The following is a 55,904-nucleotide window of genomic DNA, read 5'->3' as shown; positions in this document are numbered from 1 at the left end:
AGGCCAGCAGTGCGCAGGCCAGGGCGAAACAGGCCAGCCCGCCGGCCACCACCAGGCGCGCGGACAGGCGGTCGACCACCCGCCCCGCCAGGCTGGTGCTCAGCGCCAGGGCCACGCCGCCGAGCAGCAGGATGTTGCCGGTGGTCAGCGCCGGGATGCCCAGCGCGCCCTGCATGAACACTGGGATCAGGAAGGTCGAGCCGTACATGCCGGCGCCGTAGGCCACGCTGACCAGCGCCGCGGCGCGAAAGCCCGGGCTGGCGAACAGCGCGAAAGGCAGCAGCGCATCCTTGCGAGCGCGCTCGACGCGCCAGAACAGCCAGGCCGCCCCCAGCCACAGCAGGCACAGCGCCCCGGCCAGTACGGCCGAACGCTCCAGCGCCAGCGGCGTGACGAAGGTCAGCGTCACCAGCACGCCGAGCAGGGCCAGACCCGGCCAGTCGAAACTGCCGCCCTCCTCCAGCGCCTCCCGACTGCGCGGCAGGCAGAACCAGCCGAGGCCCAGCGCCAGCAGGGCGGGCGGCACGCCGAGGGAAAAGGTGCTGCGCCAGCCGATATGATCGACGAACCAGCCGGCGATGGTCGGCCCCAGCGCCGGGGCCAGCACCACGCCGAGGCCGTACAGCGACATCGCCCGCCCCTGGCGCTCCGGCGCCGCCGCCGCCAGCACCAGGAACATCGACAGCGGCTGGATCACCCCGGCACAGGCGCCCTGCAGGCCACGGGCCAGCAGCATGGACAGGAAGGAATCGGACAACGTGGCCGCCAGCGAGGCGAGCGCGTAGATCAGCAGAACACCGAGGAACACCTGGCGTGCATCCCAGCGCCGCGACAACCAGGCGGCCAGCGGCGCGGTGAGCACGGTGGCGCCGAGGAACAGCGAGGAGAACAGCTGCGCCACCCGGTGGCTGACGGCGAACTCCTGCATCATCGGCACGATGGCGATGTTGATGGTGGTCGCCGACATCACCACCGCGAAGGTGCCGACGATCAGCGCGGCGGTGGCGCCGAGGGCGGCGCCTTGCACAGGCGCGCCCTCGGTGCGCAGCGGCGGGTTTTCCAGCGTGGTCATTTCCGTGTCTCCGCTGGTCCACCCAGCTCTGTCAGTCGAACGCGGCGTCCGCGGTGGTCACCGTGCAGAAGCGGCCGATGCTGGCCACCGAGTTGGCATGCTCCTGGGCCGAAGGCGAGGCGCAGCAGTCCTCCAGCAGCACCACGTCGAAATCGCGGTCGTGGGCGTCGCGTACTGTAGCCTGCACCACCGCCTGGGTACTCACCCCGCTGCAGTAGATGCGTTCGATGCCTTCGCGCTTGAGCAGCAGCTCCAACCGGGTCTGGTAGAACGGCGAGACGCGGTGCTTGACGATATCCCACTCACCGGCCTGCGGCGCCAGCGCCGCGTGCACCTGGCCGCCCCAGGCGTTCATCTTGAGGATGCCGTTTTTGGCGATCGGGCCGAACACCTGCGAGTTCGGGTTGGCCTCGCGGTGGTCGTCGGAGAAGGCCACGCGCACGAAGGCCACCGGGATGCCCTTGCTGCGCGCCTTGTCGATGGCCGCGGCGGTGCGCGCGATGATCTCGCGCGAGCGCACCTGCTCGCCCAGCGGCGACTTGCCGCTGGCGCCGTCTTCGTGGATCAGGTCGTTCTGCATGTCCAGAACCAGGTAGATGCTCTTCATTGTTTCAAGTCTCTGCTGGGTTGAATCAGTCGCACCACAGGGCGCCGTTGATGTCGAGGATTTCGCCGCTGATGAAGCCGGCCTTGTCGGAGAGCAGGAAGGCCACCGCCTCGGCGACCTCCTCGGCGCGGCCCATGCGCCCGAGCGGGATCAGCGCGCGCAGGGTCTCCGGGAAAGTCGTGGTCATGTCAGTGGCGATCGGGCCGGGCGCCACGGCGTTGACCCGCACGCCGCGGCTGGCCAGCTCCTTGGCGAGGAACTGGGTCAGGCTGTGCACCGCCGCCTTGGACATGCCGTAGGCCACGTTGCCGGCGCTGGCCTGCTCGGCCGGGTCCAACCACGGACGGGCGTTGCCGCCGTTCTTGCCGACCACCGAACCGATGTTGACGATGGCTCCCCTGACCCGCCCGGCCATGCGCCGGCCGACCAGTTGGCAGGGGATCAGCGTGCCCTGCACGTTGATGCGCAGCACCCGCTGCAGCTCGGCCTCGTCGAGATCCAGCGCGCTGCCTTTGGAGACCACGCCGGCCACGTTGACCAATGCGTCGATCTCGCCCAGCTCGCGCTCCACCTCCTCCACCACCGCCGCCACGGCGGCGCGCGAGGACACGTCGCAGGCGCGGAACCAGGCGCCGGCCGGCAGCGTCGCCGGCTCGCTGAGGTCCAGCGCCGCCACCCGATAGCCCTGCGCGGCGAGCAGCCGGCACGCCGCGCTGCCGATGGCGCCACCGGCGCCGGTCACCATTGCCACGGCCATGTCAGCGGCTCTCCGCAGCGGTGTGGCCGGCGATGCGGCCGAACACCAGGCCGCGCAGCACCGAGGTGCCACCGCAGTAGTTGCCGAAGTACATGCCGGCGGTTTCCCCGGCGGCGTACAGGTTGCGGATCGGCTCGCCGTCGACGTTGATCACCCGCGCGTGCTCGTCGGTCTTCAGGCCGCCGAAGGTGAACACGTTGGCCGAGATGATCGGGTAGGCCAGGTACGGGCCCTTATCCAGCGGCAGCGCCCAGTTGCTCTTCGGCGGGTTGAGCCCCTCGGTGGCCAGGCCGTCGAGCTGCAGCGGGCGGTACTCGCCGGGACGGCAGGCAGCGTTGTACTCGGCCACGCTGCGCTCCACCGCCGCCACCGGCAGGCCGAGCTTGGCGGCCAGTTCGGCCAGGCTCGCGCCCTCGATGGCCGGCTGGTCGGTGCGGATGCCCAGGCGGTAGTTGGGGATGTCCTTGACCTTCTGGTCGAGGATCACCCAGGCGATGCCGTCGGTCTGGGCGAAGATCTTGCGGGTGACCCGCTCGTACCAGGCATCCACGGTGCCCGGCGCCTCGTCGGTGAAGCGCGCGCCTTCCTTGTTGACCAGCACGCCGTAGGGAAAGATGAAGATCGACGGCTCGGAGATCCCCGAACGCGGATCGACCGGCTCGGCGTGGTAGCTGCCGTACTCGCCGGCGGCGGCCGCGCCCATCTCCAGCGCCATCTGGATGCCCTCGCCGCGGTTGTAGAAGCCGCCCTTGCACACCGGACGCATGAAGGACGCGCGCGGGCCGACGTAGCGGGTGAGCATCTCCAGGTTGCCCTCGAAGCCGCCGCAGGCCAGCATCACCGCGCCGCCGAAGCGGATCTCGCCACGGGCCGGCGAATACGCACGCAGGCCGACCACCTCGTTGCAGCCGGCGGTGAGCAGGCCGCGCGCCGTGGTCTCGTAGAAGAATTCGGCGCCGAGCGCCTCGGCGCGCGCCGCCAGCGCCTCGACGATGGCCTCGCCGCCGCCCACCGGCAGCAGGCGCGGCTGGGTGCTGGTGAGGAACTGGGTGGGCAGGAAGTCGAACTTCACGCCGTTGTCCTTCAGCCACTGCACGGTGCCCGGCACTTCCGCGGCGAAGGTGCCGATCACGTTGGCGTCGATGGACGCCAGCGCGCGGGTCTGCACCGACCAGGCGCTGCGCTCGCTGAGGCTTTCGGCAACGAAGTCCGGGTCCTGGTAGTAGCCCGAGTTCTCCGCCAGGAAGGCGTCGAAGTCGTCGGTCACCTCCTCGTGGTTCTTCATGCGGAAGTAGGCCTCGGTGAAGCGGGTCTGCCCGCCGCGCTCCTCCTTCTTCGCCCGCTCCAGCACCGCCACGCGCAGGCCGCTTTCCGCCGCCGACACCGCCGTCGACAGCCCCGCGGCACCGCAACCCACCACAATCAAATCGAAATTCAGATCGGTCATTTTTGAGCCTCCCTCTGGTGGTTGTTACGATAGGAAGGCGCCGACCGCAGAACGAGGCCGGCCGAGCTAATGGGGCATTTGAAAATAATGAAGAGCCGGATCGACAAACTCTGGGCCATGCAGGTGTTTACCCGCGTGGTGGAGTGCGCCAGCTTCAACCGCGCCGCCGAATCGCTGGACATCGCCAACGCCACGGTGACCGCCAGCGTGCGCAACCTGGAGACCCATCTGGGCGTCACCCTGCTCAGCCGCAACACCCGCACCCTGCGCCTGACCGACGCCGGCGAGCGCTACTTCAAGCACTGCGTCGAGCTGCTGCGCCAGGTCGAGCAGGCCGAATCCGAGGTGATGGAGCAGACCGCCAGCGTCCAGGGCCAGCTGTGCATCGAATCGCCGGCCGCCTTCGGCAAGGACGTGATGGCCCCGCTGCTCGCCGAATTCGGCGCCCGCCACCCGGACCTGCGCATCGCCCTGCGCCTGACCGACCACCCCGAGGGGCTGATCGAGAGCGGCACCGACATGGCCATCCGCATCGACTCGGTCAACGACGCCGACCTGGTCGCCCGCCCGCTGTACCAGGCCCACTACGTCGCCTGCGCCACCCCTTCGCTGCTGGAGAAGCTCGGCACCCCCGACCACCCCGCCCAGCTCGACCCCAGCCAGTGCCTGGGCCTGTTCCCCAAGAGCAGCTACACCCCGGCGCGCTGGTCCTTCACCCTCGGCGAGGAAGCCCACGACCTGCAGCCGATGGGCAAGCTGCACTTCAACAGCACCGACGCCCTGATCGACGCCGCGCTGGACGACCAGGGCTTCATCTACGTGCTGGACGTATTCGTCAACCGGCTGCTCTCCCAGGGCAAGCTGGTGGAACTGTTCCCCGGCTGGCAGACCTACGGCCGCACCTTCTTCACCGTCACCCCCAAATCCCGCTTCGTCGCCCCGCGCACCCGCGCCTTCATCGAATTCCTGCTGGCGAGCCTGGACGCCCAGCGCCGCCCGGCTCCGGGGGCGAGTGTGGGGTTGCATGTGGGGAGACGGGGGCGGGGGTGAGGGTGAGGGTGAGGGTGAGGGTGAGGGTGAGGGTGAGGGTGAGGGTGAGGGTTGAGATGTAAGGCTATTTCTCACCGGTTAGGGCGGGCATCGCATAACAGTAAAGCTCCCCGTCCAATCACAGGCATGGGGACTACGGGAGTTATTCTGATTACTTCTCCCCTCCCACCACACTACTTTCATGAGTAGTGACACCTAAAATCAGTGAGTGGACACTCTTCACACATGGAGGTAAACAGAAGGTGAATTTGCTAGAGAATACAACAGAGTTGCCAGAGGATATGCAGGAAGCACACAAGCAATGGACAGGAACAGTTTTCTTTCCTGAGTCCAGCGCGCTACTTACGTCACTAAAAGATGACCCAGAGAAAGACAGAAAGATTTTCGATCTTGCAGAAAAAGGCCACCCTGGAGCAATGCTTCTCATGGCCCGCATGATGAAGAATACCGCCAATAAGCCCGGATACTTATATTGGATAAATTTGGCTCTCAACGCAGAAAGCGCTGAGGCTGCCTTCACTTTTGCGCAAGACCACCAAGAAGAGCTTCCCGCCATTGCGTATGAGCTTTACAAGACAGCATTCAAAGACGGTCATATTGGGGCGACATGGGCACTAGCCAACTTATGCCGCTCTCAATCAGCTGAAACCTTAAATACAACACAAGAGGAGCTAGATGAAATCTTAAGCGAATCTCTAGAGATTGGCGACCAACTGATGACTCAAGAGGCATTTGACGCTCTAGTCACTGGCTCACACCCGGTACAGTTTCTTGATGAGCATTGCATTCCATGGGGGAGTGGCACGTTCTTCATCGCCGCATGGAAAGGGCATCAATTTGCCATAACTGCCAAGCATGTTATTGAAGAGTGCAACGCAGACCCAAAGAATGCACGCCTGCTAGTTACAGGCCACGAAAATCCCGTCCCATTTCTAGGATGCTTCACTCCGAAACACGACGAGATTGAGGAGAGCGATGACTCGCAAGACATATTTCTTTGGCTTGTAGACGACTCACCTATCGGTCCAAAAGTAGAGTGGTGGTCTTGGCGAATGGACATCCTATGGAAGCCTTCCAGCTCACTAAAATCTGGGCAGAAGATATTTGCCGTAGGCTACCCAAACACAGACAGCAAATACGATTATGAGAATAGAAAAATCATCCCGCAGGCCCTTGTTGTTCGTGGAGAACTGAGCGGAGACTCCATTATTGACGGGCTTTTCACCATCGACTGCGCGGATTTTAGCGTCGACATTGACGGCATAAGTGGCGGACCAATTTTTGCGATGTTCGGAGGAGTATTTTATTTCGTCGGAATGGCGTTACGCGGCGGGGCATCGGCGAAAAAAATTCATTTTTTAGGCGCCGAGCATGTAATTAACACCCTCGACCAAGCATTAGCTGAAGCTCAAACAGAAAAAGTCATACCCAGCCAATCAGCATCAACCTGCTCCTAACGAATGGTTGCGTTCCCACACAAGCGCGCGAACAATCAAAAATTCAATAAAAGCCATTTGCCAACTGAAGAGAACCCATGGAAAGCCCACAATTTCAAGAATCCGGAAACATAGAAAAAGCCAAGATCAAATCATTCCACAAATGGATGACCGAACATCTTGGACAAGAAGAATGGGCATCTAGACGCGCGGAATTATTATCAGAGATAAGGAGAAAAGAGTCATCCATTGACCTAAGAAAACCTATAGAGCCTCAACTCTACGCGCCTCCAGAGAACGATATAAATTGGTACATTCTCGCGGCTGAGCTTGCTTGGGATCACCCCTACAGCGATTCAAACTATAGCACTAGACGCATCTATCCCTACGCAATGACCTTAGGGGAACATGCCGACCAGCTTCGCCACACTCCAAATGTTGATGCAGTAATCAATAAAATGCTGGGCAACAAGTCGTCCCCAGAAAATCAAATTTTTGAACTTATAACTGCCGCACATTACATCAAGAACGGCTACGAAGTAGAGTTTATTCCAGAGAACAGCATTACATGGCCAAACAACTCCAAAAAGTCGCCAGACCTACGCGCAAAGAAGGGGTTTGAATTTTACGTCGAATGCAAGCGGGCTGCGAAGCAAACGAAGTATTCACAAGATGAGGAGGCCGCATGGGGTACGCTATGGGAGAGCTTGAGCAATCATATGCTCTTATCCTCCCCGTGGCACACCGTTGACATAACGTTTCATTGTGCTGTTAGCGAAATATCGCCCACCGACCTCATCAACGCTTACGATGCCGCCTTAAGTGCAGAATCCGCAAAATACGATCTTGATCAATTCAGTCTATCAATACAGCCAATAGACAAACCAAAAGTATTAAGCCATTATGAGAAAAACTCAGTTCGCCCGAACTGCCCGCAACACGAGTTACTTGTATTCGGAAATACCGATTCAAATGAAAAACGTAGTATAGCCACCATCGCTACAGATATCGTTCGCCCAGGCGACAAAGACACAATTCTTAATATTTTTGTATGTGACGTTGCAAACTGCGCTGCCGCACAATGGAGGTGCGATCATGAAACATCTCTTGAAAGACGCTCAAAACACTTCAAGAGCCTAATGGCACATGCAGCATCCCAAATCCCGCCACAGAACCTTGGAGTGATCCATATACTCTACGAGACTCGCGAGGGAATCAATGTTGAGAATATCAGAAGAGAGAAGCATCTTGAGGAATTATCAGAATACAACGCCTCAGACTCAATGGTGCTAGCAGTATTAATCCACGCTGTAAATTATTATCCAAAAGAAGATGACTACCAATGGGCTGAAACACTTCAACATTTTGCACGAGTACCAAACTTTGTAGATACGTTCTACCAAGACCCATTGATGCTTGGAGACTCAAACACCCCCTCCTATGTAGAGACAACACACTGGCAGCAGGATGAGGAGGCAAAGCTTAAAAAGTGAACACAAAAGTACCTCTCAAAGTTATGATCGCCCCCACGCTCTACGTGGGATTTCATCACTTTACGTTCTGCGTCCGCGTCTGTGAGAGCGTCACTGGTTGCGTTCCCACGCGGAGCGTGGGAACGATCAAGAGCTACTTTCCCCGCCCGCCCCTAACTGCTAGGTTTTTTACATGAAATGGAAGCTTGACATACAAAAAATAAATTCCTCCTGCCTCAGAATTATCGGAAACCTGAAAGAGGAGTCATTGGCTACTTACTACTTCATCAATGACCAGTGGTCTAACGGCGGCTCTGTTGTTGACAACAAGCTATTTCAGTTTGTATTTCGTTCATTCTACAGAATAGATAACGCCGGACTTACCGATGAATTCAAAAATAGATACTTTGCGCTTATGGAAGAGACAAGATCAAAAGCGCCAAACCTGAGGGAAATATGTGAGACACTGCACGGAATAGAGAATGCAAAGGGTTCCAAGAGCCTGCAATTCTCATTTGCAACCAAGCTGGCAAACACTATCAATCCCTTACTTCCCATATATGATTCAGAGGTAGCGAAGATGTACGGATACAAGCCACCCTTGCCATACAAGCCGCTTTCCGACAGAATCACCAACCTTCTACAGTTTCACGAGCACTTAGCTTGTGATTATTCTAAAATTATTTCCGACGGTCTTCTCAATCCGACTATCGACGCTTTTGATAGAAACTTCCCCAACTATACAGGCAAGATCGGGAAGAGAAAGAAACTAGACTTCATAATATGGTCAGCAGGTAAACTACGCGATAAATGAGCTCTGGCTTGCCGGAAAAAACACTATGCCTTGCAGCCGAAGCAGCGAAGTATCACGCCCCATCAACGAGCTTCCTAACTCACAAAATGGTCGTCCGTTTTTGATTGCTCGCAGCCTCGTAGAACCTGCAAATTAATCTTCCTTCATATTAAAAATTAGCCAACAACATCCTGGCGACACCGCACATACTTGTGCCAAGTTATCGGTTGGAACGCCTCCCAGCGTCCCCACCAACACCTCCAGTCTCAGGACGCAGCCCTCCCCTCCCCCACCACCCTCAACAACTCCGGCAACACCTGCTCCCAATCCCCCACCACACCGACACTGGCGACCTTGAAGATGTCCGCCGCCGGGTCCTTGTTGATGGCGACGATGCGGGTGTCCGGGCTGATGCCGGCGAGGTGCTGCGGGGTGCCGGAGATGCCGACGGCGAGGTAGATGTCCGGGCTGACGAACTTGCCGGACACGCCGACCTGGCGCACCACCGGGACCATGCCGGCGTCGACCGCCGGCAGGCTGCCGCCGAGGCTGCCGTCCAGGCGTTCGGCCAGTTCCTCGAGCAGGGCGAAGCCCTGTTCGTTGACCCCGCGGCCGCCGGACACCACGATGCGCGCGCTCTCCACCGGCGGCAGGCGCTGGCCGCTGGTGCTCTCCTCGACCGCCAGCGGCGCGGGCAGGACGGTGTCCAGCTCCAGGCGCTCGCATTGCGGTTCGGCGCTGCTGCTCAGCTCGGCCTTGCCCAGGCGCAGGCAGGCGACGGTGTTGCCGGTTGCCTGGGTCATGCCCAGGCGCAGGCGGCCGCCCCAGGTGGCGCGTTCGGCCTCCAGACCCGACTCGGTCCAGCGCAGCGCGCTGCAGCGGCCGAGGGGCTGGGCGTCCAGCGCCGCCGCCAGGTGCGCGGCCAGTTCCTCGCCGTCGGCGCCCGGCGGCACCAGCAGCAGGCGCTGCGCGGCTTCGGGCTGGCGGCGCACCGCGTCGGCGCCGGCCAGCGCCAGGGCGGCGGGTTCGGCGTCGAGCGCCAGGCCGGCATGTGCTGCCAGGCAGATGCGCGCGGCGCCGGCGGCGGCCGCGCGGCGGGCGCCCTCCTCGGCGCCGGCGTTGCCGAGCAGCAGCGCGGCGAAGCCGAGGCCGGCTTCGGCGGTCACCCGCTGGGCGGCGCCGAGGGTCATGTCGAGGGCGTCCTCGCCCCAGGCCAGGGGGATCAGGGCCAGAATCTCGCGTTGCGCGTTCATGCCGCGTTCTCCTCTTCTTCGCCACGCAGGTAGCCGGCCAGCGCACGGGCCTGGCTCGGCACGTCGCCGTCCAGCAGCCGGCACTGGCCGCCGCGCTGCACCTCGCGGGCCGGGGCCAGGTCGGCGAGGCGGACGTCGCTGTCCGCCGCCGCACTGGCGGCCACGCTGTCGAAGGTCATCTTCTTGGCCAGCATCACGTTCTTCATCAGCGGATGGCGCAGCTTGTTGCGCCGGTCGTTGGTCACCGTGGCCAACAGCGGGCCGGCGACGGTGTGCCACTGCTGTCGAATGCCGCGCTCGCGCAGCAGGCGCACGCCCCCGTCCTGCCATTCGGCGTACTGGGCCAGGGCGAACAGCGGCAGGCCGAGGCGCGCGGCGAGCAGCACCGGCAGGCTGCCCTCGTCGAGGTCGCCGAACTCGCGGCCGATCAGCAGCAGGTCGGGAGTGCCTTCCGCGCCGATCAGGCCGGCGATCTGCGCCGCGCTCAGGCGCGCGTCCCAGGGCCGGCACGGCTGCAGGTCGAGCAGGCGCAGGCGGTCGGGCTTGAAGGCGGCGACGCTGCGCAGCAGGTTGTCGTTGTTGCTGCCGCCGAGCACCAGCACCTCGATGCGGCAGTCCTCGCGGGCATCGCGCAGCTTGAGCGCCAGCTCCAGGGCGCCCTCGTCGAACGGGCCGAGCTGGCGGCGCGACTGGCCGCTCTCCTCGATCAGCCCGGCGGCGTCGATGCGGATGTCGTGCAGCGGGTAGCGGACGTCGGCCACGCCGGCCAGCAGTACCAGGATGTTCATCGGCCCTTCCTCCTTCAGCTGTTGCAGGCGGTGGCGGCGGCCAGGCGACCGAAGATCGCCGCCTTGCCCAGCGCCGAGCCGGTCATGTAGGCGGCGCCATGCAGTCCGCCGACCATCTCGCCGGCGGCCAGCAGGCCGTCGATGGGCTCGCCGAACACGTCGTGCACGCGCATCTGCACGTCGACCTTGACCCCGCAGTAAGTGCCGAACACCGCGGCGGTGGACGGGTAGGCGTAGAACGGCGGGCGGGCGATGGTGCGCAGCGCGCCGTGCAGGTGGACCAGGTGGCGGCGACCGAACTCCGGAGTCTCGCCCTGGCTGACCGCCGCGTTGTAGGCGGCCACCTCGGAGAGGAAGTCCTCCACCGGCAGCTCCAGCAGCTTGGCCAGCTGCTCCAGGCTGTCGGCCTCGACGAACAGGCCTTCTTCCAAGCGGCGCTCGAAGTCGAGGATGCGCACACGGTCGTCGCCGCTTTCCATGATGTCGCGGTCGAGGATCTGGTAGGTCACCCCGTAGGACTGCTGCATGCAGGCGTCGCCGAGCAGCTTGTAGGACAGCGACTCGTCGACGTAGCGGCGGCCCTCCTGGTTGACCGCGATGGCGCCCTTGTACACGGCCAGGCAGGCGTGGTGGTTGTTCTCGTCCATCGGGTGTTTGCCGAAGGTGCCCTTGATGTGGACCATGTCGCGCACGTCGGCGCCCAGCGCCCAGGCCATGCGCAGGCCGTCGCCCTCGTTGCCCTCGCCGCCGATGAACACGGCGTTGTCGTACAGCGGGGCGAAGCGGTGGATCATCTCGCGGTCGTGGACGAAGCCGCCGCAGGCGAGGATCACCCCGCGCGTAGCGCGCACTTCCAGGGGTTGGCCATCACGCTCGGCGCTGGCGCCGATCACCCGGCCGCCGGCGCTGCGCAGCAGGCGGCGGGCGCGGGTGTTGTGCAGCACCTCGACCTTGCCGGTGTTGAGCGCGGCCAGCTCCAGCTGGCGCACCATGTCGGCCGGGTCGACGTTGTGCACGCGCGGCACCGACTGCCCGGAGGCGGTTTCGATCACCGGCTGGAAGGCCACGCCGTGGGCCTTGAGCCATGCGTAGGTGGCCAGCTGGTGGTCGGCGTAGGCGCGCACCAGCGCCTCGTCGCACTCGCCCTTGCCGACCTCGACCAGGTCGCGATACAGCAGCTCGGACGAATCCTCGATGCCGCGCTCGGCCTGCAGGTCGGTGCCGGCGAAGGCCAGGCAGCCGCCGCTCATCGCCGAGGAGCCGCCGGTGGCGGCGGTCTTCTCCAACAGCAGCACGTCAATACCGGCCTCGGCGGCGCTCAGCGCGGCGGCGAAGCCGGCCAGGCCGCCGCCGATCACCAGCAGTTGGGTATTCAGAATTTCGCTCATGTTCGTCACTCCTCAGCGCGGCTCGAGAAACCGCTGGCCCAGGCCATAGAAGGCGAAGATTTCGCGCACCCGCTCGGGGTCGGGCTGGGCGGAGAAGTAGCCGCGGTTGCAGGTGCGCGTGCCGTTGGCGCGCTGCAGGTCGACCATCGACTCGGCCTGCTTGATCCAGGCGCCGAGCGAGTCGAGCACCGGCACGCCGTCCACCTCGCTGATGCCGTGGGTGGCGAGCAGCACGTTGAGCGGCGCCTCGCCGGGGATGATCACCTCGGCGCCGGCGGCGATCAGCGCGCGGGCGGCGCTGCGGAAGCGGTCAATCAGCGAGGCCGGATCGCTGAACGCGGCCAGCACGTCGGCGAAGCGGAAGCCGACATGGCGCACGCCGGCCAGGCGCTGGCCGAGGCCGTGGCGCGCAGCGTTCTCGGCCACCAGTTCGGCCAGCTCGTCGATGAACACCAGCACGCCGAACTTGCGGCCCAGGGTGCAGGCGGTGAGCATCGCCGACTCGCCGTAGCCGACCACCGGGATGCCGAGCAGGCTGCGGATCTCGCGCAGCGCCGGCTCCGGCAGGGTGCTGATGGCGTAGGCGTCGTAGCCCTGCTGCTCGGCGTTGAGGCCGGCGGCCATGAACTGCAGGCCGTGCAGGTACTGGAGGGCGGCGTGCTTGATGTCGTCGCCCGGGTAGTTGCTGCGGTAGGTGCCCGGCTGCATGCCGTGCATGTCGATCACCGTGTCGGGACGGGCGACCTTCTTGAAGTGGGCGCGCAGGGCGGCGTCGTAGGCGCCGAGGTCGCTGAGCACGGTGAAGCTCTGGTGCCAGATGCGGATGGTCATGGTGGTTCCTTATTGTTGTTGGCTGGCAGCAGCCGCGCCGGCGATGCGGCCGAGCACCGAACCCGAGGTGAGACCGGCGCCGCCGGCGTACTTGACGTAGTAGAGGTTGCCGACCAGCTCGCCGGCGGCGTACAGGCCGGGGATCGGCTGGCCGTCCTCGTCGATCACCTGCGCCCCGCTGTTCACCTTGAGGCCGCCGAAGGTGAAGGTGATGCCGCAGGTCACCGCGTAGGCGACGAAGGGGCCGCGCTCCAGCGGGTTGGCCCAGTTCGACTTGGGAATCGCCAGGCCCTGGGTCGAGCGGCCGTCGCGCACCGCCGGGTTGAAAGGCACCTCGCGACGCACGGCGGCGTTGTATTCCTTGAGGGTGTCGAGCAGCGCGTTGACGTTGACGCCTTCGAGCTTGCCGGCCAGCTCCTCGAGGGTGTCGGCCTGGATGCGGGTGGCGTGGCGCACGCGGTACTCGTCGGGCAGCAGGTGTTCGCTGTGCTGGTCGAACAGCTGCCAGGCGACGCCGCCCGGCTGCTGCAGCACCTTGGCGCCCATCCCCGAGTAGGTGTAGTTGCGAAAATCCAGGCCCTCGTCGACGAAGCGCTTGCCGTCGGCGTTCACCACCACGCCGAGGTGGAAGTAGTTCTTCTGCATGTTGAGCAGGTCGAGATCGCCCAGCTCGGGGGCGTTGACGTCGTAGAACACCGCGTGGCAGCCCGACCAGTTGCCGTGGGCCACCGCGCCGACGTCCATGGCCATGCGGATGCCGTCGCCGGTGTTGAAGCGCGAGCCGCGCACCTTGGCCAGGTCCCAGCCCGGCCCCAGGTACTTGGCGCGCCATTCGAGGTTGCCGTGGAAACCGCCGGTGGCGAGGATCAGCCCGTTCGCGGAGAAGCGTCGGCCATCGGCGCACTCGACCTGCCAGCGGCCGTCGGCGCGGCCGATCTTCTGCGCTCGGCAGCCATAGTGCAGCTCGATGCCATTGCGCTCGGCGCGGCGCATCAGCGCCTCGACCAGGCCCAGGCCGCCGCCGGACACCTCGACGGTGAGGCCGCCCCAGAACTTGTACTTGCCGTCGACCTTGAACGCCTGGCGCCCGTAGATCGGCATGAAGCGCACGCCCTGGCGGGTCATCCAGCTCAGGGTGTCGAGGCTCTCGCTAACCACGGTGTCGAGCACTTCGGGGTCGGCGCGGTACTGGCTCTGCGCGGCCAGCTCGCCGTAGAAATCGTCCTGGGTGTAGCTGCCGAAGTCGCTGCTCTCGATCTCGCTGTCGAGCAGGTCTGGCATCAGCTGGCGCAGGTCGTCGACCCCGCGGTAGGCGACGCGGAAGGCGCCGCCGGTGTGCGCCGAGTTGCCGCCGCGCTGCTCCTCGGGGGCACGCTCCAGCAAGGCCACCCGCGCGCCCTGCTCGTGGGCCGACAGTGCGGCGCACAGCCCCGCGTTGCCCCCACCAATCACTATGACGTCGAAATCCTGCATGGTCCCCTTCCTCGAATCCGCTGACCTGTTGGGGCGGATTATTTGCAGGGGACGGCGGGGATGACAGGCCGCCGGGACGAAGAGGTTGTTCAGTTAAGTTGCAAGATGGCGGGCGCCGCATCCCAGTCTCGATCACTCACCGCATGCGCCGGGAGACTGCCGAGAGAAGCGAAAAGCGCGCCTGCCACGGTCCGCTTAAACCGAACAGATCATTCGATTTTCATGAATACAACCCCGCCCGATGCGGGCTAAGCTGAGTCCTGACAGGAACCGTGTCGCAAGGCCATACACCGAAGCGCAACCAGCGGTGTCGCCTGCAAGCGCATGGACCGCACAACCTCCGCCAACAACAAGAGCAAGCAGAGGAGCCGTGTCATGAGTATCGCTGGCTATGTCTGGCTGACAGGAACCCTGGTCGTCAGCCTGGTGATCGCTTTCGGCGGCAACTACGAGAGCAGCATGAGCAGCCACACGGCCGATTCGTGTCCGGCAGCCCTGTCTTTCCACGGCTGCGTCATGCCCCCGCTACACGGCTGGCCAGCGATGCTGCTCTGACCACTGCCGCGCCTGCTCTGCCGAGCGCGTCGACTCCAGGCGCTGAAGTGCCGATTGCGCCTGCTGAAAACACACCGACGCCGCCCGAGGACGGCGTCGGTTACTCAAGGTGGTGGGTTACTCCACCGCCTTGACCATGTCCTCGACCACCTTCTTGGCGTCGCCGAACACCATCATGGTCTTGTCCATGTAGAACAGCTCGTTGTCGAGACCCGCGTAGCCGCTGGCCATCGAGCGCTTGTTGACGATCACGGTGCGCGCCTTGTACGCGTCGAGGATCGGCATGCCGGCGATCGGCGACTTCGGATCGGTCTTCGCCGAGGGGTTGACCACGTCGTTGGCGCCGAGCACCAGCACCACGTCGGCCTGGCCGAACTCGGGGTTGATGTCCTCCATCTCGTGCACCTGCTCGTAGGGCACCTCGGCCTCGGCCAGCAGCACGTTCATGTGCCCCGGCATGCGCCCGGCCACCGGGTGAATGGCGTACTTCACGGTCACGCCGCGGTGGGTCAGCTTCTCGGTCAGCTCCATCAACGCATGCTGGGCACGGGCCACCGCCAGGCCGTAGCCGGGGACGATGATCACCGTGTCGGCGTTGCCCAGCAGGAAGGCGGCGTCGTCGGCCGAGCCGGACTTCACCGGGCGCTGCTCCTGGCTGCCCGCCACTGCGGCGCCGGCCTCACTGCCGAAGCCGCCGAGGATGACGTTGAAGAACGAGCGGTTCATCGCCTTGCACATGATGTAGGAGAGGATCGCACCCGAGGAACCCACCAGCGAGCCGGCGACGATCAGCATCGAGTTGTTCAGCGAGAAGCCGATGCCGGCGGCCGCCCAGCCCGAGTAGCTGTTGAGCATCGACACCACCACCGGCATGTCGGCGCCGCCGATCGGGATGATGATCAGCACGCCGATCACGAAGGCCAGCGCCACCAGTACGGCGAACGCGGTCAGGTCACCCGAGAAGGTGAAGGCCAGGCCCAGGCCGAGGATCGCCAGACCGACGGCGAGGTTCAGCCAGTGCTGGCCGGCGAAGGTCACCGGGGCGCCCTGGAACAGGCGGAACTTGTATTTGCCGGAGAGCTTGCCGAAGGCGATCACCGAACCGGAGAAGGTGATGGCGCCGATGGCCGCGCCGAGGAACAGCTCCAGGCGGTTGCCGGCCGGGATGGCGTCGCCCAGCTGCGCGACGATGCCCAGCGACTGTGGCTCGACCACCGCGGCGATGGCGATGAACACCGCGGCCAGGCCGATCATGCTGTGCATGAAGGCGACCAGCTCGGGCATTTTGGTCATCTCGACGCGCTTGGCCATGATCGTGCCGGCGCTACCGCCAAGCAGCAGGCCGAGCAGCACGTAGCCGATGCCGGCGCCCTCGCCCATCTGCGCGCCGAGCTTGTAGATCAGGCCGACGGTGGTGAGTACGGCGATGGCCATACCGACCATGCCAAACAGGTTGCCGCGCCGCGAGCTGGTCGGGTGCGACAGGCCCTTGAGCGCCTGGATGAAACAAATGGAGGCCACCAGGTAGAGGGCGGTGATCAGGTTCATGCTCATCTCAGTGCTCCCCCGCCTTGGCCGGCTTGTCTTTCTTCTTGAACATTTCCAGCATGCGCCGGGTGACCAGGAAGCCGCCGAACACGTTGACCGCGGCCAGCGCCACGGCGAGGGTGCCCATGGTCTTGCCCAGGCCGGTTTCGGTCAGCGCCGCAGCCAGCATGGCGCCGACGATGACGATGGCGGAAATGGCGTTGGTCACCGCCATCAGCGGGGTGTGCAGCGCGGGGGTGACGTTCCAGACCACGTGGTAGCCGACGTAGATCGCCAGCACGAAGATGATCAGGTTGTAGAGACCGTCGGAGATCGGGTCCATAGCGGTGGTCCTTATGCGGTTGCTTTAGAGGCCGGAGCGGCGGCGGCGGGCACGTTGCCATTGGTACGCACCAATTGCCCTTCGGTGCACATCAGGCAGGCGGCGACAATGTCGTCTTCGCGGTTGAGGTGGAACTTGCCTTCGCCGTCGATGACCAGCTTGAGGAAATCCAGCAGGTTGCGCGCGTACAGCGCCGAGGCATCCGCCGGCACCAGCGCGGCCAGGTTGCTGTGGCCGACCAGGGTCACGCCGTGCTTGACCACCACCTGATCGGCGACGGTCAGCGGGCAGTTGCCGCCCTGCGCCGCGGCCAGGTCGATGACCACCGAGCCTGGCTTCATCGCGGCGACGGTGGCCTCGTGGAGCAGGGTCGGCGCCTTGCGGCCGGGGATCAGTGCGGTGGTGATGATGATGTCGGCCTGCTTGGCACGCTCGTGCACCGCCTTGGCCTGACGCTCCATCCACGACGCCGGCATCGGCCGCGCGTAACCGCCGACGCCCTGGGCGCATTCGCGCTCCTCGTCGGTCTCGAACGGCACGTCGACGAACTTGGCGCCCAGCGACTCGATCTGCTCCTTCACCGCCGGACGCACGTCCGAGGCCTCGATCACCGCGCCGAGACGCTTGGCGGTGGCGATGGCCTGCAGGCCGGCGACGCCGGCGCCGAGCACCAGCACGCGGGCGGCCTTCACGGTGCCGGCGGCGGTCATCAGCATCGGCATGAAGCGCGGGTAGTGGTGGGCAGCCAGCAGCACGGCCTTGTAGCCGGCGATGTTGGCCTGCGAGGACAGCACGTCGAGGCTCTGCGCGCGCGAGGTACGCGGCGCGGCCTCGAGGGCGAAGGCGGTGATGCCGCGCTCGCTCATGCGCGCCAGGTTGGCGTCGTCGAACGGATTGAGCATGCCGACCAGCACGGCGCCGGGCTGCATCAGCGCCAGCTCGGCGGCGTCGGGGGCGACCACCTTGAGCACCAGGCCGGCGCCGAGCGCCTCGGCGGCCTTGCCGATGCGGGCGCCAGCGGCGGCAAAGGCGTCATCCGGGATGCAGGCAGTGAGGCCGGCGCCCGACTGGACGATGACCTGGTGGCCCTGGCTGACGAGTTTCTTCACCGTCTCCGGCGTGGCGGCCACGCGGGTTTCTCCGGCGTGGATTTCGCGGGGAATACCGATGTGCATTCCGCTCTCCTTGATTTCTGGATCTTGAAGCAGGCCGATTCCCGGCCAGTAGGGGCGAATTCATTCGCCTTGGCGGGTATCCGGGCGAATGAACTCGCCCCTGCAACGATTGATGTGCTGTTCAGCCGCGCTTGCGCCGGGCGTAGAAGGCGTCGATGGCGGCGACGAACTCGGGGCGGCCGGCGCAGTCGAGAAAGCCCCGGTGCTCGGCGGCGAGCTGTTCGGCCAGTGGCTGCTGTAGCGATTGGCGCAGCAGGCGCTTGAGGCTGGCCAGCGCGTGCGGCGCACGCCCGGCCAGACGCTCGGCCATTTCAAGAGTCGCTTCGGCCAGACTCTCGGCAGCCACCACGCGGTTGAGCAGCCCCAGGCGCAGCGCCTCGGCGGCGTCGAACGGCTCGGCCAGCAGAGCGATCTCCAGCGCCTGGCGCAGTCCGAGCAGACGCGGCAGCGCCCAGGAGGCGCCGCCGTCGCAGTTGGTGGCGATGTCGGTGTAGGCGAAGCTGAAGCGCGTGCCCTCGGAGGCGATGGCCAGGTCGGCGCCCAGCACCAGACTCATGCCGGCGCCGGCAGCGGCGCCGTGCACGCTGGCCAGCACCGGCTGGGGCATCTCGGCGAGCAGCTGCACGGCCTGGTGCAGCGGGCGGATCAGCGCGTCGGCGGCCTCCACCGGCGCGGCGCGCATCGCCGCCAGGTCGCCGCCGGCCATGAAGGCACGGCCGTTGCCACTGAGCACGACGACGCGCACGGCGCTGTCGCCGGCCAGCGACTGGCAGGCCTCCAGCAGGCCATGGGCAAGGTCGACACTCAGGGCATTGAGCACGTCCGGACGGTTGAAACGCAGGTGGGCGACGGCCCCGCTGCGCTCGACGAGCAGAGGTGAATCGGTCATGGCAGTCCCCCGGAATGGGTGCAGGGCAATCGCATCAAGCCAATTTCCGCTGTAGGGGCGAATTCATTCGCCCCTACAGCGGATCGGGCCAATCGTGCGGTCTGGAGTTACAGGGCGCGTTCCAGCTCGGGTACTGCCTCGAACAGGTCGGCGACCAGGCCGTAGTCGGCGACCTGGAAGATCGGCGCCTCCTCGTCCTTGTTGATCGCCACGATCACCTTGGAGTCCTTCATGCCCGCCAGGTGCTGGATGGCGCCGCTGATACCGACAGCGACGTACAGCTGCGGCGCGACGATCTTGCCGGTCTGGCCGACCTGCATGTCGTTGGGCACGAAGCCGGCGTCCACTGCGGCACGCGAGGCACCCACGGCGGCGCCGAGCTTGTCGGCCACCGCGTAGAGCAACTGGAAGTTGTCGCCGTTCTGCATGCCGCGGCCGCCGGAGACGACGATCTTGGCGCCGGTTAGCTCAGGGCGCTCGGACTTGGCCAGTTCCTCGCTGACGAAAGCGGAAATGCCGGCATCGCTGACGGTGGCGATGGCCTCGATGCTGGCCGAACCGCCAGTGGCCGCGACGGCGTCGAAGCCGGTGGCGCGCACGGTGATGACCTTGACCGCCGCGCTGGACTGCACGGTGGCGATGGCGTTGCCGGCGTAGATCGGCCGCTGGAAGGTGTCGGCGCTCACCACCTTGACGATCTCGGAGATCTGCTCGACGTCGAGCAGTGCGGCGACGCGCGGCAGCACGTTCTTGCCGTTGCTGGTCGCCGGGGCCAGCACGTGGCTGTAACCCTTGCCAAGCTCGACAACCAGCGGCGCGAGGTTTTCCGGCAATTGGTGGGCGTAGACCGTGTGGTCGGCGACCAGCACCTTGGCCACGCTCGCGACCTGAGCGGCGGCCTCGGCCACCGCGGCGCAGCCGGCACCGGCGACCAGCAGGTGGACATCGCCACCGATCTGGGCGGCGGCGGCCACGGTGTTGAGGGTGGCGGCAGCCAGGGCACTGTTGTTGTGTTCAGCGATTACCAGGATTGCCATCTCAGATCACCTTCGCTTCATTCTGCAGTTTCTTGACCAGTTCGGCCACCGACTTGACCTTGATGCCGGCGCTGCGTGCAGCCGGGGCTTCGACCTTGAGGGTCTTCACGGTCGAAGCGGTGGACACGCCAAGGGCGTCGGGAGTCAGCACGTCGAGCGGCTTCTTCTTGGCCTTCATGATGTTGGGCAAGGAGGCATAACGCGGCTCGTTGAGGCGCAGGTCGGTGGTGACGATGGCGGGCAATTGCAGGGCCACGGTCTGCAGGCCGCCATCGACCTCGCGGGTCACCGTGGCTTTGCCCTCGGAGATCTCGACCTTCGAGGCGAAGGTGCCCTGGGCGAAGCCGGTCAGCGCGGCGAGCATCTGGCCGGTCTGGTTGTTGTCGCTGTCGATGGCTTGCTTGCCGAGGATCACCAGTTGCGGCTGCTCCTGGTCGACCACGGCCTTGAGCAGCTTGGCCACCGCCAGCGAGCCCAGCTCGGCGTCGCACTCGACCAGCACGGCGCGGTCGGCGCCGAGGGCCAGGGCGGTGCGCAGCTGTTCCTGGGCGGCGCTCGGGCCGACCGAAACCACTACCACTTCGCTGGCGATGCCCTTTTCCTTGAGGCGCACCGCTTCCTCCATGGCGATCTCGCAGAAGGGATTGAGCGCCATCTTCACGTTGGCCAGGTCGACGCCGCTGTTGTCGGCCTTGACCCGGACCTTGACGTTGTAATCGACCACGCGTTTCACGGGGACCAGGACTTTCATGCAACCTCCAACGTATTTCGAGCAGTTGCATGAAGCCTATGGCGCAGGAACATCGCCGAGCATCGTTCACTTGAACTAGTGGAGCGGTGGTGAACTTCGTCGATCCGATGCAGACACCAGCATCTGCGCTGTCAGCGCCATCCTCTCTCGTCCGGCACCTGCGAGTGGGCAAAAAAAGACGGGGATCGTTACGATCCCCGTCGACTCCCTCGCATGACCAGCCAGGCTCAGCGCGCGGTCTCGTAGTGCCCGCGGAACACGCTTTCCACGATGCGCCACTGGCCATCGATCAGGCGATAGCGATCCCGGTAGAAGCCACCCAGCTGACGGGTGGCGCCGGTCTCGCCATCGAGGTTGAAGTAGCACAGGGCCCAGCGCGCCACGGCTTCATCCTCGCCGAGCAGATCGATCTCCGGGTTGGCGCCGTGGTGCAGGTCGATCACTCGCGGCTGACAAGCCATCTCCCGGTAGACTGCGACGAAGCTGTCGCGGTCGAGGAAGGTGCCGATCGGGCCGAAATCGATATGGATCGCGCCCTCAGCGAAGCAGTCGCGGATTACCTCGACCTGCTTGAGGTCACAGGCGTTGAAATAGCGATGCTTGAGGCGCTGGATCGCTTCCAGCGCCTCAAGGCGGGCGATGCGTGCGTGCAGACTCATGGCGTTTCCCTCGTCGTCGACTTTGCGGACCCGTCGGGTCCGCGTGGTCCCCGAGTCTGGCGACTTACGCATGGCGGAGAATCGTCCGGGCAGACGATCTCGCAGGCCACCGGGTATCGACTACTCGATCCGTTGCAGGGGCCAATCCATCAGCTCAGGCGAATGAATTCTCTCCCGCTGGGTGATTCCGCACCCTGTCCGCGCGCTTGCCCAGCGTGGTCGGTAAAGAACCACCCGGAGCTCCCCAGCACCGGACTCCAGACCCTTGTTGCCGGCACGGGCCGCACTCAGCCGGCGGCCGGCCTGGCGATCAGGTACTGGCTGGTCGGCAGCACGTCGATCTTGTCGTAGTCGATGAAGCGCTTGCAGCTTTCCATCATCGCCGCCAGGTTGCGGCGGAACTTCTCCTCATCGCCCGGGGCGTCGAAGAAGCTCTGCGGGTCGGTCATCGCCGCCGGCGGGAAGCACTCCTCGACGATGGCGTCGATGGCCGGCGCGCCGCGGGTCAGCGGGCGCACCACCACGTTCTGTACGTACTGGAAGTTGTCCTGGGTGTCGATGGCCACCTGGGTATGCCGGTTGTGCCAGATGTCCAGCCAGGCCTCGTGGGTGAGACGCGGCGGGCGAGTGAGGAAGGCCAGCTGGGCGAAGCCGTGGGTGCGCTCGCCGGGAGTGGCCGGGAAGCGGCTATTGCGGATCGGCACCGACTCGGTGACCAGATAGGCGGCCAGACGCTCGACCGCATCGGCGATCACCGCATCGAACGGGCGACGGAACTGGGCGATGGCGCTGTCCAGCCACAGCGACACCGTGCCGTCCATCAGCGGCTGCAGGTTCGCCTGGCGCAGGCCGGCGGCAGGCTCGACGGCGGCGTCGGCGACGTTCACCTGCAGGCCGCGGGCGCCGAGCGCCAGCAGCTGTTCGGCGACCTCGCCGCGCAGGCGGCTGGCGAATTCTTCGGGACTGGTCTGGCGCTCGCGCCAGACGACGTAGACGACTTTTTCCATGGATGCGCTGCCTTTAAGGGGGGTGGAAAACGCCCGGACCTTCGTTTCGGACGCTGTATACCAATTCCGTTGTAGGGGCGAATTCATTCGCCCGGATACTCCACCAAGGCAAACGGATTCGTCCCTGCGGATCGCGTGCCTTTCAGATCACCCGCGCCGGATGGGGCACGCGCGGCGCGCCCAGCTGCTCGCGGTATGACGGCGGCAGGCGGCCGCCCTCCTCGCTGATGCCGTAACCCGGCGCCAGCTCGGCGGTCACCAGGGTCTGGCCGCTGAGGCTGGCCAGCTCCGGGTCGTTGAGCAGGGCGTGGATCACCCGGCCGTTGAACTCGGGGGTTTCCGCCTGGGCGAGGAAGGCTTCGTACTGGTCGGCGCGCTCCTCGCTGGCGATGGCGGTGCGTTCGGTGCGCTGCGGGCCCAGCCACAGCGACAGCGCGGCGACTCCGCTGCCTTCGAGGTCGACGGCCATGTCGGCGGCCAGCTTGTCGCAGCCGGCCTTCTGCGCCCCGTAGGCCGGTCCGTGCATGTAGCAGCCGGCGCCGTAGGAGGACACGAAGGCGATCAGCCCGTGGCCGCCCGCCACCAGCAGCGGCGCGGCGTAGTAGCTGGCGACGTAGGCCGAGCGCAGCCCCACGTCGAGGATGCCGACCAGCTCCAGCGGCTTTTCCCAGAACGGACCGGGATCGATGAGGTTCTCGTGGAGAAAGGTGGCGTTGTTGACCAGCAGATCGAGACGCCCCTGCTCGCGGCCGACCCGCTCGAACAGCGCCTTCACCTGCGCATCGTCGCCATGGTCGCAGGCCACGGCGATACCCAGCCCGCCGGCGCGGGTCACCGCCTCGGCGGTTTCCTGGATGGTGCCCGGCAGCACCTGGCCGCGCAGCTGCGAGCCGCTGGCCGTGGTCGAGCGGCCGGTGACGTAGACGACCATGCCGGCGGTGCCCAGCGCGAGGGCGATGCCCTTGCCGACGCCGCGACTGGCGCCGGTGACTACGGCGACCTGGCGATTATCGCAACTCATGTCTGATCCTCTCGGTGGCTGTGCGCCGCGCGGCCATCCGACGGCGGACAACATCGCGGCTGTTAGGTCTGTGTAGGGGCGAATTCATTCGCCTTGGCGGCCTATTGGCGAATGAACCCGCCCCTACAAGGGCTATCCGGATCGTCGACATCGCGCCGCCCGCCTGCATCGTCCGATGGGACTAACCGCCCAGTGGCCGATGCGGCGCACGCCTGCCGGCCGTTAGTCTGTTCGGACGAGGTGGCCCCCTACGCCGCTATCTATGGTAGGGACATCGCATCGGGCTCCTGTGGGCCCGCCACCGGCAGCAACGGGTGCGCCTGTGCCCGGCGCCCTGCCTGCCACCTGAAGTCGATTCGCTGGGACTCAGCATGCATAACAACAAGATCCTGCCCGCCTCGCCGTCGCCGTTCAGCCCGCTGAAGATCGGCCCGCTGACGCTGAAGAACCGCTTCATCAAGTCCGCCACCAACGAGGGCATGGCCCGCGGCGGCACGCCGTCGAAGCAGCTGGTGCGCTTTCACGAGGCGATGGCCGCCGGCGGCACCGCGCTGACCACCGTGGCCTACTGCGCGGTGAGCCGCGACGGGCGCACCTTCCCCGACCAGATCACCCTCGACCGCGACGCCGTGCCCCACCTGCGCGTGCTGACCGATGCGGTGCACCGCCACGGCGGCGCGGCCTCGGCACAGATCACCCATGGCGGCTGCTTCACCTTCCTCGAAGAGCTGTCCACCCGCCGGCCGCTGTCGGCCAGCGGCGGCTTCAACAAGGTCGGCATCATGAGTGGGCGCTTCCTCAAGCAGGCGATGAGCGAGGCCGACATGCAGCGCATCGCCGGCGAGTTCGCCCAGGCCGCGCTGCTCGCCCGCGAGGCTGGCTTCGACGCCGTGGAGATCCACATGGGCCACGGCTACCTGCTCAGCCAGTTCATCTCGCCGCTGTACAACCGGCGCCGCGATGACTGGGGCGGCAGCCTCGACAAGCGCCTGCGCTTCCCCGCCCTGGTGCTGCACCGCGTGCTGGAGGCGGTGGGCCGCGACCTGGCGGTGATCTGCAAGTACAGCGTCACCGAGGGGGCCAAGGGCGGCCACACCGCCGAGGACGGCGCCGAAGTGGCGCGCATCCTCGAGCGCGAAGGCGCCCACCTGCTGGTGCTGAGCGCGGGGATGAACGTCGAGTCCACCACCACCCTGTTCGGCTCGTCCTTCCCCAAGGAAAACCGCGTCAGCGTCAGCAACCCCATCGTCCGCGCGGCCATGGCGATCCAGCAGCTCACCGAACCCAAGGTGGAGTTCCGCGAGCTGTACCTGCTCGAACATGCGCGCCAGGTGCGCGCCGCGGTCGACATGCCGCTGGCCTACCTAGGTGGGGTGAAGACCGCCGCCAATGTCATTCAGGCGCTCGGCGAAGGCTTCGAGGCCGTGGCCCTGGGCCGCGGGCTGATCTTCGATCCCGAGTTCGTCAACAAGCTGGCCGCGGGCGGCAATGGCGCCACTGGCTGCACATCCTGCAACCGCTGCGTGGCCATGATGTACACCCCGGGCGGTACCAGCTGCGTGCTGGGCACCCCGGGCGATGCGCAGCTCAACGCCCAGCCGGCGCGCGCCTGAGGGTGCTCGGGCGACGAGTCACCCGACACCCCGCTCGCCAGCGCGAAAATACCGGCGGGCATCCACGGCGACACCGCCCGTCGACCCTAGTCCATTTGGACCAGGACAAGGGCATTACCGATTTCTATGGTGGCTTCGAAGCGCGACGCAAAGCGTCGGCTCGCTGCCTGCAGTTCGATAGCGAGAACAAAAATAATGAAAACAAGAAAGCTGATCTACCTGACCCTCTTCTCTACCTTCACCACCCTTTCTCCCGCCCTGCTGCCTGTTGGCCAGCCCGCGTTGCTCGCCCAGGCGAACAGCTGCCAGCACTGCCCGGCACATTTCGTTGCGCCCACCATTTCGCTCGGCCAGCTGTTCCTCTAGGGCTGCGCTGAACAGCCGGTTAGCGGCGCTCCTGCGCAGCCGGGAGCCCGAGCGCCATGAGCCTTCTGGATTCCCACCTGCGCGTAAATGAAGACACTGCCAGCGTCTCCACTCAGCCTGACTGCGCACACCCCGGCGCCGTCCAGCCCCCCCAATGCCGGGCTACCCCCGCCCGGAGTCGATGCTTCCCTGATACCGAAACGAAACCGCCCGGCGAATGCCGGGCGGTTTGCGTGTGGTGGGCGGATCAGCGTTTGTCGACGGTGACGATCTCGCGACGCTCGCGCATCAAGGCCGGCACCTCGGCCTCGTCGGTGAAGAACTGCTGGTACCACTCGCGCAGCTGGTAGACCGGGCCGTCGCCCTCGGCCAGCACCGGGTTGTTGATGCACACCTTGTGCTTCCAGATGTCCACGTCCTGGTAGAAGGAGGTGCGGTTCTGCTGCACGTACTCCTTGGCCAGCGCCTCGTTCTGCTCCTCGCTCCAGCCCGGCATCTTCTTCACCAGGCAGCCGAAGCGCAGCTCGAAGCTGTTGGCAGTGATCGGCACGTGGCAGTTGAGCAGGATGGAGTGCACTTCCATGCCTTCGAACACCGCGCGCATGCGGGTGAAGTGGGTGGCCGGGCCGAAGTAGGCCGACTCGGCGACCAGGTCGCCGCCCAGGCGGATGGAGTCGCCGTGGAAGATCTGGTGGGCGATGTGGCCCTCGAACACGTTGGCGAAGAACTTGGTCGGGGTGCCGTGCACCGGGCCGAAGTGCTGGGCGTCGGCGAGGTTGTCGACCAGCTCGCGCGGGTGGGTATCGATGACCAGGGTGTCGAGGTGCCAGTCGTGCGACCACTCGTCGCTGTCGATTTCCGGCAGGTGCGGGATCACCACGTCCGCGGCCGGGGCCTTGCCTTCCGGGTTGTTCCAGACGAACAGCAGGCCGTTCTCCTCGCAGGTCAGCCAGGAGCGAGTCTTGGCCTTGGGCGGGATGCGTTCGCAGTAGGGGATTTCGGCGCAGCGGCCGCTGCCCTCGAACTGCCAGTGGTGGAACGGGCAAACCACGCGGTTGCCTTCCAGGGTGCCCTGCGAGAGGTCGGCGCCCATGTGCGGGCAGTGGGCGTCGAGGAGATTGATCTTGCCGCTGTCTTCGGCGAACGCCACCAGGCGGGAGCCGAAGATGTTCAGGGTGTGCAGCTTGCCGTCGCGGTAGTCGTCGGCGACACCCAGGCAGTGCCAGCCTCTGGCGTAGCGGGCTGGCAGGGTATTGTTGCTGTTGTTATTGGTCATCAGGCTTTCTCCGTTGAGCGCACGCAAGACAGGTTGCCGTCGGGCCGCGTCTCAGGGCGGGCCGGACGGCAACGTCCGTCGATCTTCACCGAGAGACGCCGCGCGCTCATCATCCGCTTGGACTAGAAACGGCGATTTCAGGCGCCGACCGGCACCCGCCAGTCGGCGACGATGCCCTGCTCGAGGGCGAACGGTTGGGCGGCGATGGTGCGCTTCTGGAACCCCGCGGCCTCGGCGGCGGTGGCCAGCCAGAGCATCACCTGCGCCGGCACCTCGGGCGGCGCCACGCCGCCGCGCAGGGCGATGACGCCCTTGTCGCCGATGGTCGCCTTCAGCGCCTCGGTGGTGACCACGCCGGGGTTGAGGGTGAAGGCGCGGATGCCGCGCTCGCCCAGTTCGGTACTCAGCACCCCGGACAGGCGCGACACCGTGGCCTTGCCGGCGCCGTAGGCGTAACCCCAGCCGCCGCGCCCGGCCGCCACCGGCGGATCGCTCTCGCCGGCGCCGGAGGTGACGTTGATGATCACCCCGTCGCCGCGCTCGAGCATCTGCGGCAGCACCGCGCGGGTGGCCAGGAAGGGCGCCAGCAGGTAGCCCTGGTAGACGCGCAGCAGGGTTTCCGCCTCGAGCTCGAGGAACGGCAGGTTGAGGTCGCTGCCCTGGTAGATGGCATTGTTGACCAGCACGTCGATGCGCCCGAAGTGCTCAAGCACCGCGGCGCAGGCGGCGCACACCGAGTCGCCGTCGAGCAGGTCCATGCGCACCACGAACACCTCGCGGCCCAGCTCGCGCACCGCCGCGGCGGTCGCGCCCAGGCTGCCGGTCAGCGGCGTGCCATCCGGGTTGCGCAGCGCGTGCTGGTGGCTCTCACCCTCCTCCAGCGTACGCGCGCTGATCGCCACGTCGAAGCCGGCGCGGGCAAAGGCCAGCGCCGTCGCCCGGCCGATGCCCCGGCTGGCGCCGGTGATGAATGCCACCTTGTTCATTGCAGACTCCTTGAATTGAATCCCCGACCTGTAGGGGTGAATTCATTCGCCCCTACAGGTCAAGTCTTGGCGCCGGACATACCGCTCAGCATCGTCAATACGGACCAGAAACGACGAGGCCACCCGCAGGTGGCCTCGTCGTTAGCGATGAAAAGTCAGAACTTCGTCGGGCGCACCATGGCATCCATCCCGCCATCGACGAACACCACGCTGCCGTGCATGAAGCTGGCCTGCGGCGACTGCAGGAAGGCGACCAGCGCGGCGATCTCCGCGGGCTGGCCGGCGCGGCCGAGCGGGGCGACGAAGTTGCGTACCGCCTCGCCGAAGCGCGGATCGTCCTTGGAGGCCTGGTGCAGCGGGGTCTCCACCGCGCCCGGCGCCACCACGTTGAGGCGCAGGCCCTGGCCGCCCCACGCCACCGCCTGTTGCCGGGCGTAGCGGGTCACCGCGTACTTGGAGCAGGCGTAGGCGATGTGCGGCTGATTCAGCTCGTTGGCGAGGTCGATGGCGCGCGCCTCGTCGCCAGCCAGCATGGCCTCGACCATCGGCTGGCTGTCGGCGCCGGGCTGGGTGGCGGCCACCGAGCCGACGATCAGCGCCGCGCCCTGCTCGCCACGCGCCAGTGCGGCGGCCAGGCCGTCGAGCAGCGCGGTGACGCCGAAGTGGTTGACCGCAACGATCAGGCCCGAGGACGGCGCGGTGACGCCGATACCGGCGCAGCACACCAGGCCGTCGAGCACGCCGTCGCAGCGCGCGAGCACCTCCTCGATCGCCGCCTGGCGACCTGCGGCGGTGGACAGGTCGGCGATCACCTCGGCATTGGCGCGGTCGATGCCGATGATCTGGTGACCGGCGGCGCGCAGAGCGGCGCACACGGCGGCGCCGATGCCCGATGCGGAACCGCTGACAGCTGTGACTGGCATGGTGACTCTCCTCGATGGCTGGGTTTGCCCCACTCTAGGGGCGGCGCAGCGCGCGGCGAATCGTCCGTGCGGACGATATCAGCCGGCGCGCAGCCGCTGCGCCTGGCCGTCGGCCTGGCCGACCGCCATCACGCTGTTGAGCATGATGCGCACCAGCTCGGTCTGCCGGCGCACGCCGGTCTTGGAGAAGATCGCGCGCAGATGGGCGCGGGCGGTATTGCGGCGGATGTTCAGCGCCTCGGCGGCCTCCTCCAACGACAGGCCGTTGGCCAGCTCGAGGCACAGCGCGGTTTCCGCCGGGGTGAGGTTGAACAGCTGCTTGGCCACCGTGGTGCTGGTCAGCGACTTGCCGACCGCATCGCGGATGTACACCACCACCGCCGGCTGACCCTTGCTTTCCGCCCATTCCAGCGAGGGCACCGACTCCACCACCACCACCAGGCTTACCTGACCGGACGGCCGGGCGATCGACACCGCTTCGGCAATCGGCGGACTCTCCTTGCCCTGGCGGGCGAAGGCACTGCGCACCAGGCGCTGCAGCTCGCGGTTGTCGCTGGGATAGGAGGCCTCCAGGCGGCCGCCGACCAGCTTGAGACCGTCGGCGCCAGCGAGGATCTCCTGGGCGACGGCGTTCTGCTGCAGCACCCGGCCGCTCTCGTCGAGGACGATGGTCGCCACCGACAGACGGCCGATTGCCTGGGAATACAGGGTGCCCATCGACTGGCTGCGGTCCAGCTGGTTATGCATGTTGAGGGCGCGGCGCAGGTGCGGCAGGATCAGCTCGCACAGGGCGCGGTCGCGCGGCGAGAACTTCGCCGCGGATTCGGGGCGGGTGATGCGAAAACGCAGCTTGCCGGAATCCGGGGTGGCGATGTCCACACCCATGACGTGATACACGCCCTTCGGCCCGCACCAGTGCTGGTAGTAGGAGGAATCGCGCCAGTCCTTCTCGCTCATCAGGTCGTCGACGGTGAACACCTTGTCGACCGGCTGGTTGATGAACGGAGTGCTGGAGTGCGGGTAAGTCAGGTAGGTGACCTTGCCCTCGCCCTCGACATCGCCGGCGACGATCATCAGGCCGGCGTCCGACTGGTCGGGGATGCGCAGGATCAGGGTCACATAGTTGGCGGCGAACAAGTCGCGCAGCTGCTCCATGGGGATGTGCCACAGATGGCTGTCCATGGCCGCGTCGTACAGGGCCGCGACCAGGCGGTCGTATTCGGCCAGATCCAGACCCGCCAGGGCATGGATGTCTGCAGTAGTCTTTTCCACCCTATCACCTCTTGCGAAGCCGGCTCGTTGGCCGGCCCCTTGTTATTTTTGTCCATTCGACAGGTCGCACCGGAACACCGGGTGCCGGCAGACTCCACCTGCGCGGCAATAACCCCTCCTCCCGTGCTGCGCACACAAAACCTTGCACAACGGTCCCGGCTATCTCCCTCCCGGAAAACCTCGTGCCAGACAGCTTCCAGCAAACTCGGGGGCGCTACAACCGCAATTGGTCGAATACCCCGCCGCCAGTCGCCGGCCCGGCACGGGCCCTGGGTCCTACACCCCGACCGGGGCGTCGCGGCGACTGTCGAGCGCGGCCGCCACGGCGCCCGTCTCCTCCTTGTCCGTTTTCAGCGCCCGCACCAGCGGTCGTCCCTCGTTGAACCAGGCAGCCAGCGCCGGCAACAGGATGATGGCGCCGAACACGTTGACCAGGAACATGAAGGCCAGCAGCACGCCCATGTCGGCCTGGAACTTGAGCGTGGCAAAGGCCCAGGTGCACACGCCGATGGACATGGTCAGTGCGGTGAACACCGCCGCCGTGCCGCGCTGGCGCATGGCCTCGTAGAAGGCGTTGCGCAGGTCGAGACCGGCCTCCATCTCGTGCTGGATGCGCTCGTACAGATAGATGCCGTAGTCGACGCCGACCCCGACCCCCAGCGCCACCACCGGCAGGGTGGCGACCTTGAGGCCGATGCCGAGCAGCGCCATCAGCGCGTTGCAGAGGATCGCGACGATGGCCAGCGGCACCAGGATGCACAGCACCGCGCGCAGCGAGCGGAAGGTCAGCCAGCAGAACAGCGCCACCGAGCCGAACAGCGCGGCGAGCATCATCACTTCGGCGCGGTCCACCGCCTCGTTGGAGGCCGCCATGATGCCGGCATTGCCGCCGGCCAGGCGGAAGCTCACCCCGGGGGTCACGTCCTCGGCGAGGATGCGTTTGACCTCCTTCATCACGTGGGTGATGGTCGCCCCCTCATGGTCGGTGAGGAACACCAGGATCTGCATCTGCTGGCAGCCGTCGGTGACCATGCCCAGCTCCGACGAATAGGCCCGCGAGCCCTGCTGCAGGCCGCGCTCGGAGTTGGGGATCGCCGACCAGCGCGGGTTGCCCTCGTTGTTGCCGGCGATCACCACCTTGCCGGTGCCGGTGACGCTGGACACCGACTGGACCCCGGCGACGTGGCGCACGGCGAAGTCGAAACGGTCCACCGCGCGCATCACCGCCGGCGTCAGGCAGGCTTCCGGGTGATCCTTGACCTCCACGAACACCGTCAGCACGTCGAGACCGATGGCGTAGCTGCCGACGATCCGCGCATTGTCGCGGTTGTAGCGCGACTCGCTGCGCAGCTCGGGCGCGCCGGCGCCGATATCGCCGGTCTGCAGGTCGCGCGCCTTTAGGGTGCCGGCCGCCAGCAGCACCAGGCTGATGGCGAACACCACCAGCGCCGGCAGCGGCTTGGCGAAGCCGGACACCCGCCACCACAGCGCATGCTTACGCCCCTCGATCGGCTTGTTGAAGTGCTGCGCCGAGCGCTCGAGCGTCAGGTGGGAGATGATGATCGGCAGCATCATCTTGTTGGTGATGATCATCAGCAGAACGCCGATGCAGGCGGTAACCCCCAGTTCGTGGACGATCGGGATGTCAATCAGCATGATCACCGCGAAACCCACTGCGTTCATCAGCAGCGCCAAGGAACCTGGGATGAAGATCTTGCAGAAGGCCGTGTGGGCCGCGGCCTGCGAGTCGGCTCCGGCCAGCACGTCCTGCTTCCATGCGTTGGTCATCTGCACCGCGTGAGACACGCCGATGGAGAAGATCAGAAACGGCACCAGGATCGACATCGGGTCGATGCCCAGGCCCAGCAGCGGCAGCAGGCCGAGCAGCCAGACCACCGGCAGCAGCGCCACCAGCAGCGCCACCACGGTCAGCTTCAGCGAGCGCGAATAGCCCCACAGCAGCGCCGCGGTGATCAGGAAGGCGATCACGAAGAAGCCCATCACCGCGCCGAGCCCCTCGACCACGTCGCCGACCAGCTTGGCGAAGCCGACCACGTTGATCTCGATCTGGTCGCTGTTGTAGCGCGCGCGGATCTCCTCCAGGCGCTTGGCCACCTCGACGTAGGACACCTTCTCGCCGGTCTTCGGGTCGACGTCCTGCAGGTCGGCGCGCACCATCGCCGCCTTGAGGTCGTTGGCCACCAGGCGGCCGACCTGCCCGGAGCGCGCGGTGTTGCTGCGTACCTGATCGAGATCCTTGAGCGAGCCGGAGAAGCGCGGCGGCACCACTACATCGCCGAAGAAACCCTCCTCGGTCACCTCGACGTACTGCACGTTGGGGGTGAACAGCGAGGTCACGCTGGAGCGGCTGACCCCGGAGGTGAAGAACACATCGTCGGTGACCTTGCGCAGGGTATCGAGAAACACCGGATTGTAGAGGTCGCCCTCGCCCTTCCAGCGCACGCTGACCAGGAAGCGGTTGGCGCCGGTGAAAGTCTTGCTGTATTCGAGAAAGTTCACCATGTAGTCGTGACGCAGCGGGATCAGCTTGTTGAAGCCGGGGTCCAGTCGCGTCTGCATGGCGCTGGCGCCGAGCGCCACGGTAATGGCCACGAACAACGCCATCAGCATCCGCCGGCGGGCCATCAGCAGGTCGGCACAGGCCTCGACCCAGCGATCCACCCTGGAAGTTTGTTGTTTCATCTCGTCGCCCTCAGTTCTTCACTGCGGCCACGCCGCTGCGGAAACTCTTGAACACACCCCTCTCGCCGCCAACCACCAGCGCCCGCTCGTCGAGAGCGGCGATCGAGGTCAGAGTGCCCAGCCCCTCCAGGTGCACGCTGTCGGCCAGTCGGCCTTCGCTGTCGAAGCGCATCACCATGCCGCCGGCACCGACCACCAGCACCCCCGAGCGTCCCGGCAGCAGGTCGTGGCCATAGAGCGGCGCGGCATGGCCGAGCGGCACCTGCTTCCAGTTCTGGCCGAAGTCGGCGGTCACGAACACATGGCCACGCATGCCATAGGCCAGCCAGCGCTCCGCCGACAGGCGCGCCACGCCGAACAGCGAGCCCTTGTAGAAGGCCGGCAGCGCCTCCCAGTTCTGCCCGCCATCGGCCGAGCGCAGCACCGTGCCCTGCTCGCCGACCAGCATCTGCCGGCCGTCGGTGCCGCCGTCCATGCCATTGAGGTGATGGCCGTCGACCGGCAGCTCGCGGGACTGCCAGCTGCGCCCGCCATCGCTGGAGACGAAGTACTTGCCGTAGCTGCCGTAGGCCACCACGTGCTCCGCGTCGCCGGCCCAGACGCCGAGCAGCGGCTCGGCCAGCTCGCTGTCGATCTGCACTTCCTGCCAGCTCTTGCCGCCGTCTTCGGAACGCAGGATCCAACCGTCGTGGCCGACCGCCACCAGGCGCTCGGCGGAGAGCGCCGCCACGCCGGTCAACGAGCTGCCGCGGCGCTGGTCGATGCGGGCCTGCTGCCAGGTATCACCGAGGTCGTCGCTGGTGAGAATGACGCCTTGCTCGCCGACGGCGACCACCCGGCGGCCGTCGACGGCCGTGTCGTTGATCAGCAGGCGGTCGGTGCGCAGCTGGGTGGGCGGCAGGGGCGGCGGCGTGCGGTGCGAGAAGGCGTACACGGCAGTCGCCGCGACCACCGCCGACATGGCGTAGGCGATCAACTGGCGCATGGCGACCTCCGCAGGCAATTGAGTGCTTTCATGCTGTCTTTCCCTTGTTCTTTTTGTGGGCGAGCGCGACGCGGCGGTCGCTCGACGCAGGTGTTGACACGGCTCGATAGTCCCCAGATAGAGCTGTGCCGGCATCGTCCATAAGGAGTACGCCGGCACAGAGGGGGATGAGGATGGGCAGAGCTGGCGTATGGGCGTCTTGCAGGGGCGAATGAATTCCCCCCCTGCAGCGCCCTGGAACTCAGGCGATCTCGAACAGGCCAGCGGCGCCCATGCCGCCGCCGATGCACATGGCTACCACCACGTAGCGCACGCCGCGGCGACGGCCTTCGAGCAGGGCGTGGCCGACCATACGCGCGCCGGACATGCCGAACGGATGGCCGATGGCGATGGCGCCGCCATTGACGTTGAGGCGGTCGTTGGGAATGCCCAGCACGTCGCGGCAGTGGATCACCTGGCAGGCAAAGGCCTCGTTGATTTCCCACAGGCCGATGTCGGCCACGGTGAGGCCGAAGCGGTTGAGCAGCTTGGGCACCGCGAACACCGGGCCGATGCCCATCTCCTCCGGCGCGCAGCCGGCCACGGCAATGCCGCGGTACACGCCCAGCGGCGCCAGGCCGCGGCGCGTCGCCTCGGCGCGGCTCATCAGCAGGGTCGCCGCGGCGCCGTCGGAGAACTGCGAGGCGTTGCCAGCGGTGACGAACTCGCCCTGCTGCACCCACTTGCCGTCCTTCCATACCGGCTTGAGCGCAGCCAGGTCCTCCAGGGTGGTCGACGGACGGTTGCACTCGTCGCGATTGGCGATCACTTCCTCGTGGCCGGTCGGGTTGCCCTCCTTGTCGAAGCACAGCTTGCGCGCGGCGAGCGGCACGATCTCGTCGGCGAACAGCCCGGCGGCCTGGGCCGCGGCGGTGCGCTGCTGGCTCTGCAGGGAATACTCGTCCTGGGCGGCGCGCGCGATGCCGTAGCGGCGCGAGACGATCTCGGCGGTCTCCAGCATCGGGATGTAGGCCGCCGGCACCACTTCCTGCACCGCCAGCGACTGCGCGCGGTAGCTGTTCTTGTGCTTGGTCTGGGTCAGCGACAGCGACTCGACGCCGCCGGCCACCGCCACGGAGAGCTCGCCGGTGATGATGCCCTTGGCGGCGACGCCGATGGTCATCAGGCCGGAGGCGCACATGCGATCGAGCGCCATGCCCGGCACGGTGTCCGGCAGGCCGCCGGTGTAGGCGCACAGGCGGCCGATGTTGTAGGCCTGGGTACCCTGCTGCACCGCCGCGCCCATGATCACGTCCTCGACCGCGCCCGGCTCGATGCCGGCGCGCTCGACCACGGCGCGCACCACATGGCCGCCGAGCACCGGCGCCTCGGTGTCGTTGAAGGAACCGCGGAAGGACTTGGTCAGCGCGGTGCGCGCGGTGGATACGATCACCGCATCGTTCGGATTGGCTTGCATGGGAATCTCTCGCTCAGTTGAAGGTGTAGCGGCTGATGGTGTCGACCACGCAGCCCGGGCGCTCGCTGCCCTCGATCTCGACGCTGACCCGCACGGTGGCCTGCACCGCCGCACCGAGCTGCTCGACGCGGACGATCTCGCCGCGTCCGCGCACCCGCGCGCCGACCTTGACCGCCGCCGGGAAGCGCACGCGGTCGCAGCCGTAGTTGACGCCCATGCTCAGGTTGTCGACCTGCAGTAGCTGCGGCAGGAACAGGTTGACCAAGGAGAGGGTCAGGTAGCCGTGGGCGATGCAGCCGCCGAACGGGCCGCTGGCGGCACGCTCGGGGTCGACGTGGATCCACTGGTGGTCGCCGGTGGCTTCGGCGAACAGGTTGACCCGCGCCTGGTCGATCTCGAGCCAATCGGTGGCGCCGAGGTCCTGACCCTCGGCGGCGAGCAGTTGTTCGGCGCTGGAATAGATGGTGGTCATGGCGCGCCCCTCAGGCCTGCTGGGAGCTGACCGACAGCACTTCGCCGGTCATGTAGGAGGCGTAGTCGCTGGCCAGGAAGACCATCACGTTGGCCACTTCCCAGACCTCGGCGGCGCGGCCGAAGGCCTCGCGGCTGGCCAGTTGGGCGAGCAGCTCCTCGCTGGAGGCCTTCTTGAGGAAGTCGTGCAGGGCGATGGATGGCGACACCGCGTTGATGCGCACGCCGAACTCGGCGGCCTCCAGCGCGCTGCAGCGGGTCAGCGCCATCACCCCGGCCTTGGCCGCGGCGTAATGGGCCTGCTCCTTCTGCGCGCGCCAGCCGAGCACCGAGGCGTTGTTGACGATCACCCCGCGGCCGCGGCCCTGCATGTGCGGCAGCATGGCGCGGGTCATGCGGAAGGTGCCGGTGAGGGTGATGTCGAGCACCCGCGCCCACTCCTCGTCGCTCATCTCGACGACGAGTTTCTGGCCGCCAAGGCCGGCGTTGTTGATCAACACGTCGACGCCGCCCAGGCAGTCCTCGGCGGCGGCGACCAGCGCCTGCACCTCGCTCTCCACGGCGACATTGCACAGCTGGCCGTACACGGCGGCCAGGCCGGTCTCGGCCTTGAGGCGCTCGACCGCCTCCTCCAGGCGCCGCGGGTGGATGTCGGAAATCATCAGCGCCCGGCAACCCTCCTCCGCGCAGCGCTTGGCGACGGCGAAGCCGATGCCGGCGCCGGCGGCGGCGGTGATCAGAACGGACTTGCCGGCCAGCAGCTGGTGGCCGGGAACGTAGGGAGGAGCTTGTCGCATGGCAGAAACCTCATGAGGTAAACGGTCTGCGACAGGTATACGGGGCGTTCTGGGGCGTTACATCGTCAAAATGGACGGGGCGCGTGGGCAGCCGGCGCGGTTGGTCTGGCCACGCCCAGCCGTTCAGCCCGCCGCGTCCTCGCCGCGCATGACGGCCTGGATCAACTCGCGCAGCCAGACCCCCGCCGGGTCGAAGTGGCTGCGCGGGTGCCAGGCCATCTGCAGACGAAAGCCCGGTGCCGGGAACGGCAGCTCGTACAGCTCCAGTCCGGCGTCCAGTCGGGCGAAGTGCACCCGGGGCAAGGTGCAGACCAGATCGCCGCGGCGCAGGATATGCGGGACCAGCGCCAGTTGCGTCAGGCTCAGCACGACACGGCGCTGGCGCTGCACGCCGGCCAGGTACTCGTCGGTGTAGCCGCGCGGGCTGCCCGGAGCACTGGAAACCAGCAGGTGCTCCAGCTCGCAATAGCTCTCCAGATCCAGCGCGCCGGTACCGCGCGGGTGGCCGGGGCGCTGGGCCATCACCAGCCGGTCCTCAATCAGTGTGCGCACCTTCATGCTAGCCGGGATCAGCCGGTCGGCGGCGATCAGCAGGTCGACCTCGCCGCTTTCCAGTTGCGCGGCGATCCGTTCGACCTGCGGCTGTTGCAGGTTGAAGCGCAGCCGGTGGGGAGCAATAGCCTGCAGCTGGTCCACCAGCTCCAGACCGACTGAAACCTGGGCATCGTCGGTGATGGCCAGGCTGAAGGTGCGGGCGTCCTGCTCGGGAGCGAAGCTGGGTTGGACGCTGACGACCTGCTCCAGCTCCCGGAGCGCGGCACTCAGAGGCAGAGCCAGGGATTGCGCCAGCGCCGTGGGCGTCATGCCCCGCCCGCTCTCGGCGGGCAGCAGCAGCGGGTCACCGAACAGCGTGCGCAGCCTGGCCAGCTGCGCCGACATCCCCGGCTGGCTGATGTGCAGCCGGCGCGCCGCGTGGGTGACGTTGCGCTCCTCAAGCAGCACCTTGAGTGTGGCGAGCAGATTCAGGTCTATCCGTGAAATATCCATGGCGCCGCGAACATATCCTTCAGGCTTATACGTCGAATAGTGGTGATCGATTTCAAATATGGCTCACCCGGGCCTAAGGTGGAAGCGTCACCGAAGGCAGGCCGGGACACACGCCTCGCCTTCCCCGGAACCAAGCGAGGTGAAAAACGTCATGAGCACCCAACGTGTGTTGATCACCGCCGGAGCCGGCGGTATCGGCCGGGCGATCGCCGCGGCCTTCCTGGCCCGGGGCGCCAGAGTCTTCGTCTGCGACATTGACAGCCAGGCGCTGGCGGCCATGCAGGCAGACTTCCCCGAGGCTGGCACCGCCATCTGCGATATCTCCAGCCGTGACGCCGTGCAAGGCATGGTGGCCCAGGCGGTCGCCAGCCTCGGTGGTCTGGACGTACTAATCAACAATGCCGGCATCGCCGGCCCAACCGCACCGGTTGACCATCTGCCGGCCAGTGACTGGGAGAAGGTCGTACAGGTCAACCTCAACGGCACCTTCTACGTGACCCAGGCGGCCATTCCGCACCTCAAGCAATCCGCGGCCGGGGTGATCATCAACATGTCCTCGGTGGCCGGCCGCTTCGGCTATGCCAACCGCAGCGCCTACTCCACCACCAAGTGGGGCCTGATCGGCTTCACCAAGACCCTGTCGATGGAGCTCGGCGAGTTCGACATCCGCGTCAACGCCATCCTCCCCGGCGCCGTGGACGGCCCGCGCTTCCAGCAGGTGCTGCAGGGGCGTGCCGACCTGTCCGGGCGCACGCTGGAAGAGGAAACCCGCGCCGCACTGGCCACCCAATCCATCAAGCACCTGGTCGATCCGCGGCACATCGCCGACCTGGCGGTGTACCTCGCATCCGACAGCGGCCGCTCGATCTCCGGGCAGATGCTCAACATCGACTGCGACATGCAAAGCAATTGAGGCCCCAACCATGAAGAAATCTCTGCGCGAGCAACTGATCGGTGCCTGGAAGCTGCACTCCTATGTGGAGGTGCCGCTGGATGGCTCGGAACCCTTCTACCCCATGTCCAGGCAGCCGATGGGCATCATCATGTACACCCCTGACGGCTACATGTCGGCCCAACTGATGACGCCGGAGCGCAAGCCGTTCGCCGCCAACGACTTCTACCGCGGCACGCTGGAGGAATACCGGGCCGAAGGCTCCAGCTACATTGCCTATAGCGGCCCGTTCAAGGTCGATGAAGAGACCGGCTCGCTGACCCACAGCATGTTCGTTTCGCTGTTCCCCAATTGGACCGGGCAGACCCAGCCGCGCATCGTCAGCCTGGAGGGCGACGTGCTCAGGCTGAGCACGGCCAACCCGATCCAGTCCCTGGGCAAGCTGGTCAACTCCTTCCTCGAGTGGCATCGCGCCAAGCCCGAGTGAGGCGCACTGCCTCAGTCCCCTGCCCCCTGGAGCCTGGCCTGCCGTAACAGCGCCCTGGCTCTGGACGAGCCCGGGTCGACTTCGAGAAGCCGCTGCGCATGAGTGCGGGCCGCGGCCGGCTTGCCCTGCTCCAGGCTGTAGACGCCGGCCAGCCAGAGCAGGTCCGCCTCGTGCGGGCGGGCCTGCAGGGCCTTCTCGACCACCGCCAGCGCCTGCGCAGGAGCGCCGGGATGCAGCGCCAGGGCCAGCGCGAAGGCGAAGCGCGGATCGTCCGGCGCCAGCTGCTGCGCCTGCTGCAGATGGCCGAGCGCCTCGTCGCGGCGCTGCTGGCGCACCAGGCCGAGGCCCAGCGAGTAGTGCAGCAGCGCGGCCTGCGGGCGTAGGGCCAGCCCCTCGCGCAGCAGCGCCTCGGCCTGCGCCTCGCGGCCGGCGCTGCGCTGCAGTTCGGCGAATTCCAGGTAGGCCGGCAGATACAGCGGATCGAGACGCAGGCCCGCCCGCAGCTGCTCCACGGCGTCCGCCTCGCGCTCCTGCCGGCGACGCAGGCGGGCCAGTTCGCTGCGTCCCTCGGCGCGGTCGGCGTTCAGCTGCAGCTGGGCTTCGTATTCGCCCAGGGCGCGCGCGAAATCCGCCTGGCGGGACTGCGGCAGCGGCACGTCGGCGAGCAGCCGGGCCGCCTCGCTGCGCACGCTTTGCAGTGGATCGTTCAGCAGCGGCGCCAGCCACTCGCCGCGCGGCCCCGCCGGCAGCCCTTCGAGGGCGCCGAGCGCGGCCCGGCGCACCAGCGGGCTGGGATCGTCGAGCCCCTTGCGCAGTGCCTGCCAGTCCTCTTGCCGGGCCGGCTGGCGCAGGCGCGCGGCGGAGCTGGCGCGCACCAGCGCCGGTTGCGCCGGATCGGTCAGCAGCGCAGCGAGGCCCGCCGAGGCGCCGGGTGCGTTGCCTTCGGCCGCCGCCCAGGCCGCGGCGAAGCGCTGGAAGCCCTCGGCCGGCTTGGGATGGTGCTCGCGGATCGCCTGCGCCGCCCATTCGGCCGACTGCCCGCTGTGGCAGGCACTGCAGGCGTTGGGCGTGCCCAGACGGCCGCTCAGCTCGGGGCGCGGGATGCGCAGGCTGTGGTCGCGGCGCGGGTCGACGACCATGTAGGTGGTCTGCGGCATGTGGCAGCTCACGCACTGCGCTCCCGGCGATCCCGCCGGGTGGAAGTGGTGGTCCGGGGCGTCGTAGTGCTGCGGCGCATGGCACTGGGCGCACAGCGCATTGCCTTCTGCGCGCAGCTTCTGCCCGTGCGGCTCGTGGCAGTCGCTGCAGGTCACCCCCGCCGCGTGCATCCGGCTCTGCGCGAAGGAGCCTGAGACGAACACCTCCTCACGCTGCTGGCCATCGACATGATAGAGGCCGGGTTCGAGCAGCGCCGGACTGTAGTGATCGAGCAGCCGCTTGCCGGGATGGAAGCCCTCGGCGATCTGGCTGCGCCGCGAGTGGCATTGCGCGCAGACCTCCTGCTCCTTGCTCTGTTCCCGTGGCGGCGGGTCGCGGCGGGCGGTCAACTGGTCGACGGCTCGCCGCCAGCCGCTGCCGCGGCGCTCGTCGAGCAGCAGGGTCAGGCCCTTGTGCGGGATCTCCCCCGCCCCGCGCGCCCAGTCCAGATGCCGCGAGGCGGGACCATGACAGGCCTCGCAGCCCACGCTCAGCTCTGCCCAGCGCGTGGCGAAGGTATCGCGCTGCGCATCGTAGCCCTTGCGCAGCGCGGTCGAGTGGCAGTCGGCGCACATATGGTTCCAGTTCTGCGCCGGCCGGGTCCAATGCAGTTCGTCGCGATGATCCACCGCCTCGCCGGGGTAGAGGTGGAACCAGCGTTGCCCGCCGGCGCTGACCGGGCGGTTGTCCCAGGCGATGGATAGCGCCTGCAGGCGGCCGTCGGGGAACTCCACTAGGTACTGCTGCAGCGGCTCGACGCCGAAGGTGTAGCGGATCTCGAAGTCGCTCAACCGGCCGTCCGCGCCGTCGGTGCGCACGAAGAAGCGCCCGTCGCGGCGAAAGAAGCGCGATTCGATCCCTGCGTAGAGGAAGGTGGCGTCGTCGAAGTCGCCGAGCACCGTTTCGTTCGTCGCGTGCTGCATGGCGTGCGCGTGCTGCGAGCCCTGCCAGCCCTGGAACTGCTCATTATGGCAGTCCGCACAGGCCTGGCTGCCGACATGCGCCGACGCCCCCGCGCCGGACTCGGCGGCCAGCACCGGCCGCTGCCAGCCAAGCAGGCTGACCAGCAGGCACAGGACGAGCGCGGGCAGGAGCCACACCTGCAGCGGACGGCAGGCAGTGGACGGGCGTGGAGCATTCGGCATGGCAATCATCCGGCAGACATGGGTGGCGCACGGCGCGGTACGGCCCATGCTGCCGTCGCCGCCGGTTCGCGAACAGGGCCGGCGCACGATAGCTGCGCTATCACGCTAGCGGTTGCGCGCAGCGGATAACGGTCAGCGAATGGCCTTGGAAATACTAGCCTTGGGACAACAACAACAAGAACCCTACGGAGACTTCCATGGCAACCGTCATGCGTTCCATCGCCCTTCCACGCCCAAGCGCCGCCCGACAGAACCGGACGCCCGGCCCGTTCAGCCTGGCGGCCGCCTGCGTCAGAGCCGCCAGCCTGCTCGGCGTGCTCTGCCCGCTGGCGGCCCATGCCGACTTCGTCGAAGACAGCCAGCTCAATCTCGGCCTGCGCAACTTCTATCTGGATCGCGACTTCCGCGGCGACGCCGCGCCGATCTCCCGAGTAGGCAGCTGGAGCCAAGGCTTCGACCTGCGCTTCCAGTCCGGCTACACCGAAGGCCCCCTGCAGTTCGGCCTGGATGCCTCGGCACAGTACGCCTACCGCCTCGACGGCGGTGGCGGGCGCGGGCCGGATACCGTCCTGCCCTACGACGACAGCAAGGGCGAGCAGGTGCAGGACTACGGCCGCTCGGCGCTGACCGCCAAGGTGCGCTACTCGAAGACCGAACTCACGCTCGGCGAACACCGCCCGCGCCTGCCGGTCGCCTACTTCGACGATTCCCGCCAGCTGGTCAGCACCTTCCATGGCTTCCAGATCGCCTCGCAGGAAATCGACGGGCTGAGCCTGACCGCCGGCCGCTTCAACGAGATCAGCACCCGCGAATCCTCCGATCACGAGAAGCTGTACCTGTTCACCCGCCCCAACGGCCCGCGCCGTCCCAGCGACGGCCTTAACTTCGCCGGTGGCACCTACGCCTTCACCCCGAGCCTGTCGGCAAGCTACTTCTATGGCCAGCTGGAAGACATCTACCAGCAGCACTACCTGGGCCTGTCGCGCACCGTCGCCTTCGGCGACGGCTACTCGCTGAAGACCGACCTGCGCTACTACGACAACCGCGAGGATGGCGAGGCACTGTACGGCGACATCGACAATCGCTCCTACGGCCTGCTCGGCGCCCTGAAGAAGAACGGCCACACCCTCACCCTCTCCTACCAGCGGATGCTCGGCGACAACGCCTTCCCCACCCTGAACGGCTTCACCCCGCAGCCCTGGCTGGTGAACTGGTCGGCGGTGGCCTTCATCCGGCCGAACGAGGGCTCCTGGCAGGTGCGCTACGACTATGACTTCGCCACGCTCGGCGTGCCGGGGCTGCAGCTGATGACCCGCTATATCAGCGGCAGCGGCATCGATCGCGGCGGCAACCTCAGCGATTCGAGCGAGACCGAGCGCGACCTGCTGTTGAACTACGTGGTGCAGAGCGGCCCGCTGAGGGGACTCGGCCTCGCCTGGATGAACATCGACGCCAATTTCGAGCACGGCAGCGACTACGACGAGAACCGGCTGATCACCACCTACACCTGGAAACTCTGGTAGGTCGACGGCCACGCCCCGACTGCGACCCGGCCAGCCATGGCCACCCACAACAACAAGAAGGACTCCACCATGAACCTGAGGTATCTGAGCCTGGCGCTCTGCATCACCGGCCTTGTCAGTCTGAGCAGTCAGGCCGCCGAGAAGCCGAACTTTCTGATCATTATCGCCGACGATCTCGGCTACAGCGATCTGGGCAGTTTCGGCGGCGAGATCGAGACGCCCAACCTCGACGCCCTGGCCAGCGAGGGCGTGCGCCTAACCAACTTCCAGGCCGCGCCGACCTGCTCGCCGACCCGCTCGATGCTGCTCAGCGGCACCGACAGCCACCAGGCCGGGCTTGGCAACATGGGCGAGCTGCTGCAGGAGAACCAGAAGGGCAAACCGGGCTACGAGGGCTATCTGAACCAGCGCGTCGCCAACCTCGCCGAGGTGATGCAGGACGCCGGCTACAACACCTACACCACCGGCAAGTGGCACCTGGGCCGCACCGAGGAGCTCAGCCCCAAGGCGCGCGGCTTCGACCGCTCGTTCATCCTGGTGCAGGGTGGCGCCAGCCACTTCGACGACCAGAAGGCAATCATCAGCGTCGATCCCAAGGCCATCTACCGCGAAGACGGCAAGCAAGTCGAGGTGCCCAAAGGCTTCTTCTCCAGCGAGTTCTACACCGACCGGCTGATCCAGTACATCGAGAGCGACAAGGCCCAGGACAAGCCGTTCATGGCCGTGCTCTCCTACACCGCGCCGCACTGGCCGCTGCATGCCCCGGATCAGTGGATCGACAAGTACAAGGGCCGCTACGCCGAAGGCTACGAGGCCCTGCGCCAACAGCGCCTGAAGCGCATGCAGGCAAAGGGCATCGTGCCCAAGGGCGTCAGCGCCAACACGCCGATGGAGGGTGGCCTGCCGACCTGGGAGCAGCTCAGCGAGGAACAGCGCCAGCGCGAGGCGCGCAGCATGGAGGTGTACGCCGCGATGGTCGACAACATGGACCATCACATCGGCCGCATGCTCGACTACCTGCGCAAGAGCGGCAAGCTGGACAACACCTTCGTGCTGTTCATGTCCGACAACGGCGCCGACGGCAACAGCCCCGTGGACCTGCCCGGCAACCGCGAATGGATGGCCAAGGACTTCGACAACAGCCTGGAGAACATGGGCCGCAAGGGTTCCTACATCGACTACGGCGCGCAGTGGGCGCAGGTCGGCTCCACGCCTTTCCCGTTCTTCAAGGGCTTCACCAGCCAGGGCGGCACCTCGGTGCCGGTGATCCTCAGCCACTCCAGCCTGAAGGCGCAGGCCGGCCAGCTGAACGGCCAGTTCTTCCACGTGATGGACGTCATGCCGACCATCCTCGAACTGGCTGGTGTTAAGCACCCCGGCACGCAGTTCCGCGGCCGCGAGGTGCAACCCATGCAGGGTGTGTCCATGCTGCCCGGCCTGCACGGCCAGGCCATGCCCGAGCGTGCCGTCGGCTGGGAACTGTTCGGCCGCCGCGCCCTGCGCAAGGGTGACTGGAAGATGACCTGGATGACCGCGCCCTACGGCAGCGCAGAGTGGCAGCTGTACAACCTGGCCAAGGACCCGGTCGAGGCCCACGACCTGGCCAAGCAGGAGCCGGCCAAGCTGGCCGAGCTGACCAAGGAGTGGGACGCCTACGTACAGCGCAACAACGTGCTGCTCGGCCCAGTGAAGATCAAGTACGGCTTCGAGACCTGCCTGTACGGCCACTGCTTCAAGTAACCCCTGGCAAGGCTCATGCACCCGACACCCCGCGAGGTTCTCCTCGCGGGGTGTCGCGTTTTCGGGACAAGCGGACGGAGCGCGCGGCGCGGCTGGCCCGCCGGGTTCAGGGCTGGCGGGCCAGGGTCTGCGACGGCAGCTCGCCGAAGGCCTGCTTGTAGGCCGTGGTGAAATGGCTGGGCTGGGCGAAGCCCCAACGGAAGGCCAGCTCGGACAGCTGCAGTTCGCCCGGCTGGTGGCGCAGCAGCAGCTCGCGGATCGCAGCGAGCCGGCAGCGCTGGATGTAACGCTGCGGACTGATGCCCAGGCTGCGCTGGAACGCCTGCTCCAGGCTGCGCCGGCTGGCGCCGCTGATCGCCACCAGCTGGCTGATGCACAGCGGCTGGTCGAGATGGGCCTGGATGAAGTCCACCACCCGCTTCACGGTGCCGGGCAGCAGGCTGCGCTGCGGCAGGGTGCTGAGGGAGGGGATCAGATGCAGCAGGTTCTCGCAGAACAGGTGCTGCAGATGCTGCTGGCCGATCGGGGTGGCCAACAGCCCCGAGGGACTGCCCGCCTCGCGATCCACCAGGCCGAGCAGATTGCCGAGGCTGACCAGCGCCGGATGCTCGCGACCGATCAGCTGCGCCTGGGCCGGCACCCGCGTCACCTCGCTGCAATGATGGCGTTTCACATGATCGATCAGGCAGGCCGCGTCCAGCGCGATCACCACCGCCTGCGTGTTCTCGTGCCAGACCACGTCCACCTCGTGTCCGGGAGTGAACAGCAGCAGCTCACCGGCCGCCGCGCACTGCCCGTCCGGACGGCTGCTCACCCCGCCCTGCAGGGTCAGGATGCCATGCCAGCTGGCCAGCGGCAGCGAGCGGACGCCGATCTCCAGCCCCCAGTCGGCACCGAACAGCTTCAGCTGCGGCATCGCCTGCATGTTGAAACGGATATTCGCCTGACCGCGCCGGCCGGGCTGCAGACTGCGCTCCTCGACCTGGCTGCTGAGCAGCGTCGCGGCCTCGTCCAGATCGCGGGATGACAACCAGGGTTGCGCGGCAAACGGCAACCTGGCAGTCGCCGGGCGAGTCGCAAGGGAATGGGCGTGACTGTCCATCACGAAAGCCTCTCATACGCCCGGCCTACGATATCCCCTGGGGGTTCGGGCAGGGCTTGTGTTGTTATTGTCGGGCTGGCGATCAAACGCGAGACAAGTCTACTGCCATTTACTGGCGAAAATCACAGCTGCATGAGCAGCACGGGAAAAGATCTTCAACCCGCACCAATATGCCGTGCCGCCGGGACGGCGGGACGGCGAAAACGACAGCGGCCAGCCACGCTTGCCGTGGCTGGCCGCATCGAAAGATCTGCCGCCCTGACCGGCCGATTGGCCGGACAGGGCGCTGCGTCTCTCAGGTCCCCCACACCTTCTGCGCCTTGGGCGCTTCGGCGAGGATTTCGTCGACCACCGGGCCAATTTCCTCGGGCAACCAGCGTGCGCCCTTGTCGCGGGTGACGCCGGTGCGCCAGCCGTCGCCCAGGGAGATGCGTCCGCCCTGGCTCTCGAACACCTGGCCGGTGACGTGGCGCGACTGCGCGCTGCCCAGCCAGACCACCAGCGGGGCGACGTTCTCCGCCGCCCACAGGTCGAAGCTGCCGTCCTCGGGCTTCTTGACCACCTCAGCCATGGCGCTCTCGGTCATCGCCGTGCGCGCCGCCGGCGCCAGGGCGTTGGCGGTGATGCCGTAGCGGCCGAGTTCCGCGGCCTGCACCAGGGTCAGCGCGGCGACGCCGCCCTTGGCCGCCGAGTAATTGGACTGCCCCACCGAACCCTGCAGGCCGGCGCCGGAACTGGTGTTGATGATCCGCGCATCGACCGGCTGACCGGCCTTGGCCTGGTCACGCCAGCGGCGGGCGAGGATGTTGGCCAGGCAGAAGTGGCCCTTGAGGTGCACCTGCATGACCAGGTCCCAGTCCTCTTCGCTGAGGCTGAGGAACATGCGGTCGCGCAGGATGCCGGCGTTGTTGACCAGCACGTGCACCTCGCCGAAGGCCGCCACGGCGGCGTCGACGATGCGCTGGGCGCTTTCCAGGCGGGTGATGTCGTCGGAGTTGGCGATGGCCTGCCCGCCGGCGGCGCGGACCTCGCCGGCGACGTCTTCGGCTGCCGCCTGACGGATGTCGTTGACCACCACGTTGGCGCCCTCGACGGCGAAGGCCAGCGCGTAGGCGCGGCCCAACCCGCCGCCGGCGCCAGTGATGATCACGGTTCTTCCTGCACAGATAGCCATGGTTTGTTGTCCTTGTTCTCTATGTTCAGGTCAGCAGCCGGCGTCCCACGTAGGGTGGTTGGCCACCCCGTGGAAAAAGACCGAAGGTCTTTTCCACCATGGGAGTGGCTGCGTGTGCCCTGGTGGAAAATCGCTGCGCGAGTTTTCCACCCTACGGTTCTTCTAGATGGCTCCCACGCTCCCGCGTGGGAGCCCCTTGGGCGGGCGCTTCGCGCCCGTGGCCGCAGAGCGGCCCGGGATGAGTGCCCACGCGGAGCGTGGGCACGATCAATCAGCCGGGGTTACAACCGCTCGATGATGGTCACGTTCGCCTGGCCGCCGCCTTCGCACATGGTCTGCAGGCCGTAGCGGCCGCCGGTGCGCTCCAGTTCGTGCAGCAGCGTGGTCATCAGCCGCGCGCCGGTGGCGCCCAGCGGGTGGCCGAGGGCGATGGCGCCGCCGTTGGCGTTGGTGCGCGCCGGGTCGTAGTCCAGCTCCTTGGCCCAGGCCATCACCACCGAAGCGAAGGCCTCGTTGATCTCCACGCGGTCGATGTCGGCCATGGTCATGCCGGCCTTCTTCAGCGCATGGCGGGTCGCCTCGATCGGCGCGGTGAGGTGCCAGATCGGGTCGTCGCCGCGCACGCTGATGTGGTGGATGCGCGCCCGCGGGGTCAGGCCGTAGCGCTTGAGCGCCGCCTCGGAGACCACCAGCAGCGCCGCCGAGGCGTCGCAGGTCTGGCTGGATACCGCGGCGGTGATCGACGGATATTCCGCGCCCACCGACTCCAGGCTGGCCATCTTCTCCAGGGTGGTCTCGCGCGGCGTCTCGTCGTACCAGACGCCCTCCAGCGGCACGGTCTCGCGGGTGAACAGGCCGCCGGCGATGGCCGCCAGGGCGCGGCGATGGCTCTCCAGGGCGAAGGCCTCCATCTGCGCGCGGCTGACGCCCCAGTGGTCGGCGATGCGCTGGGCGGCGTAGAACTGGTTGACCGGCTGGTCGCCGAAGCGCGCCTGCCAGCCCTTGCTGCCGGAGAACGGATCGGCGAAGCCCAGCGGCTGGCCGGCGAGCATCGCCGAGGAGATCGGGATCTGCGTCATGGTCTGCACGCCGCCGACCGCCACCACGTCCTGGGTGCCGCTCATCACCGCCTGGGCGGCGAAGTGCAGCGCCTGCTGCGAGGAGCCGCACTGGCGGTCCACGGTGGTGCCCGGCACGTTGAGCGGCAGGTCGGCGGCCAGCCAGCTGGTGCGGGCGATGTCGCCGGCCTGCGAGCCGATGGTGTCGACGCAGCCGAAGATCACGTCGTCGTACTCGTGGGCAGGGATCGGGTTGCGCGCGACCAGCGCCTTCAGCACATGGGCACCGAGGTCGATGGCGTGCACGTGGGACAGACCGCCCTTGCGCTTGCCGGTCGGGCTGCGCAGGGCGTCGACAATATAGGCTTCAGCCATGGTTCACTCCTCGAAGGTCTGGCCCGGCGCCAGCGGGGCGCCGTCGGCCAGCACGAAGCCGGCCACGCGGGACTTGTGGAAGGCGCGGTCGCCCCAGGAGGCGTCCAGCGCCCAGGCGCGCTTCATGAACATCTGCAGGTCGACCTCCCAGGTGTACCCCATGGCGCCGTGCACCTGGATGCCATGGCGCGCCGCCAGCCAGGCCGCCTCGGCGCAGGCCAGGCGGGCGTGGGAGACGTGCACCGGGGCGTCGGCCGCGCCGCTGGCCAGGGCGTGGGCGGCGCGATAGAGCACCGGCTTGGCGAACTCGATTTTGGTGGCGACGTCGGCCAGGTGGTGCTTGACCGCCTGGAAGCTGCCGATCGGCTTGCCGAACTGCTTGCGCTGGGCGACGTAGTCGACCGACAGGTCGAGCATGCGCTGGGCCAGGCCCAGGGCCTGGCCGGCCACCGCCAGGGCGCCGCGATCCAGGGTCTGCGCCCACAGCGCACGGCCCTGTTCGCCTGCGGCCACGCGGGTCGCCGAACTCGGCTCCCAGACCACCTGGCTGAGGCGGCGCGAGGCGTCGATGCTCGCCGTGGCGATCACGTCGACCAGCGGGCGCGGCACCTGGTGCACCTCATCGCCGTGGGCGAGCAGCAGGTAATTGGCCAGGTGGGCGTCGGCCACCAGCGGGTTGACCGGGTGGCCGACGGCGACGCGGATGCTGCCGTCAGCGATCTGCGCCAGGGCGTCGTCGCGGCCGGGGGTGCCCTCGGGCAGACCGGCGAGCAGACCGGCGGCGATATAGGCGGTGTCGGCCAGCGAGTCGGGGATGGCGTAGTAGCCCAGTTCCTGGGTCATCAGCGACCAGGCGACGTCGTCCATGCCCAGGCCGCCGCAGGCTTCGGGCACCGACAAGGCGGTGAGGCCCTGCTCGGCGATCTTGTTGCGCAGCTCGGGCGAGCGGCCGGCGTCGGTCTCCCAGACGTCGCGGAGCATCTCGGGGGCCGCCTCGGTCATCAGGAAGCGGCTGATCGCCTCGCGGAAGGCGAGCTGGTCGTCGTTGAAGGTGAAGTCCATGGCCCGCTCCTTACTTCGGCAGGCCGAGCATGCGCTCGGCGATGATGTTGCGCTGGATCTCGTTGGTGCCGGCGTAGATCGGCCCGGCCTGGGCGAACAGGAAGCCCTCCAGCCAGCCGTTGGCCTCGCCCTCGCTGCCTTCCAGCAGCTCGCCGCGCGCGCCGAGGATGCGCATGGCGGTCTCGTGCATGCGCAGATCCAGCTCGGACCAGAAGATCTTGTTGGTGCTCGATTCGGCACCGATGCGCGCGCCGCGCGCCAGGCGGCCGACCGTGTGGTAGGCGGACAGCGCGTAGGCCTGGGCGTCCATCCACGCCTGCAGCACTGCCTCGCGGATGCTCGGGTCGCGGTCGGCGCTGGCCTGGTGGCTGCGGTACAACTCGACCAGCCGGCGCGCGGTGGCCTGGAAGCGGGCCGGCGAGCGCAGCAGCAGGCCGCGCTCGAAGCCGGCGGTGGCCATGGCCACGTTCCAGCCCTGGCCTTCGGCGCCGATGCGGTTCTCCACCGGCACGCGCACGTCGTCGAAGAACACCTCGGCGAAGGCGTCCTTGCCGTTGAGCGCCTTGATCGGGCGGATAGTCACGCCCGGCGTGTTCAGCGGTACCAGCAGGAAGGACAGGCCGTGGTGGCGGCTGGAGGTCGGATCGCTGCGGAACAGGCCGAACAGCCAGTCGGCGAAGATCGCCCGGGTCGACCAGGTCTTCTGGCCGTTGAGCACGTAGTGGTCGCCGTCGCGGATCGCCTTGCTGGTGATCGCCGCCATGTCCGAGCCGGCGTTCGGCTCCGACCAGCCCTGCGCCCACATGTCGGCGCTGGCGGCCATGCGCGGCAGGAAGCGTTTTTTCTGCTCCTCGGTGCCGAACTCCATCAGGGTCGGGCCGAGCAGCAGCTGGCCATTCTGGTTGACCCGCATCGGTGCGCCGGCGCCGTAGTACTCCTCCTCGAAGATCAGCCATTCGGTGAGGTCGCAGCCGCGTCCGCCCAGCTCGGCCGGCCACATCACCATGGACAGGCGGGCGTCGAACAGGCGGCTTTCCCATTCGCGGTGCTGCTCGAAGCCTTCACGGGTGTCGTAGCTGGCCAGCGGCTCGCGCGGCAGGTTGTCCGCCAGCCAGGCCCGCACCTCGGCGCGGAAGGCCTTCTGTTTCGGGGTATAGGCAAGATCCATGGTGCGTCCTCAGAACTTGGCGTCGCGCTTCTCGACGAAGGCCCGGCGGGTCTCCGCAGAGTCCGGGCTGGTGTAGGCCTGCAGGGTGAAGCCCTGTTCCCAGCGGTACTTGTCTTCGAGGTTGCCGTCCTCGATGCCGTTGAGCGCCTCCTTGGCGATGCGGATCATTTCCGGGCTCTTGGCGGCGATCTTGGCGGCGATCTCCAGGGCGGCCTCGCGCAGCTGCTCCTTCGGCACCACGCGCTCGATGAAGCCGTACTTCTCGGCCTCGCGCGCGCCGATCTTCTCGCCGGTGAAGAACAGGTAGCGGACCTTCTGCACCGGGAACAGGCGCTGCAGGTGGGCGCCGCCGCCCATGGCGCCACGGTCGACTTCCGGCAGGGCGAAGGTGGCGCACTCGGCGGCGAGCACGATGTCGGCCGCGCCGGTGATGCCGATGCCGCCGCCGAGCACGAAGCCGTGCACCGCGACGATCACCGGCACCGGGCAGCGGTGCACGGCGCGGAAGGTCTCGTAGTTGCCCTTGTTGACCGCGACGATGCGCTCGGGATGGGCGTCGAGTTCCTTGATGTCGACCCCGGCGCAGAAGCCGCGGCCCTCGGCACGGATGACGATGACGCGCACGTCGGGGTTGGCGCCCAGCTCGTCGATCGAGCGGGACAGGCCCAGCCATTCCTGGCTGTCCAGCGCGTTGACCGGCGGCTTGGCGATCGTAAGTTCGGCGATGCCCGCCTCGATACGGGTAGTGAATGCCTGGCTCATTGTTGTTGGCTCCTTGTAGGCATGGCGGGATTCAGGAGACGGCCGCTGGCGCGGTCTTCGCCGCGACCTGGCGGGCGCAGAGCGCCGCCAGGCAGTGCTCGGCCTCAGCGACCATCTCGTCGATCAGTTGCTGACAGCTCTTCAGCTCGCCGATGGCGGCGGCCACCTGGCCGCTGGGCAGGATGCCCTCGTCGGGGCAGCCGTCGACCATCGAGCGCTGCAGCAGCACCGGCTGGTTGGCGGCCATCACCGTCTGCGACACCGCGCCGGGGTCTTCCTTCAGCGCCTGGCGCAGCACGCCGAGCATGTGGCCGAGGCTCATGCCGGTCTGCTGCTTCCACTGCCAGGCGCTGCCTAGGGCGATGCGCAGGCGGCCGAACGGACCAGCGCCTTCCAAACGGTTGATGAACGGGTTGTCGATCATCCGGTGACGCATGCCGTCCACCGCCAGGGTGACGCGGATGCGCTGCGGGTCGTTGACTTTGAGGTAGCGTTCCAGGGTGGCGCGCGGGGTCGGCGAATCGCTGGTCATCAGGAAACGCGTGCCCATGGCGATGCCGGCGGCTCCGGCGGCCAGCGCCGAGGCCAGGCCGCGGCCGGTAGAGTAGCCACCGGCTGCGATCACTGGCACCTTCACCGCATCGAGTACCTGCGGCAGCAGGATGGTGGTCGGCACGCCACCGGTGTGGCCGCCGCCCTCGCCGCCCTGGATGGTGATCAGGTCAGCGCCCAGCTCGACGGCCTTCTGCGCGTGCTTGAGCGCGCCGACGGTGGGGATACACAGCACGCCGGCGGCCTTGAAGCGGGCGATGGTCTGCTTGTCCGGACCGCGGCCGTAGCTGACCGCGCGCAGGCGGTACTTGATCGCCAGATCGACGCACTGCGCGGCGTTTTCCTGAAACATGTGGAAGTTGAGGCCGAAGTTGCTGCCGCCGGTGGCAGCGATCACCTTCTTGATCTCCCCCTCCAGCTCGGCGGCCGGGATGGTCGCCCCGGCGAGGAAGCCGAAGCCCCCCGCGCGGGTGGTGGCGATCACCAGGTTGGCGTCGGCCACCCAGCCCATCGCGGTCTGCACGATCGGATAGCGGCAGCCAAGCGCCTCGGTCAACGGGGTTTGTAACAGGGCACTCATGCGCTTTCCCCTTCGCTGGCCGCAGCCTGCTTGTTGGCCTTGGCCATGGCCTTGCCGTCATAGCCACCCAGCTTGTCGCCGGACAGCAGCTCGTTGTGGGTGTGGGCGAAGTGGTGCCAGGCGAACACCGCGTCCATGGCGGTGCGCTTGCCGGACAGGTCCTCGACGTGGTTGATCGCCTGCTTGGTCAGCGCCAGGCCCATGCGCGGCTGGGCGGCGATCTTCGCCGCCAGCGCGTAGGTGGTCGCCTGCAGCTCGTCGCGCGGCACCACACGGTTGACCATGCCCACCTCGTAGGCGCGGCTGGCCGACATGCGGTCGCCGCACATGAGGAATTCCTTGGCGATGCGCGGGTTCATCTCGTAGGGGTGGGCGAAGTACTCCACCCCCGGAATGCCCATGCGCACCACCGGGTCTTGGAAAAAGGCATCGTCGCTGGCGACGATCAGGTCGCAGACCCAGGCCAGCATCAGGCCGCCGGCGATACAGGCGCCCTGGACCATGGCGATGGTCGGCTTGGGCAGCTCGCGCCAGCGCCGGCACATGCCCAGGTACACCTCCTGCTCGCGGGCGTACAGGTACTCGCCGCCAGGCTTGTTGGTGTGGTCCCACCACAGGTGGGCGCGCTCGAACGGCTTGTTGATGTCGCGTCCCGGCGTGCCGATGTCGTGGCCGGCGGAGAAGTGCTTGCCGGTGCCACACAGCACGATGACCTTGACCGCGTCATCGTCCACGGCGCGGCGCAGGGCCGCGTCGAGGCCGTAGGTCATCTGCGAGTTCTGCGCATTGTTGAACGCCGGCCGGTTCATGGTCAGGGTGGCGACGCCGTCGGCCACCGTGTAGAGCACCGGCGTGTCGGTCTCGTAGACCGAGGCGTCGGCACGGGTGACGAATTCGCTGTCGCTGCTCGGGACGCTCATGGTCGATTCCTCAGGCCTGGGTGGCGGCACGGATGCCGGGCGGATTGCCCTTGAGGGCGGAAGCGCGCATATCGTGCGGGTCGAGGCGGCGGATGATCGCCAGCTGCTCGGCGGTCGGATGCGCGGTCTCGCCCATGCCATCCGCCTTGAGCAGCGGGAAGCCGGTGTTGTCCTGCACCTCCTCGAAGCTCACCCCCGGGTGCAGCGAACGCACGCGCACCGCGCGGTCCGGGCCCTCGAAGTCCATCACGCAGAGGTCGGTGACCACGCGGCGGATGTCCATCAGGTCGCGACGCATACCCTCGGCCCAGCGCTCAGGCTTGAAGCCGACGCCGGAAACCATGTCCACCTCGCCGGCGACGAACACCCGCTTGTTGTGGCTGGGCACGAAGAACGAGTTGATGTGGTTGATGCTGTTGCCCGGCAGGCCACGCACGCCGAGCATGGCGATCTTCGGCTGGCGGTAATCGCCGACCGCGGACAGGTTGGTCTGGCCCCAGCGGTCGACCTGGGTCGGGCCGATCATCGCGTGGCGGCGGCCGCCCCACACGCACTCGAACACGCGCTCGAAGCTCATGCAGCCGGAGTACTTGGGCACGTAGTCGCCGCGCGAGCCGAGGGGGATCGGCTCCTCGACCAGGAACGCCTCGCTGTCGGTCATCAGCAGTTCCGGGCTGTGGGTGAGCTTGGCCAGGCTGGCGCCCAGGCGCGGGATCACGCCCAGGCCCGAGGCCAGCACCTCGCCGTTGCCGCGCCAGGCTTCCGAGGCGGCGACGATCAGCAGTTCGGCCAGGGTGAAATCAGGGGTATCGGTCATCGCTCGTTCTCCTCAGAACACCGGCAGGGGCAGCTTGCCCAGGCGCTCGGCGCCGCCGTTCTTTTCCTGGTAGGCCGACTCGCCGGCGTTGACGAACTCGTCGACGTAGGCCTGCCAGCCGCCCTCTTCCGCCGCACTGGCGGCGTAGCGCTTGAAGTGGCTCATGTCCCAGCCGTAGTCGGACGGGCAGGAGGTCGGGTGGGCGCCGAACGGGGCGTGCACCACGCCGGTCACCAGGTAGCGCTCGAAGGTGTTGTTACGCGCCTGCTCGGCGGTCAGCGCGAAGCGCTCGTGCAGGCGCTCGCAGGACACGAAGCACTGCTGGGCGGCGCGGGCGAACAGGTGGTCGAAGTACGGGTCCGGGCCGGTGACCAAGGTGTTGCCCAAGCGGTCGGCGTCGTTGACGTGCAGGAAGGCCACGTCGAGGTTCAGCGCCGGCATGGCCAGCAACACCTCGCCGTCGGCGTAGGGCGACTTGATGGTCTTCAGCTCGGGGCTGTGGGTCAGCACGTCGGTGGCCAGGCCGCAGCGGGTCGGCAGGAACGGCAGGCGCATGCCGGCAGCGCGCAGGCCCCACTCGAACATGCCCTCATCCAGCTCCATCAGCTCGGTAAGCTGGCCGGCCTCGCGGCACTTGCGGTACCAGGGCTCCAGCGGGATGGCGTCGAGGGTGGCGAAGCCGAATACCAGCTTCTTGACCTTGCCGGCGGCGCAGAGCATGCCGACCTCGGGGCCGCCGTAGGCGACCACGGTGAGGTCCTTGACGTCCGAGCGGAGAATCTCGCGGACGATGGCCATCGGCTTGCGCCGCGGGCCCCAGCCGCCGAAGCCGACGGTCATGCCGTCGCGCAGTTGGGCGACCGCATCGGCCGCCGTCAGTTGCTTGTTCATTGCTGTGCTCCTTATTGCCGGCCGGCGGAGAAGTCGTGGCCCCAGATGCTCACGCGGGTGAACTCGAAGGCGCTGTGTTCGGCCCAGTCGAGCTGCAGGCCGCCGTAGCCGTATTCCAGGTCGAAGCCCGAGGGGGTCTTCATGTAGAAACTGGTCATGCGGTCGTTGAGGTGCTGGCCGAGGGTCGCCGACAGCGGCACGCCGTGCGCCTGCATGCGGTCGTGGGCGCGGCCCACCTCGGTCATCGAGTCGACCTCGACCATCACGTGCACGCAGCCGCTCGGCACCGGGTACTCGGCCAGCGCCAGGCTGTGGTGGCGGGCGTTGGCGCAGTGCAGGAAGTGGATGCGGGTCGCCGGGGCGCTGGGGTCCGGGCGGAAGTTGAAGATGTCGGAGACCTCGAAGCCGAGCACCTCGGTGGCGAAGGCCAGGGTGGCGTCGAAGTTCGGTGCCGGCAGCACGGTGTGGCCGAGGCCCATGTCGCCGGTGAGGAAGCGCGGCACGCCCTGCGGCGAGACGAACGGCAGGCAGTCGGAGCGATGGCCCCAGCTCAGTTCGTGGCGGTTGCCCGCCGGGTCGACGACGATGGCCAGCGCCTGCACGCCGCGCTGCTCGATCTCCTCGGCGCTGCCAGCCTGCCACTCGATGCCTTTGGCCTCGAGGTGCGCGATGGCGCTGCGGAAGGCCTTCTCCCCGGCCAGCTCCCAGCCGGAAGCCAGGTAGCGCGGCGAATCGCCCTCGACCACCAGCATGCGGAACGGCCGCTCGTCCATCTTCACGTACAGAGCGCCGCCCGGCGCAGGGCTGGTCGGCATGCCCAGCACGTCCTCGGCGTAGCACTGCCAGTCGCCGAGATTGCCGACCTGGGCAACGAAGTAACTCAATCCACGGATGTCGATCATGCCCCTGCTCCAGAAAAGGTCGTTTCATGACTGGGAGCGATTCTGCGCAGGCCGCGCCAGGGGTTCATCGTCCGTTGAGACTAAGCGGCGAAGGCGCCGACCCGCCCGGCTGGTGCGGCTTCTAGTCCATTTCGGGGATTCCCCGCGCGTGCGCCCCTCGCACACTCCAGTCCTGCTAATGGGCCAGAGGAGCCGCTAATGGACTTCGCGCTGAGTGACGAACAATTGATGATCCAGGAGAGCGCGGCGGGCTTTCTCGCCGCGGCCTCCGATTCGGCGGCGGTGCGCGCCGCCATGGCCAGCCCTCAGGGCTTTGACGCGCAGCTGTGGC

Annotated in this window: 52 protein-coding genes (2 of these 52 running past the window's edge); 12 read left to right on the top strand and 40 right to left on the bottom strand. The window is 67.0% G+C overall.

Going from position 1 to position 55,904, the window contains the following annotated elements; all coding sequences use genetic code 11:
* The 4 genes in view from KRX52_RS05095 to KRX52_RS05080 are tightly spaced (at most 31 nt apart) and all read right to left on the bottom strand, a layout consistent with a single transcriptional unit that may run on beyond the window.
* Nucleotides 1-1,072: the 5' portion of an MFS transporter gene (locus KRX52_RS05095; RefSeq protein ID WP_217680080.1), read on the bottom strand. 335 nt of this gene lie to the left of the window's left edge; the window shows 1,072 of its 1,407 coding nt (coding positions 1-1,072); it begins with the start codon at nt 1,070-1,072; the stop codon falls past the left edge of the window.
* Nucleotides 1,073-1,103: 31 nt separating this feature from the next.
* Nucleotides 1,104-1,679 (bottom strand): cysteine hydrolase family protein, encoded by a 576-nt coding sequence (locus KRX52_RS05090; protein ID WP_217680079.1) that lies wholly within the window; start codon nt 1,677-1,679, stop codon nt 1,104-1,106.
* 25 nt (nt 1,680-1,704) lie between these two features.
* On the bottom strand, nt 1,705-2,436 hold the full coding sequence (locus tag KRX52_RS05085; RefSeq protein ID WP_254797406.1) for an SDR family NAD(P)-dependent oxidoreductase: 732 nt from the start codon (nt 2,434-2,436) through the stop codon (nt 1,705-1,707).
* A gap of 1 nt (nt 2,437) precedes the next feature.
* Nucleotides 2,438-3,883 carry an FAD-dependent oxidoreductase gene (locus KRX52_RS05080; RefSeq protein WP_217680078.1) on the bottom strand — a complete coding sequence of 482 codons (1,446 nt, stop codon included), beginning with the start codon at nt 3,881-3,883 and terminating at the stop codon, nt 2,438-2,440.
* A gap of 87 nt (nt 3,884-3,970) precedes the next feature.
* On the opposite strand from KRX52_RS05080, the gene KRX52_RS05075 reads away from it, so the two are divergent.
* The 4 genes from KRX52_RS05075 (at nt 3,971) to KRX52_RS05060 (ending at nt 8,655) form a co-directional block, all read left to right on the top strand.
* Nucleotides 3,971-4,933, top strand: coding sequence for a LysR family transcriptional regulator (locus KRX52_RS05075; RefSeq protein ID WP_254797405.1), 963 nt, complete (start codon nt 3,971-3,973; stop codon nt 4,931-4,933).
* Nucleotides 4,934-5,175: 242 nt separating this feature from the next.
* Nucleotides 5,176-6,390 carry a hypothetical protein gene (locus KRX52_RS05070; protein ID WP_217680077.1) on the top strand — a complete coding sequence of 405 codons (1,215 nt, stop codon included), beginning with the start codon at nt 5,176-5,178 and terminating at the stop codon, nt 6,388-6,390.
* 77 nt (nt 6,391-6,467) lie between these two features.
* Nucleotides 6,468-7,862, top strand: coding sequence for a hypothetical protein (locus KRX52_RS05065; RefSeq protein WP_217680076.1), 1,395 nt, complete (start codon nt 6,468-6,470; stop codon nt 7,860-7,862).
* Nucleotides 7,863-8,034: 172 nt separating this feature from the next.
* Nucleotides 8,035-8,655, top strand: coding sequence for a hypothetical protein (locus KRX52_RS05060; RefSeq protein WP_217680075.1), 621 nt, complete (start codon nt 8,035-8,037; stop codon nt 8,653-8,655).
* Nucleotides 8,656-8,900: 245 nt separating this feature from the next.
* Here the strand turns inward: KRX52_RS05060 and KRX52_RS05055 are convergent, their stop codons facing one another.
* The 5 genes from KRX52_RS05055 to tcuA are packed head-to-tail and all read right to left on the bottom strand — an operon-like array spanning nt 8,901 to nt 14,367.
* Complete coding sequence (locus KRX52_RS05055) at nt 8,901-9,887, bottom strand: electron transfer flavoprotein subunit alpha/FixB family protein (RefSeq protein WP_217680074.1); 987 nt, start codon at nt 9,885-9,887, stop codon at nt 8,901-8,903.
* Nucleotides 9,884-10,675, bottom strand: a complete 792-nt coding sequence (locus KRX52_RS05050; RefSeq protein WP_217680073.1) for an electron transfer flavoprotein subunit beta/FixA family protein — start codon at nt 10,673-10,675, stop codon at nt 9,884-9,886. Before KRX52_RS05050 ends, KRX52_RS05055 begins: the two co-directional genes overlap by 4 nt.
* 14 nt (nt 10,676-10,689) lie before the next feature.
* Nucleotides 10,690-12,063: an FAD-dependent oxidoreductase gene (locus KRX52_RS05045; RefSeq protein ID WP_217680072.1), complete on the bottom strand. Its 1,374-nt coding sequence runs from the start codon at nt 12,061-12,063 to the stop codon at nt 10,690-10,692.
* Between the two features lie 12 nt (nt 12,064-12,075).
* Nucleotides 12,076-12,894: an aspartate/glutamate racemase family protein gene (locus tag KRX52_RS05040; RefSeq protein ID WP_217680071.1), complete on the bottom strand. Its 819-nt coding sequence runs from the start codon at nt 12,892-12,894 to the stop codon at nt 12,076-12,078.
* 9 nt (nt 12,895-12,903) lie between these two features.
* Entirely contained in the window at nt 12,904-14,367 is a 1,464-nt protein-coding gene (gene tcuA, locus KRX52_RS05035; protein WP_217680070.1) for an FAD-dependent tricarballylate dehydrogenase TcuA, read from the bottom strand.
* 375 nt (nt 14,368-14,742) lie between these two features.
* Here tcuA and KRX52_RS05030 point away from each other — a divergent pair, with 375 nt between their 5' ends.
* Complete coding sequence (locus KRX52_RS05030; protein WP_217680069.1) at nt 14,743-14,922, top strand: hypothetical protein; 180 nt, start codon at nt 14,743-14,745, stop codon at nt 14,920-14,922.
* Between the two features lie 117 nt (nt 14,923-15,039).
* Here KRX52_RS05030 and KRX52_RS05025 read toward each other — a convergent pair whose 3' ends face one another.
* The 9 genes from KRX52_RS05025 to KRX52_RS04985 all read right to left on the bottom strand — a co-directional run bounded on the left by KRX52_RS05025 (nt 15,040) and on the right by KRX52_RS04985 (nt 23,331).
* The gene (locus tag KRX52_RS05025; protein WP_217680068.1) at nt 15,040-16,476 is read right to left on the bottom strand and encodes an NAD(P)(+) transhydrogenase (Re/Si-specific) subunit beta; all 1,437 of its coding nucleotides are present in this window, start codon (nt 16,474-16,476) and stop codon (nt 15,040-15,042) included.
* A 1-nt stretch (nt 16,477) separates the two neighbouring features.
* Nucleotides 16,478-16,792, bottom strand: coding sequence for an NAD(P) transhydrogenase subunit alpha part 2 (locus KRX52_RS05020; RefSeq protein WP_217680067.1), 315 nt, complete (start codon nt 16,790-16,792; stop codon nt 16,478-16,480).
* Between the two features lie 11 nt (nt 16,793-16,803).
* On the bottom strand, nt 16,804-17,967 hold the full coding sequence (locus KRX52_RS05015; RefSeq protein WP_217680066.1) for a Re/Si-specific NAD(P)(+) transhydrogenase subunit alpha: 1,164 nt from the start codon (nt 17,965-17,967) through the stop codon (nt 16,804-16,806).
* 121 nt (nt 17,968-18,088) lie between these two features.
* Entirely contained in the window at nt 18,089-18,856 is a 768-nt protein-coding gene (locus KRX52_RS05010; protein WP_217680065.1) for an enoyl-CoA hydratase/isomerase family protein, read from the bottom strand.
* Between the two features lie 107 nt (nt 18,857-18,963).
* Nucleotides 18,964-19,893 (bottom strand): electron transfer flavoprotein subunit alpha/FixB family protein, encoded by a 930-nt coding sequence (locus KRX52_RS05005; protein ID WP_217680064.1) that lies wholly within the window; start codon nt 19,891-19,893, stop codon nt 18,964-18,966.
* A gap of 1 nt (nt 19,894) precedes the next feature.
* Nucleotides 19,895-20,644 (bottom strand): electron transfer flavoprotein subunit beta/FixA family protein, encoded by a 750-nt coding sequence (locus KRX52_RS05000; protein ID WP_217680063.1) that lies wholly within the window; start codon nt 20,642-20,644, stop codon nt 19,895-19,897.
* 227 nt (nt 20,645-20,871) lie between these two features.
* On the bottom strand, nt 20,872-21,303 hold the full coding sequence (locus KRX52_RS04995) for a nuclear transport factor 2 family protein (RefSeq protein ID WP_217680062.1): 432 nt from the start codon (nt 21,301-21,303) through the stop codon (nt 20,872-20,874).
* A 287-nt stretch (nt 21,304-21,590) separates the two neighbouring features.
* Nucleotides 21,591-22,310, bottom strand: coding sequence for an EthD domain-containing protein (locus KRX52_RS04990; protein WP_217680061.1), 720 nt, complete (start codon nt 22,308-22,310; stop codon nt 21,591-21,593).
* Between the two features lie 142 nt (nt 22,311-22,452).
* Nucleotides 22,453-23,331: an SDR family NAD(P)-dependent oxidoreductase gene (locus tag KRX52_RS04985; RefSeq protein ID WP_217680060.1), complete on the bottom strand. Its 879-nt coding sequence runs from the start codon at nt 23,329-23,331 to the stop codon at nt 22,453-22,455.
* 371 nt (nt 23,332-23,702) lie between these two features.
* On the opposite strand from KRX52_RS04985, the gene KRX52_RS04980 reads away from it, so the two are divergent.
* Together KRX52_RS04980 and KRX52_RS04975 are read left to right on the top strand one after the other, a co-directional pair.
* Nucleotides 23,703-24,944 (top strand): NADH:flavin oxidoreductase, encoded by a 1,242-nt coding sequence (locus tag KRX52_RS04980; protein WP_217680059.1) that lies wholly within the window; start codon nt 23,703-23,705, stop codon nt 24,942-24,944.
* 195 nt (nt 24,945-25,139) lie between these two features.
* A complete protein-coding gene (locus KRX52_RS04975; protein ID WP_217680058.1) occupies nt 25,140-25,310 on the top strand; it encodes a hypothetical protein in 171 nt (56 codons plus the stop codon).
* A gap of 247 nt (nt 25,311-25,557) precedes the next feature.
* Here KRX52_RS04975 and KRX52_RS04970 read toward each other — a convergent pair whose 3' ends face one another.
* The 10 genes from KRX52_RS04970 to KRX52_RS04925 all read right to left on the bottom strand — a co-directional run bounded on the left by KRX52_RS04970 (nt 25,558) and on the right by KRX52_RS04925 (nt 37,226).
* Nucleotides 25,558-26,586: a 3-ketosteroid-9-alpha-monooxygenase, oxygenase component gene (locus KRX52_RS04970; RefSeq protein WP_217680057.1), complete on the bottom strand. Its 1,029-nt coding sequence runs from the start codon at nt 26,584-26,586 to the stop codon at nt 25,558-25,560.
* Nucleotides 26,587-26,723: 137 nt separating this feature from the next.
* Nucleotides 26,724-27,572 (bottom strand): SDR family NAD(P)-dependent oxidoreductase, encoded by an 849-nt coding sequence (locus KRX52_RS04965; RefSeq protein ID WP_217680056.1) that lies wholly within the window; start codon nt 27,570-27,572, stop codon nt 26,724-26,726.
* Between the two features lie 155 nt (nt 27,573-27,727).
* Complete coding sequence (locus KRX52_RS04960) at nt 27,728-28,495, bottom strand: SDR family oxidoreductase (RefSeq protein WP_217680055.1); 768 nt, start codon at nt 28,493-28,495, stop codon at nt 27,728-27,730.
* Between the two features lie 78 nt (nt 28,496-28,573).
* On the bottom strand, nt 28,574-29,767 hold the full coding sequence (locus KRX52_RS04955; RefSeq protein ID WP_367890520.1) for a helix-turn-helix transcriptional regulator: 1,194 nt from the start codon (nt 29,765-29,767) through the stop codon (nt 28,574-28,576).
* Nucleotides 29,768-30,043: 276 nt separating this feature from the next.
* Entirely contained in the window at nt 30,044-32,470 is a 2,427-nt protein-coding gene (locus KRX52_RS04950; RefSeq protein WP_217680054.1) for an efflux RND transporter permease subunit, read from the bottom strand.
* Nucleotides 32,471-32,480: 10 nt separating this feature from the next.
* Entirely contained in the window at nt 32,481-33,455 is a 975-nt protein-coding gene (locus tag KRX52_RS04945; RefSeq protein ID WP_217680053.1) for a WD40/YVTN/BNR-like repeat-containing protein, read from the bottom strand.
* Nucleotides 33,456-33,696: 241 nt separating this feature from the next.
* On the bottom strand, nt 33,697-34,911 hold the full coding sequence (locus tag KRX52_RS04940; RefSeq protein ID WP_217680052.1) for an acetyl-CoA C-acyltransferase: 1,215 nt from the start codon (nt 34,909-34,911) through the stop codon (nt 33,697-33,699).
* A gap of 13 nt (nt 34,912-34,924) precedes the next feature.
* Nucleotides 34,925-35,383 (bottom strand): MaoC family dehydratase, encoded by a 459-nt coding sequence (locus KRX52_RS04935; RefSeq protein ID WP_217680051.1) that lies wholly within the window; start codon nt 35,381-35,383, stop codon nt 34,925-34,927.
* Nucleotides 35,384-35,393: 10 nt separating this feature from the next.
* Nucleotides 35,394-36,179, bottom strand: a complete 786-nt coding sequence (locus tag KRX52_RS04930) for an SDR family oxidoreductase (protein WP_217680050.1) — start codon at nt 36,177-36,179, stop codon at nt 35,394-35,396.
* Between the two features lie 123 nt (nt 36,180-36,302).
* Nucleotides 36,303-37,226 carry a LysR family transcriptional regulator gene (locus KRX52_RS04925; RefSeq protein ID WP_217680049.1) on the bottom strand — a complete coding sequence of 308 codons (924 nt, stop codon included), beginning with the start codon at nt 37,224-37,226 and terminating at the stop codon, nt 36,303-36,305.
* A 151-nt stretch (nt 37,227-37,377) separates the two neighbouring features.
* On the opposite strand from KRX52_RS04925, the gene KRX52_RS04920 reads away from it, so the two are divergent.
* Together KRX52_RS04920 and KRX52_RS04915 are read left to right on the top strand one after the other, a co-directional pair.
* The gene (locus tag KRX52_RS04920; protein WP_217680048.1) at nt 37,378-38,139 is read left to right on the top strand and encodes an SDR family oxidoreductase; all 762 of its coding nucleotides are present in this window, start codon (nt 37,378-37,380) and stop codon (nt 38,137-38,139) included.
* A 10-nt stretch (nt 38,140-38,149) separates the two neighbouring features.
* A complete protein-coding gene (locus KRX52_RS04915; RefSeq protein WP_217680047.1) occupies nt 38,150-38,605 on the top strand; it encodes a lipocalin-like domain-containing protein in 456 nt (151 codons plus the stop codon).
* 11 nt (nt 38,606-38,616) lie between these two features.
* Here KRX52_RS04915 and KRX52_RS04910 read toward each other — a convergent pair whose 3' ends face one another.
* Entirely contained in the window at nt 38,617-40,947 is a 2,331-nt protein-coding gene (locus KRX52_RS04910) for a multiheme c-type cytochrome (protein WP_254797404.1), read from the bottom strand.
* Between the two features lie 197 nt (nt 40,948-41,144).
* Between KRX52_RS04910 and KRX52_RS04905 the strand changes: the two genes are divergently transcribed.
* Nucleotides 41,145-42,470: an OprD family porin gene (locus KRX52_RS04905; RefSeq protein ID WP_254797403.1), complete on the top strand. Its 1,326-nt coding sequence runs from the start codon at nt 41,145-41,147 to the stop codon at nt 42,468-42,470.
* Between the two features lie 69 nt (nt 42,471-42,539).
* A complete protein-coding gene (locus KRX52_RS04900) occupies nt 42,540-44,210 on the top strand; it encodes an arylsulfatase (RefSeq protein ID WP_217680046.1) in 1,671 nt (556 codons plus the stop codon).
* Nucleotides 44,211-44,316: 106 nt separating this feature from the next.
* Here KRX52_RS04900 and KRX52_RS04895 read toward each other — a convergent pair whose 3' ends face one another.
* The 11 genes from KRX52_RS04895 to KRX52_RS04845 all read right to left on the bottom strand — a co-directional run bounded on the left by KRX52_RS04895 (nt 44,317) and on the right by KRX52_RS04845 (nt 55,573).
* The gene (locus KRX52_RS04895) at nt 44,317-45,240 is read right to left on the bottom strand and encodes an AraC family transcriptional regulator (RefSeq protein ID WP_254797402.1); all 924 of its coding nucleotides are present in this window, start codon (nt 45,238-45,240) and stop codon (nt 44,317-44,319) included.
* A gap of 367 nt (nt 45,241-45,607) precedes the next feature.
* The gene (locus tag KRX52_RS04890; RefSeq protein ID WP_217680044.1) at nt 45,608-46,486 is read right to left on the bottom strand and encodes an SDR family oxidoreductase; all 879 of its coding nucleotides are present in this window, start codon (nt 46,484-46,486) and stop codon (nt 45,608-45,610) included.
* A 281-nt stretch (nt 46,487-46,767) separates the two neighbouring features.
* Nucleotides 46,768-47,919: an acetyl-CoA C-acetyltransferase gene (locus KRX52_RS04885; RefSeq protein ID WP_217680043.1), complete on the bottom strand. Its 1,152-nt coding sequence runs from the start codon at nt 47,917-47,919 to the stop codon at nt 46,768-46,770.
* A gap of 3 nt (nt 47,920-47,922) precedes the next feature.
* Complete coding sequence (locus tag KRX52_RS04880; protein WP_217680042.1) at nt 47,923-48,981, bottom strand: acyl-CoA dehydrogenase family protein; 1,059 nt, start codon at nt 48,979-48,981, stop codon at nt 47,923-47,925.
* A 10-nt stretch (nt 48,982-48,991) separates the two neighbouring features.
* Nucleotides 48,992-50,149: an acyl-CoA dehydrogenase family protein gene (locus KRX52_RS04875; protein WP_217680041.1), complete on the bottom strand. Its 1,158-nt coding sequence runs from the start codon at nt 50,147-50,149 to the stop codon at nt 48,992-48,994.
* Nucleotides 50,150-50,158: 9 nt separating this feature from the next.
* A complete protein-coding gene (locus tag KRX52_RS04870) occupies nt 50,159-50,911 on the bottom strand; it encodes an enoyl-CoA hydratase family protein (RefSeq protein WP_217680040.1) in 753 nt (250 codons plus the stop codon).
* Nucleotides 50,912-50,942: 31 nt separating this feature from the next.
* Entirely contained in the window at nt 50,943-52,043 is a 1,101-nt protein-coding gene (locus tag KRX52_RS04865; protein WP_217680039.1) for an NAD(P)H-dependent flavin oxidoreductase, read from the bottom strand.
* Nucleotides 52,040-52,963: an enoyl-CoA hydratase gene (locus KRX52_RS04860; protein WP_217680038.1), complete on the bottom strand. Its 924-nt coding sequence runs from the start codon at nt 52,961-52,963 to the stop codon at nt 52,040-52,042. Before KRX52_RS04860 ends, KRX52_RS04865 begins: the two co-directional genes overlap by 4 nt.
* A 10-nt stretch (nt 52,964-52,973) precedes the next feature.
* A complete protein-coding gene (locus KRX52_RS04855) occupies nt 52,974-53,780 on the bottom strand; it encodes a CoA-transferase subunit beta (protein ID WP_217680037.1) in 807 nt (268 codons plus the stop codon).
* A gap of 12 nt (nt 53,781-53,792) precedes the next feature.
* Nucleotides 53,793-54,671 carry a CoA transferase subunit A gene (locus KRX52_RS04850; RefSeq protein ID WP_217680036.1) on the bottom strand — a complete coding sequence of 293 codons (879 nt, stop codon included), beginning with the start codon at nt 54,669-54,671 and terminating at the stop codon, nt 53,793-53,795.
* Nucleotides 54,672-54,682: 11 nt separating this feature from the next.
* The gene (locus tag KRX52_RS04845; RefSeq protein ID WP_217680035.1) at nt 54,683-55,573 is read right to left on the bottom strand and encodes a VOC family protein; all 891 of its coding nucleotides are present in this window, start codon (nt 55,571-55,573) and stop codon (nt 54,683-54,685) included.
* A 198-nt stretch (nt 55,574-55,771) separates the two neighbouring features.
* On the opposite strand from KRX52_RS04845, the gene KRX52_RS04840 reads away from it, so the two are divergent.
* Nucleotides 55,772-55,904 carry the 5' portion of an acyl-CoA dehydrogenase family protein gene (locus KRX52_RS04840; protein ID WP_217680034.1) on the top strand. Its footprint extends 1,028 nt past the window's final position, so only the first 133 of its 1,161 coding nucleotides appear in the window; its start codon is at nt 55,772-55,774; its stop codon lies beyond the right edge, outside the window.

Source organism: Geopseudomonas aromaticivorans (assembly GCF_019097855.1).
Classification (GTDB): Bacteria; Pseudomonadota; Gammaproteobacteria; order Pseudomonadales; family Pseudomonadaceae; genus Geopseudomonas; species Geopseudomonas aromaticivorans.
The sequence above is the reverse complement of the archived record's forward strand: the minus strand, read 5'-3'. Positions and strand labels throughout refer to the sequence as shown.

Bases quoted from the DNA above. Each gene is read 5' to 3' on its own strand.
- KRX52_RS05060 (WP_217680075.1), top strand. From the start codon at position 8,035: ATGAAATGGAAGCTTGACATACAAAAAATAAATTCCTCCTGCCTCAGA.
- KRX52_RS05010 (WP_217680065.1), bottom strand. From the start codon at position 18,856: ATGACCGATTCACCTCTGCTCGTCGAGCGCAGCGGGGCCGTCGCCCAC.
- KRX52_RS04865 (WP_217680039.1), bottom strand. From the start codon at position 52,043: ATGAGTGCCCTGTTACAAACCCCGTTGACCGAGGCGCTTGGCTGCCGC.
- KRX52_RS04950 (WP_217680054.1), bottom strand. From the start codon at position 32,470: ATGAAACAACAAACTTCCAGGGTGGATCGCTGGGTCGAGGCCTGTGCC.
- tcuA (WP_217680070.1), bottom strand. From the start codon at position 14,367: ATGCAGGATTTCGACGTCATAGTGATTGGTGGGGGCAACGCGGGGCTG.
- KRX52_RS04870 (WP_217680040.1), bottom strand. From the start codon at position 50,911: ATGAGCCAGGCATTCACTACCCGTATCGAGGCGGGCATCGCCGAACTT.
- KRX52_RS05080 (WP_217680078.1), bottom strand. From the start codon at position 3,883: ATGACCGATCTGAATTTCGATTTGATTGTGGTGGGTTGCGGTGCCGCG.
- KRX52_RS05030 (WP_217680069.1), top strand. From the start codon at position 14,743: ATGAGTATCGCTGGCTATGTCTGGCTGACAGGAACCCTGGTCGTCAGC.
- KRX52_RS05015 (WP_217680066.1), bottom strand. From the start codon at position 17,967: ATGCACATCGGTATTCCCCGCGAAATCCACGCCGGAGAAACCCGCGTG.
- KRX52_RS04880 (WP_217680042.1), bottom strand. From the start codon at position 48,981: ATGGACTTCACCTTCAACGACGACCAGCTCGCCTTCCGCGAGGCGATC.
- KRX52_RS04860 (WP_217680038.1), bottom strand. From the start codon at position 52,963: ATGAGCGTCCCGAGCAGCGACAGCGAATTCGTCACCCGTGCCGACGCC.
- KRX52_RS04905 (WP_254797403.1), top strand. From the start codon at position 41,145: ATGGCAACCGTCATGCGTTCCATCGCCCTTCCACGCCCAAGCGCCGCC.
- KRX52_RS04850 (WP_217680036.1), bottom strand. From the start codon at position 54,671: ATGAACAAGCAACTGACGGCGGCCGATGCGGTCGCCCAACTGCGCGAC.
- KRX52_RS05065 (WP_217680076.1), top strand. From the start codon at position 6,468: ATGGAAAGCCCACAATTTCAAGAATCCGGAAACATAGAAAAAGCCAAG.
- KRX52_RS05085 (WP_254797406.1), bottom strand. From the start codon at position 2,436: ATGGCCGTGGCAATGGTGACCGGCGCCGGTGGCGCCATCGGCAGCGCG.
- KRX52_RS04980 (WP_217680059.1), top strand. From the start codon at position 23,703: ATGCATAACAACAAGATCCTGCCCGCCTCGCCGTCGCCGTTCAGCCCG.
- KRX52_RS04985 (WP_217680060.1), bottom strand. From the start codon at position 23,331: ATGAGTTGCGATAATCGCCAGGTCGCCGTAGTCACCGGCGCCAGTCGC.
- KRX52_RS05055 (WP_217680074.1), bottom strand. From the start codon at position 9,887: ATGAACGCGCAACGCGAGATTCTGGCCCTGATCCCCCTGGCCTGGGGC.
- KRX52_RS04965 (WP_217680056.1), bottom strand. From the start codon at position 27,572: ATGAACAAGGTGGCATTCATCACCGGCGCCAGCCGGGGCATCGGCCGG.
- KRX52_RS04910 (WP_254797404.1), bottom strand. From the start codon at position 40,947: ATGCCGAATGCTCCACGCCCGTCCACTGCCTGCCGTCCGCTGCAGGTG.
- KRX52_RS05005 (WP_217680064.1), bottom strand. From the start codon at position 19,893: ATGGCAATCCTGGTAATCGCTGAACACAACAACAGTGCCCTGGCTGCC.
- KRX52_RS05090 (WP_217680079.1), bottom strand. From the start codon at position 1,679: ATGAAGAGCATCTACCTGGTTCTGGACATGCAGAACGACCTGATCCAC.
- KRX52_RS05000 (WP_217680063.1), bottom strand. From the start codon at position 20,644: ATGAAAGTCCTGGTCCCCGTGAAACGCGTGGTCGATTACAACGTCAAG.
- KRX52_RS04970 (WP_217680057.1), bottom strand. From the start codon at position 26,586: ATGACCAATAACAACAGCAACAATACCCTGCCAGCCCGCTACGCCAGA.
- KRX52_RS05045 (WP_217680072.1), bottom strand. From the start codon at position 12,063: ATGAGCGAAATTCTGAATACCCAACTGCTGGTGATCGGCGGCGGCCTG.
- KRX52_RS04875 (WP_217680041.1), bottom strand. From the start codon at position 50,149: ATGGATCTTGCCTATACCCCGAAACAGAAGGCCTTCCGCGCCGAGGTG.
- KRX52_RS04855 (WP_217680037.1), bottom strand. From the start codon at position 53,780: ATGACCGATACCCCTGATTTCACCCTGGCCGAACTGCTGATCGTCGCC.
- KRX52_RS04900 (WP_217680046.1), top strand. From the start codon at position 42,540: ATGAACCTGAGGTATCTGAGCCTGGCGCTCTGCATCACCGGCCTTGTC.
- KRX52_RS04885 (WP_217680043.1), bottom strand. From the start codon at position 47,919: ATGGCTGAAGCCTATATTGTCGACGCCCTGCGCAGCCCGACCGGCAAG.
- KRX52_RS04975 (WP_217680058.1), top strand. From the start codon at position 25,140: ATGAAAACAAGAAAGCTGATCTACCTGACCCTCTTCTCTACCTTCACC.
- KRX52_RS04940 (WP_217680052.1), bottom strand. From the start codon at position 34,911: ATGCAAGCCAATCCGAACGATGCGGTGATCGTATCCACCGCGCGCACC.
- KRX52_RS04990 (WP_217680061.1), bottom strand. From the start codon at position 22,310: ATGGAAAAAGTCGTCTACGTCGTCTGGCGCGAGCGCCAGACCAGTCCC.
- KRX52_RS05075 (WP_254797405.1), top strand. From the start codon at position 3,971: ATGAAGAGCCGGATCGACAAACTCTGGGCCATGCAGGTGTTTACCCGC.
- KRX52_RS04890 (WP_217680044.1), bottom strand. From the start codon at position 46,486: ATGGCTATCTGTGCAGGAAGAACCGTGATCATCACTGGCGCCGGCGGC.
- KRX52_RS04960 (WP_217680055.1), bottom strand. From the start codon at position 28,495: ATGCCAGTCACAGCTGTCAGCGGTTCCGCATCGGGCATCGGCGCCGCC.
- KRX52_RS04845 (WP_217680035.1), bottom strand. From the start codon at position 55,573: ATGATCGACATCCGTGGATTGAGTTACTTCGTTGCCCAGGTCGGCAAT.
- KRX52_RS05040 (WP_217680071.1), bottom strand. From the start codon at position 12,894: ATGACCATCCGCATCTGGCACCAGAGCTTCACCGTGCTCAGCGACCTC.
- KRX52_RS04925 (WP_217680049.1), bottom strand. From the start codon at position 37,226: ATGGATATTTCACGGATAGACCTGAATCTGCTCGCCACACTCAAGGTG.
- KRX52_RS05050 (WP_217680073.1), bottom strand. From the start codon at position 10,675: ATGAACATCCTGGTACTGCTGGCCGGCGTGGCCGACGTCCGCTACCCG.
- KRX52_RS04995 (WP_217680062.1), bottom strand. From the start codon at position 21,303: ATGAGTCTGCACGCACGCATCGCCCGCCTTGAGGCGCTGGAAGCGATC.
- KRX52_RS05025 (WP_217680068.1), bottom strand. From the start codon at position 16,476: ATGAGCATGAACCTGATCACCGCCCTCTACCTGGTGGCCTCCATTTGT.
- KRX52_RS05020 (WP_217680067.1), bottom strand. From the start codon at position 16,792: ATGGACCCGATCTCCGACGGTCTCTACAACCTGATCATCTTCGTGCTG.
- KRX52_RS04915 (WP_217680047.1), top strand. From the start codon at position 38,150: ATGAAGAAATCTCTGCGCGAGCAACTGATCGGTGCCTGGAAGCTGCAC.
- KRX52_RS04945 (WP_217680053.1), bottom strand. From the start codon at position 33,455: ATGCGCCAGTTGATCGCCTACGCCATGTCGGCGGTGGTCGCGGCGACT.
- KRX52_RS04930 (WP_217680050.1), bottom strand. From the start codon at position 36,179: ATGCGACAAGCTCCTCCCTACGTTCCCGGCCACCAGCTGCTGGCCGGC.
- KRX52_RS04935 (WP_217680051.1), bottom strand. From the start codon at position 35,383: ATGACCACCATCTATTCCAGCGCCGAACAACTGCTCGCCGCCGAGGGT.
- KRX52_RS04920 (WP_217680048.1), top strand. From the start codon at position 37,378: ATGAGCACCCAACGTGTGTTGATCACCGCCGGAGCCGGCGGTATCGGC.